At 68.8% G+C, this 56,499-nt stretch carries 54 protein-coding genes and 9 pseudogenes (2 of these 63 only partly in view); 30 read left to right on the forward strand and 33 right to left on the reverse strand.

Features of this window, described 5'->3' with window-relative positions; translation table 11 throughout:
* The 6 genes and pseudogenes from NQU54_RS24645 to NQU54_RS24670 form a co-directional block, all read left to right on the forward strand.
* Nucleotides 1-926, forward strand: partial view of a cupin domain-containing protein gene (locus NQU54_RS24645; protein ID WP_257633022.1) — the 3' portion only. The gene continues 58 nt to the left of window position 1, outside the view; 926 of the gene's 984 nt are visible here — the last part of the coding sequence; the start codon falls outside the window, past its left edge; it ends in the stop codon at nt 924-926.
* Nucleotides 927-947: 21 nt separating this feature from the next.
* The gene (locus NQU54_RS24650) at nt 948-2,048 is read left to right on the forward strand and encodes an alcohol dehydrogenase catalytic domain-containing protein (protein ID WP_257633023.1); all 1,101 of its coding nucleotides are present in this window, start codon (nt 948-950) and stop codon (nt 2,046-2,048) included.
* A complete protein-coding gene (locus tag NQU54_RS24655; protein ID WP_257633024.1) occupies nt 2,045-3,637 on the forward strand; it encodes a bifunctional 3-(3-hydroxy-phenyl)propionate/3-hydroxycinnamic acid hydroxylase in 1,593 nt (530 codons plus the stop codon). The genes NQU54_RS24650 and NQU54_RS24655 overlap by 4 nt, the downstream gene beginning before the upstream one ends.
* Nucleotides 3,638-3,747: 110 nt before the next feature.
* Nucleotides 3,748-4,026, forward strand: a pseudogene (locus NQU54_RS24660) (alcohol dehydrogenase catalytic domain-containing protein); the annotation flags it as partial.
* Nucleotides 4,027-4,177: 151 nt separating this feature from the next.
* Nucleotides 4,178-4,714: a zinc-binding dehydrogenase gene (locus NQU54_RS24665; protein ID WP_257633025.1), complete on the forward strand. Its 537-nt coding sequence runs from the start codon at nt 4,178-4,180 to the stop codon at nt 4,712-4,714.
* A 266-nt stretch (nt 4,715-4,980) separates the two neighbouring features.
* The gene (locus NQU54_RS24670; protein WP_257633026.1) at nt 4,981-6,018 is read left to right on the forward strand and encodes a zinc-binding dehydrogenase; all 1,038 of its coding nucleotides are present in this window, start codon (nt 4,981-4,983) and stop codon (nt 6,016-6,018) included.
* On the opposite strand, the gene NQU54_RS24675 is transcribed toward NQU54_RS24670, so the two are convergent.
* The 3 genes from NQU54_RS24675 to NQU54_RS24685 form a co-directional block, all read right to left on the reverse strand.
* Nucleotides 5,985-6,419 carry a YciI family protein gene (locus NQU54_RS24675; protein WP_257633027.1) on the reverse strand — a complete coding sequence of 145 codons (435 nt, stop codon included), beginning with the start codon at nt 6,417-6,419 and terminating at the stop codon, nt 5,985-5,987. The two genes, NQU54_RS24670 and NQU54_RS24675, sit on opposite strands and share 34 nt — an antisense overlap.
* On the reverse strand, nt 6,359-7,342 hold the full coding sequence (locus tag NQU54_RS24680; RefSeq protein WP_257633028.1) for a hypothetical protein: 984 nt from the start codon (nt 7,340-7,342) through the stop codon (nt 6,359-6,361). The genes NQU54_RS24675 and NQU54_RS24680 overlap by 61 nt, the downstream gene beginning before the upstream one ends.
* 87 nt (nt 7,343-7,429) lie before the next feature.
* Nucleotides 7,430-7,906 (reverse strand): MarR family winged helix-turn-helix transcriptional regulator, encoded by a 477-nt coding sequence (locus tag NQU54_RS24685; RefSeq protein ID WP_257633029.1) that lies wholly within the window; start codon nt 7,904-7,906, stop codon nt 7,430-7,432.
* Between the two features lie 98 nt (nt 7,907-8,004).
* On the opposite strand from NQU54_RS24685, the gene NQU54_RS24690 reads away from it, so the two are divergent.
* The gene (locus NQU54_RS24690; RefSeq protein WP_257633030.1) at nt 8,005-8,361 is read left to right on the forward strand and encodes an antibiotic biosynthesis monooxygenase family protein; all 357 of its coding nucleotides are present in this window, start codon (nt 8,005-8,007) and stop codon (nt 8,359-8,361) included.
* Between the two features lie 289 nt (nt 8,362-8,650).
* Nucleotides 8,651-8,911, forward strand: coding sequence for a hypothetical protein (locus NQU54_RS24695; protein WP_257633031.1), 261 nt, complete (start codon nt 8,651-8,653; stop codon nt 8,909-8,911).
* Nucleotides 8,912-9,360: 449 nt separating this feature from the next.
* Here NQU54_RS24695 and NQU54_RS24700 read toward each other — a convergent pair whose 3' ends face one another.
* Complete coding sequence (locus NQU54_RS24700; protein WP_257633032.1) at nt 9,361-10,203, reverse strand: fumarylacetoacetate hydrolase family protein; 843 nt, start codon at nt 10,201-10,203, stop codon at nt 9,361-9,363.
* A gap of 107 nt (nt 10,204-10,310) precedes the next feature.
* On the opposite strand from NQU54_RS24700, the gene NQU54_RS24705 reads away from it, so the two are divergent.
* From NQU54_RS24705 to NQU54_RS24715, 3 genes are all read left to right on the forward strand, one after another.
* Entirely contained in the window at nt 10,311-10,805 is a 495-nt protein-coding gene (locus NQU54_RS24705; RefSeq protein WP_257633033.1) for a VOC family protein, read from the forward strand.
* A 134-nt stretch (nt 10,806-10,939) separates the two neighbouring features.
* On the forward strand, nt 10,940-11,719 hold the full coding sequence (locus tag NQU54_RS24710; protein ID WP_257633034.1) for an IclR family transcriptional regulator: 780 nt from the start codon (nt 10,940-10,942) through the stop codon (nt 11,717-11,719).
* Nucleotides 11,720-11,937: 218 nt separating this feature from the next.
* Entirely contained in the window at nt 11,938-12,228 is a 291-nt protein-coding gene (locus NQU54_RS24715; protein ID WP_257633035.1) for a hypothetical protein, read from the forward strand.
* On the opposite strand, the gene NQU54_RS24720 is transcribed toward NQU54_RS24715, so the two are convergent.
* The 6 genes from NQU54_RS24720 to NQU54_RS24745 form a co-directional block, all read right to left on the reverse strand.
* The gene (locus tag NQU54_RS24720) at nt 12,209-12,691 is read right to left on the reverse strand and encodes a MarR family winged helix-turn-helix transcriptional regulator (RefSeq protein WP_257633036.1); all 483 of its coding nucleotides are present in this window, start codon (nt 12,689-12,691) and stop codon (nt 12,209-12,211) included. The two genes, NQU54_RS24715 and NQU54_RS24720, sit on opposite strands and share 20 nt — an antisense overlap.
* Nucleotides 12,692-12,816: 125 nt before the next feature.
* Nucleotides 12,817-13,122: an antibiotic biosynthesis monooxygenase family protein gene (locus NQU54_RS24725; RefSeq protein ID WP_257633079.1), complete on the reverse strand. Its 306-nt coding sequence runs from the start codon at nt 13,120-13,122 to the stop codon at nt 12,817-12,819.
* A gap of 780 nt (nt 13,123-13,902) precedes the next feature.
* Nucleotides 13,903-14,823, reverse strand: a complete 921-nt coding sequence (locus tag NQU54_RS24730) for a VOC family protein (RefSeq protein ID WP_257633037.1) — start codon at nt 14,821-14,823, stop codon at nt 13,903-13,905.
* Nucleotides 14,824-14,868: 45 nt separating this feature from the next.
* Nucleotides 14,869-15,714: a fumarylacetoacetate hydrolase family protein gene (locus NQU54_RS24735; protein WP_257633038.1), complete on the reverse strand. Its 846-nt coding sequence runs from the start codon at nt 15,712-15,714 to the stop codon at nt 14,869-14,871.
* A gap of 39 nt (nt 15,715-15,753) precedes the next feature.
* Entirely contained in the window at nt 15,754-16,926 is a 1,173-nt protein-coding gene (locus NQU54_RS24740; protein WP_257633039.1) for an acyl-CoA dehydrogenase family protein, read from the reverse strand.
* Nucleotides 16,927-17,000: 74 nt separating this feature from the next.
* Nucleotides 17,001-17,531 (reverse strand): flavin reductase family protein, encoded by a 531-nt coding sequence (locus tag NQU54_RS24745; protein WP_257633040.1) that lies wholly within the window; start codon nt 17,529-17,531, stop codon nt 17,001-17,003.
* 121 nt (nt 17,532-17,652) lie between these two features.
* Between NQU54_RS24745 and NQU54_RS24750 the strand changes: the two genes are divergently transcribed.
* Entirely contained in the window at nt 17,653-18,414 is a 762-nt protein-coding gene (locus NQU54_RS24750) for a FadR/GntR family transcriptional regulator (RefSeq protein ID WP_257633041.1), read from the forward strand.
* 726 nt (nt 18,415-19,140) lie between these two features.
* Here the strand turns inward: NQU54_RS24750 and NQU54_RS24755 are convergent.
* The 5 genes and pseudogenes from NQU54_RS24755 to NQU54_RS24775 form a co-directional block, all read right to left on the reverse strand.
* Nucleotides 19,141-19,616, reverse strand: a pseudogene (locus NQU54_RS24755) (transposase family protein).
* A gap of 24 nt (nt 19,617-19,640) precedes the next feature.
* Nucleotides 19,641-20,005, reverse strand: a pseudogene (locus NQU54_RS24760) (hypothetical protein); the annotation flags it as partial.
* 112 nt (nt 20,006-20,117) lie between these two features.
* Nucleotides 20,118-20,351, reverse strand: coding sequence for a protein kinase family protein (locus NQU54_RS24765; protein WP_257633042.1), 234 nt, complete (start codon nt 20,349-20,351; stop codon nt 20,118-20,120).
* Nucleotides 20,352-20,465: 114 nt separating this feature from the next.
* On the reverse strand, nt 20,466-20,936 hold the full coding sequence (locus NQU54_RS24770) for an FHA domain-containing protein (RefSeq protein ID WP_257633043.1): 471 nt from the start codon (nt 20,934-20,936) through the stop codon (nt 20,466-20,468).
* 107 nt (nt 20,937-21,043) lie between these two features.
* Nucleotides 21,044-21,883: a nuclear transport factor 2 family protein gene (locus NQU54_RS24775; protein ID WP_257633044.1), complete on the reverse strand. Its 840-nt coding sequence runs from the start codon at nt 21,881-21,883 to the stop codon at nt 21,044-21,046.
* 536 nt (nt 21,884-22,419) lie between these two features.
* Between NQU54_RS24775 and NQU54_RS24780 the strand changes: the two are divergent.
* Nucleotides 22,420-23,420: pseudogene (locus NQU54_RS24780) on the forward strand (transposase); the annotation flags it as partial.
* Here NQU54_RS24780 and NQU54_RS24785 read toward each other — a convergent pair.
* A pseudogene (locus NQU54_RS24785) lies at nt 23,418-23,546 on the reverse strand (ABC transporter ATP-binding protein); the annotation flags it as partial. The pseudogenes NQU54_RS24780 and NQU54_RS24785 sit on opposite strands and share 3 nt — an antisense overlap.
* Before the next feature lie 233 nt (nt 23,547-23,779).
* Between NQU54_RS24785 and NQU54_RS49365 the strand changes: the two are divergent.
* Complete coding sequence (locus NQU54_RS49365; protein ID WP_308408503.1) at nt 23,780-24,010, forward strand: glycoside hydrolase family 2 protein; 231 nt, start codon at nt 23,780-23,782, stop codon at nt 24,008-24,010.
* Nucleotides 24,011-24,132: 122 nt separating this feature from the next.
* On the opposite strand, the pseudogene NQU54_RS50195 reads toward NQU54_RS49365, so the two are convergent.
* The 8 genes and pseudogenes from NQU54_RS50195 to NQU54_RS24830 all read right to left on the reverse strand — a co-directional run.
* Nucleotides 24,133-24,288: pseudogene (locus NQU54_RS50195) on the reverse strand (hypothetical protein); the annotation flags it as partial.
* 73 nt (nt 24,289-24,361) lie between these two features.
* A complete protein-coding gene (locus NQU54_RS24800; RefSeq protein ID WP_257633045.1) occupies nt 24,362-25,039 on the reverse strand; it encodes a VOC family protein in 678 nt (225 codons plus the stop codon).
* 15 nt (nt 25,040-25,054) lie between these two features.
* Entirely contained in the window at nt 25,055-26,413 is a 1,359-nt protein-coding gene (locus NQU54_RS24805; protein WP_257633046.1) for an MFS transporter, read from the reverse strand.
* A gap of 164 nt (nt 26,414-26,577) precedes the next feature.
* Nucleotides 26,578-27,552, reverse strand: a complete 975-nt coding sequence (locus NQU54_RS24810) for an amidohydrolase family protein (RefSeq protein WP_257633047.1) — start codon at nt 27,550-27,552, stop codon at nt 26,578-26,580.
* A complete protein-coding gene (locus NQU54_RS24815; RefSeq protein ID WP_119983767.1) occupies nt 27,549-28,019 on the reverse strand; it encodes a cupin domain-containing protein in 471 nt (156 codons plus the stop codon). Before NQU54_RS24815 ends, NQU54_RS24810 begins: the two co-directional genes overlap by 4 nt.
* A gap of 57 nt (nt 28,020-28,076) precedes the next feature.
* A complete protein-coding gene (locus NQU54_RS24820) occupies nt 28,077-29,267 on the reverse strand; it encodes an FAD binding domain-containing protein (protein WP_257633048.1) in 1,191 nt (396 codons plus the stop codon).
* Nucleotides 29,268-29,269: 2 nt separating this feature from the next.
* A complete protein-coding gene (locus NQU54_RS24825) occupies nt 29,270-30,664 on the reverse strand; it encodes an MFS transporter (protein WP_257633049.1) in 1,395 nt (464 codons plus the stop codon).
* 137 nt (nt 30,665-30,801) lie between these two features.
* Nucleotides 30,802-32,304 (reverse strand): aldehyde dehydrogenase family protein, encoded by a 1,503-nt coding sequence (locus tag NQU54_RS24830; RefSeq protein WP_257633050.1) that lies wholly within the window; start codon nt 32,302-32,304, stop codon nt 30,802-30,804.
* Nucleotides 32,305-32,495: 191 nt separating this feature from the next.
* On the opposite strand from NQU54_RS24830, the gene NQU54_RS24835 reads away from it, so the two are divergent.
* The 5 genes and pseudogenes from NQU54_RS24835 to NQU54_RS24855 form a co-directional block, all read left to right on the forward strand.
* A complete protein-coding gene (locus NQU54_RS24835) occupies nt 32,496-34,370 on the forward strand; it encodes a helix-turn-helix domain-containing protein (RefSeq protein WP_257633051.1) in 1,875 nt (624 codons plus the stop codon).
* A 292-nt stretch (nt 34,371-34,662) separates the two neighbouring features.
* On the forward strand, nt 34,663-34,797 hold the full coding sequence (locus NQU54_RS24840; RefSeq protein WP_257633052.1) for a hypothetical protein: 135 nt from the start codon (nt 34,663-34,665) through the stop codon (nt 34,795-34,797).
* A 321-nt stretch (nt 34,798-35,118) separates the two neighbouring features.
* Entirely contained in the window at nt 35,119-35,970 is an 852-nt protein-coding gene (locus tag NQU54_RS24845) for an isocitrate lyase/PEP mutase family protein (protein WP_257633053.1), read from the forward strand.
* 121 nt (nt 35,971-36,091) lie between these two features.
* Nucleotides 36,092-37,159, forward strand: coding sequence for a bile acid:sodium symporter family protein (locus NQU54_RS24850; protein ID WP_257633054.1), 1,068 nt, complete (start codon nt 36,092-36,094; stop codon nt 37,157-37,159).
* 333 nt (nt 37,160-37,492) lie between these two features.
* Nucleotides 37,493-37,933 (forward strand): annotated as a pseudogene (locus NQU54_RS24855) (nucleotidyl transferase AbiEii/AbiGii toxin family protein); the annotation flags it as partial.
* Nucleotides 37,934-38,504: 571 nt separating this feature from the next.
* Here NQU54_RS24855 and NQU54_RS24860 read toward each other — a convergent pair.
* A complete protein-coding gene (locus NQU54_RS24860; protein ID WP_306279022.1) occupies nt 38,505-38,696 on the reverse strand; it encodes an acetolactate decarboxylase in 192 nt (63 codons plus the stop codon).
* A gap of 532 nt (nt 38,697-39,228) precedes the next feature.
* Between NQU54_RS24860 and NQU54_RS24865 the strand changes: the two genes are divergently transcribed.
* The 6 genes from NQU54_RS24865 (at nt 39,229) to NQU54_RS24895 (ending at nt 45,995) form a co-directional block, all read left to right on the forward strand.
* Nucleotides 39,229-41,541, forward strand: a complete 2,313-nt coding sequence (locus NQU54_RS24865; protein ID WP_257633055.1) for a xanthine dehydrogenase family protein molybdopterin-binding subunit — start codon at nt 39,229-39,231, stop codon at nt 41,539-41,541.
* Nucleotides 41,538-42,470, forward strand: a complete 933-nt coding sequence (locus NQU54_RS24870) for an FAD binding domain-containing protein (RefSeq protein WP_257633056.1) — start codon at nt 41,538-41,540, stop codon at nt 42,468-42,470. Before NQU54_RS24865 ends, NQU54_RS24870 begins: the two co-directional genes overlap by 4 nt.
* Complete coding sequence (locus tag NQU54_RS24875; RefSeq protein WP_257633057.1) at nt 42,467-42,949, forward strand: (2Fe-2S)-binding protein; 483 nt, start codon at nt 42,467-42,469, stop codon at nt 42,947-42,949. Before NQU54_RS24870 ends, NQU54_RS24875 begins: the two co-directional genes overlap by 4 nt.
* A gap of 48 nt (nt 42,950-42,997) precedes the next feature.
* A complete protein-coding gene (locus NQU54_RS24880; RefSeq protein WP_257633058.1) occupies nt 42,998-43,987 on the forward strand; it encodes an amidohydrolase family protein in 990 nt (329 codons plus the stop codon).
* 100 nt (nt 43,988-44,087) lie between these two features.
* On the forward strand, nt 44,088-45,245 hold the full coding sequence (locus NQU54_RS24885) for an FAD binding domain-containing protein (protein WP_257633059.1): 1,158 nt from the start codon (nt 44,088-44,090) through the stop codon (nt 45,243-45,245).
* Between the two features lie 483 nt (nt 45,246-45,728).
* Nucleotides 45,729-45,995 (forward strand): DUF305 domain-containing protein, encoded by a 267-nt coding sequence (locus tag NQU54_RS24895; RefSeq protein ID WP_257633060.1) that lies wholly within the window; start codon nt 45,729-45,731, stop codon nt 45,993-45,995.
* Between the two features lie 331 nt (nt 45,996-46,326).
* Here the strand turns inward: NQU54_RS24895 and NQU54_RS50200 are convergent, their stop codons facing one another.
* Nucleotides 46,327-46,491, reverse strand: coding sequence for a hypothetical protein (locus NQU54_RS50200; protein WP_372506013.1), 165 nt, complete (start codon nt 46,489-46,491; stop codon nt 46,327-46,329).
* Nucleotides 46,492-46,900: 409 nt separating this feature from the next.
* Nucleotides 46,901-47,875: a hypothetical protein gene (locus NQU54_RS24905; RefSeq protein ID WP_257633062.1), complete on the reverse strand. Its 975-nt coding sequence runs from the start codon at nt 47,873-47,875 to the stop codon at nt 46,901-46,903.
* Nucleotides 47,876-47,941: 66 nt separating this feature from the next.
* Here NQU54_RS24905 and NQU54_RS24910 point away from each other — a divergent pair, with 66 nt between their 5' ends.
* Entirely contained in the window at nt 47,942-48,334 is a 393-nt protein-coding gene (locus tag NQU54_RS24910) for a hypothetical protein (RefSeq protein ID WP_257633081.1), read from the forward strand.
* A 100-nt stretch (nt 48,335-48,434) separates the two neighbouring features.
* The gene (locus NQU54_RS24915; RefSeq protein WP_257633063.1) at nt 48,435-48,620 is read left to right on the forward strand and encodes a hypothetical protein; all 186 of its coding nucleotides are present in this window, start codon (nt 48,435-48,437) and stop codon (nt 48,618-48,620) included.
* A gap of 814 nt (nt 48,621-49,434) precedes the next feature.
* Here NQU54_RS24915 and NQU54_RS24920 read toward each other — a convergent pair.
* A complete protein-coding gene (locus NQU54_RS24920) occupies nt 49,435-50,814 on the reverse strand; it encodes an alpha-amylase (protein WP_372506014.1) in 1,380 nt (459 codons plus the stop codon).
* A gap of 313 nt (nt 50,815-51,127) precedes the next feature.
* Here NQU54_RS24920 and NQU54_RS24925 point away from each other — a divergent pair, with 313 nt between their 5' ends.
* Nucleotides 51,128-51,373 carry a hypothetical protein gene (locus NQU54_RS24925; RefSeq protein WP_257633064.1) on the forward strand — a complete coding sequence of 82 codons (246 nt, stop codon included), beginning with the start codon at nt 51,128-51,130 and terminating at the stop codon, nt 51,371-51,373.
* Nucleotides 51,374-51,437: 64 nt separating this feature from the next.
* Here NQU54_RS24925 and NQU54_RS24930 read toward each other — a convergent pair whose 3' ends face one another.
* The 3 genes and pseudogenes from NQU54_RS24930 to NQU54_RS24935 form a co-directional block, all read right to left on the reverse strand.
* Nucleotides 51,438-51,833, reverse strand: coding sequence for a substrate-binding domain-containing protein (locus NQU54_RS24930; protein ID WP_257633065.1), 396 nt, complete (start codon nt 51,831-51,833; stop codon nt 51,438-51,440).
* Nucleotides 51,834-51,897: 64 nt separating this feature from the next.
* Nucleotides 51,898-52,383 (reverse strand): annotated as a pseudogene (locus NQU54_RS50660) (type 1 periplasmic-binding domain-containing protein); the annotation flags it as partial.
* A 10-nt stretch (nt 52,384-52,393) separates the two neighbouring features.
* A complete protein-coding gene (locus tag NQU54_RS24935; protein ID WP_372506018.1) occupies nt 52,394-53,086 on the reverse strand; it encodes a polysaccharide deacetylase family protein in 693 nt (230 codons plus the stop codon).
* A 283-nt stretch (nt 53,087-53,369) separates the two neighbouring features.
* Here NQU54_RS24935 and NQU54_RS24940 point away from each other — a divergent pair, with 283 nt between their 5' ends.
* Entirely contained in the window at nt 53,370-53,621 is a 252-nt protein-coding gene (locus NQU54_RS24940; RefSeq protein ID WP_257633066.1) for a hypothetical protein, read from the forward strand.
* A 421-nt stretch (nt 53,622-54,042) separates the two neighbouring features.
* Nucleotides 54,043-54,243, forward strand: a pseudogene (locus NQU54_RS24945) (NF041680 family putative transposase); the annotation flags it as partial.
* Between the two features lie 81 nt (nt 54,244-54,324).
* Here the strand turns inward: NQU54_RS24945 and NQU54_RS24950 are convergent.
* Nucleotides 54,325-55,818, reverse strand: coding sequence for an aldehyde dehydrogenase (NADP(+)) (locus NQU54_RS24950; RefSeq protein WP_257633067.1), 1,494 nt, complete (start codon nt 55,816-55,818; stop codon nt 54,325-54,327).
* Nucleotides 55,819-55,859: 41 nt separating this feature from the next.
* On the reverse strand, nt 55,860-56,499 hold the 3' portion of the coding sequence (locus NQU54_RS24955) for a C-terminal binding protein (protein WP_257633068.1). Its footprint extends 320 nt past the window's final position; only the last 640 of its 960 coding nucleotides appear in the window; its start codon lies off the right edge, out of view — the gene reads right to left on this strand; it ends in the stop codon at nt 55,860-55,862.

Consider the following 56,499-nt stretch of genomic DNA (forward strand, 5'->3'; position numbering starts at 1 on the left):
TCGAGCGCGACGAGCACCTCCTGCTCTCGCCCCCGCACCCCAACCCTTTTCCCGTGAAGCTCTGGAGGGATCGCGAGCCACTGAGCGTGGTGCACTTCCCTAAAGAGTATGAGGCTGTGCCCTTCGCTCCGCCGCGCGGAATCTACGAGAGCGCCCAGATCCGCATCGAATGGCAGACGATGGACAACCGGCAGCCCTTCTACCACCGCAACTGCGACGTCGACGAGATCTCGTACCAGATCGACGGCGAGCGCACCCTGATGACCGAACTCGGTGTCGTCGAGCACAGGCCGGGCGAGTTCTCCCGGATCCCCCGTGGAGTCGCCCACGACAACTGGGGGCGCCGCGAGAGCCATCTGCTCTTCTACACCCCGGCTCCGGTTAGAGAGGAACGCGCCCCCCTGCGTCGCTCCGGAACGGTGTTCCCGCCCTTCCCCGGCTGGGAGCCCGGGGCGGTCAACGAGGCCGTCACCCAGTGCATGGGCGCCCCCGGGCACGACATCACCGTCGCGCCCGTCGACGAACGGCGGCTGCTGGAGCAGGTGAACGCGGAGAAGGACCGCCTCACCGTCCTGGCCGGTGCGGACGAGGCCGGCATGACCTGGCTGTACCACTCCGTCGGCTTCCGCCTGGGCATCGTACGGCTGCGGGCCGAGGGCCCGCGCGTGTACCGGCGCACCCTGGATGCCAACGAGATCCAGTACCAGATCAGCGGCCACCGCACCCTGGTGAGCCAGCGCGGCATCGTCGAACTCGGACCGGGCGACTTCGTCCGCATTCCCCTGGGCATCGCGCACACCAGCGTGTGCGGCGAGGCGAGTGAGCACATCGCCCTGTTCTCCGACCGCGAGCTGCCGCAGATCGCGGAGACGACCAGGACCGCCGAGCCCTACACCCCCGAACGCCTGGCCGCACTTCAGCCCTGAACGACGCAGGAGCCGCACGTCATGACCACCATGCTCGCCGCGCGTGCCCAGAAGGGTTCCACCGCGCTACACCTGCACAAGATAGCCACTCCCGAGCCCGGGCCGTACGACGTTCTCGTCAAGGTGGCGTCCGCGGGCCTCGCCCCCGGAATGATGACGCTGCTCGCCCAGGGCGCCTTCAAGCACCTGCCCACCACGCTCGGCCACGAGGCCGCCGGCAACGTAGTCGCCGTCGGCACCGAAGTGGAGGGCATCGACGCGGATGCCCGCGTGCGGGTGCACCCGAACCTGAACTGCCGGACCTGCGGCTACTGCCGGTCCGACCGCGACATGATGTGCCCGCAGCAGGCGATGATCGGGCACGCCGCCTTCGGTGACGTCCCGATGCCGCTGTACGACCGCTACCACGACGGTGGGCTGGCCGAGTACATCCGGGTGCCGCACTGGCTCGTCGACCCGCTGCCCGACAACGTGTCCTTCGACGTCGGCGCCAAGGCTCACGATCTCGCCAACGCTATACGTGCCCTGAAGTGCGCCGACCTGCCGCTGGGGGCGACGCTCGTGGTCACCGCCGCCACCGGCACGATGGGCACCGCCACCGTCAAGCTCGCCCGGCACTTCGGGGTGTCCCGGCTCGTCCTCGTCGGCCGCAGTGCCGAACGGCTGGCGGCTGTCCAGCCCCTCGCCGGTGACGTGCGCACCGACAGCGTGGCACTCGAAGAACTGCCCGTGAACTGGGCTGAGGAAGGCGGTCTCACCCGAGCCCTGCGCGCGCTGGTCCCGCAGGGAGCCGACGCCGTACTCGACTTCGTACCGGACGGGCCGGCCACTTCGCAGGCGCTCGCCGCGCTGGCGACCGGCGGCAGCCTCGTGCACATGGGCGCCAACCGCAGCCCGCTGATGTTCCCCATGGTCGCCGTCATGGCCAACTGCTGGCGCATCGTCGGCACCCGCGCCTGCACCCGCACCGATGCGAGGGAAGCCCTCACCCTGCTCGGCCAGGGCGCCCTGGACGCGGATGAACTCATCACGCACCGCTACCCGCTGGCCGAGGCCAACGAGGCGGTCGCCGCCATGCAGAACCGGACCGAGCCGATCTGGATGGCGGTGGTCAACCCGTGAGCGCCGCATCCCGGCTTCCCGTACTTGTGGTCGGAGGCGGTCCCGTCGGCCTGACCGTGGCAAACCTGCTCGCGGCCCGCGGAGTTCCCCTCGTCCTGGTCGAGCGCAACGCCTCCACCAGTGACGAGGCCAAGGCCATCAGCCTGGACGACGAGTCTTTGCGGACGCTGCAGACGGCCGGTCTGGCGGACAAGGTCATGGAGATCGTCGTCCCGGGTACCGGCACGCGTTACTACGACCGCAAGGGTCGGCCCCTCTTCCACGCCCGGGGCCCGCAGCCCTACCGCCTCGGCTTCCCGTTCAAGAACCAGTTCGCCCAGCCCGAACTGGAGAAGCTGTTGCTGGACGAGCTGAAATCCCGTTCAGAGGCGGACATCCGCTTCTCCACCGAACTGCTCACCGTGACGGACAACCCCGACGGCACCGGCGCCACCGCCGCGATCCGAACCCCCGGGGGCACCCACACCGAAGACCTGCGAGTCAGCTGGGTCCTGGCCTGCGACGGAGGCCGCTCGACCGTGCGCGAACTGCGCGGCATCGGCATGACCGGCACCAGCCACCAGCACGTCTGGCTGGTCGCCGACACCACCGGTGACCTTCACGACGAGCGCTACGGAATGCATCACGGCACCCCCGAACGGCCCACGGTGATCGTGCCCGGCCGAGGCGGCCGCTGCCGCTACGAGTTCCTCCTGCATCCGGGAGAGGGCGAGAAGGGTGCACGGCCCGACTTTGAGACGGTGCGCAGGCTGGTCGCGCCCTACCGGTTGCTCACCGAGGATCAGGTGGAACGCTGCACCGCGTACACCTTTAACGCCGTCGTCGCCGACCGGTGGCGCGACGGGTACGCGCTGCTGCTCGGCGACGCCGCGCACATGATGCCGCCCTTCGCCGGCCAGGGACTCAACTCCGGTATACGGGACGCTGCCAACCTCGCGTGGAAGATCGACGACGTGTGGCACGGCCGGGCCGCGGAGAGCCTCCTCGACACCTATGAAGCGGAGCGGCGCCCGCACGCCACCGCCATGGTCCGCTACTCCGAACGCCTCGGTGATGTCGTCATGACCACCGACCGGCGTCGCGCTCTCGTACGCGACATCGCCGCCCGTGCTCTGCTGCGCGTACCAAAGGGGCGTCGCTACCTCACCGAGATGCGGTTCCGGCCCTCAGCACGGCATGAGGCCGGCCTGGTCGTCGGTGACCACTCCCTGACGGGCACGCAGCTGCCGCAGCCACGGGTCCTGGTCCCCCCGAGCCTGCACCCGCTCTGGTTCGACGAGGTCCTCGGCCAGTCCTATGCTTTGCTGGGCGTCGATGTCCCGGACGCCGCCTGGCGACGCTTCGACGGCACTCACTGGCCCGACGACACGCTGGGCATCAGACGGATCGATGTGGCGCTCGGCGACCGCATACCGCCGACGACCGGAGTGCGCGAAGCTGTCGCGGACGCGGACGGCCGCCTGGAGGCAGCCCTCGCCACGGCCCGCAACCGGTTTGTCCTGGTCAAGCCCGACCGCTACATCGCGGCCGTCCTGGGGCCGCAGGACATCCCCGCCGTCGCCGCGGCACTGTGCAAGAAGACCAGGTGACGTCCCTGCCGACCACGACGGCCGCCGTCCGGGTCCACGATCACGGTGGTCCCGAACAACTGGTCTACGAGCAGCGGCCGCTGCCGGCCCTCGGTCCCACCGACGTGCTGGTGGCCGTCGACACCGCGGCCGTCTCGGGGTGGGACCTGAAGTACCGCCGCGGACCGCAGCCCGGCACCCGGCTCCCCGGCCGCAACCCCTTCCCCATGCCCCAGCAACTGGGACGGGAGGCCGCAGGGACAGCCGTCGCCACCGGGCCGGACACCCGTCTGCCGCGTCCAGGAGACCGGGTGGCGGCCGTTGTCCACCCCGAGAATCCTCACGCACCTGAGACGTATCGGGACCTTGGCAACCTGTCCACCGGCATCGCTGTCCCAGGTCACCAGGCGCCGGGCGCCTATGCCGAGTACGTGGTGCGCGACGAACGACTCTTCCTGCCGGTGCCTGACCACGCCGACCTGGAACAGGCGGCGGTCACGCTGTGGCCCTTCGACACCAGCCACCGGGGTACTGCGGGTCACTGCGGGGGATACCCTGCTCGTGACCGGGGCCGCCGGCCCGATGGGTCTGGCCACCATCCGACTGGCCCAGATTTTCGGACTGCGTGTTATCGCCACGACCCGGCATGCCGAACGAGCCGACGCCCTGCGGGCAGTCGTCGACGCCGAGATCGTCGTCACCCAGGATGTGGACACCGCTGCCGAGGTCATCAGGGACCTCACCCATGGTGAGGGCGTGGATCACGCCGTCGACTATTCGGCCAGCCGCGATCTGCTGCGCCTCGCACTGGATGTTCTGCGGCTCGGTGGCCGGCTCTGTCCGGCGGCCGGAGAACAGAGTCCGCCCGGGCCCCTGCCGTTCACGGTCTTCGACCTCACCCGTCTGGAGGCCGACGTCGTCGGGGTCCGCGGAGCACGGCACGACGACGCGCTGCGGGTTCTGGGCCTCCTCACCGATGGACGGCTGCGCTCGCCGATTGCCGCGCGCTTTCCGCTGGCGGAGGCCGCGCAGGCGCACGAACTCATGGAACAAGGCACCGACGTCGTCGGGCGCATCCTCCTCAAGCCCGGCCGCTGAGCGCGCGAGCCGACGCCGCCGCGGCGTCGGCTCGCGCCCCCACCTTCGCACCGGGAGAATAAGTTCTTGCCCACACCAACCGCCGTCGCCGTGGCTCGCGCCGGCGAGGACACCTTCCACTGGGAACGTGCCGTCCTCGAGTCCCGGCCCTGGCGAAGTCCTCGTCCGCCTCGTCGCCATCGGCCTGTGCCACACAGACCTGTCCGTCCTGGCCGGGCGGGCTGCCCGCGGTGCTCGGCCACGGGGGAGCAGGAATCGTCGAAGCCGTGGGCGACTCGGTTACCGATGTCGCAGCCGGTGACCGCGTCGTGCTCTCCTTCAACTCCTGCGGCCGCTGCACCTCGTGCCGGACCGGCCGGCCCACCGCGTGCGGCACCTACTTCCCGCTGAACTTCCAGGCGGCCCGTCCGGACGGCACGACACCGATCCGCACACCGGAGGGAGCACCGCTCGGCGGCCTGTTCTTCGGGCAGTCTTCCCTCGCCCGGTACGCGGTCGTCTCCGCCCAGAGCGTGGTCCGCGTCGACGGGGCCGATGACGACGAATTCGCCCTGCTGGTGCCTGTCGGCTGCGGCATCCAGACCGGTGCCGGAGCCATCCTCAACCTGCTCAGGCCTGAGCACGGCGACAGCGTGGCCGTCTTCGGCGCCGGAGCGGTCGGCCTGTCGGCGGTCATGGCGGCGCGGCTCACGGCCGCCCGGACCATCGTGTCCGTGGACGTCGTTCCGTGGCGCCTGGCTCTGGCTACCGAACTCGGCGCCACCCATACCGTGAACAGCGGAACGGAGGACCTCGGCCGCTGTCTGGCCGACAGCGCCGGCCCCACCGGTGTGACCCACGTCCTCGAAACCACCGGCGTGTCGTCCCTGACGGAACTGGCCTCCACCGCCATTGCCGCCAACGGAACAGTCGCCGTCATCGGAGCGCCGACCGCCGGAAGCCGGGCTTCTTTCGACATCAGTGCTCTCATCGACGGACGGACCGTTTGTGGTGTCACTGAAGGCGGCAGCGACCGCATCACCTTTATCCCTGCCCTCATCGACCTGGCGGCGCCAAGGACGCTTGCCGTACGAGAAGTTCGTCCGCTTCTACGCCGAGGACGAGCTCCACCGGCGGTCCGGGACGCGACATGCGGCGGCCTCAGGACTCGGCTTACCTGCGAGCATAGGTCCAATGCAGGCCGAGGAGCCCGCGTCACCGCGTGTGGGACACCAAGGTCCGCTGCGGGCCGGTCACCGGGCTCGGCACTGCTGCGCCGGGGCCCGTACGCTCAATTCCCGCCGGTGTCCGTTGCCCCACTTTGATGGGCGCGTTCGTCGGCGAGCATCGCGGTGACTGCCGGAACGGTGAAACCTCCGATTCCCAGGAGATGGTGCACCTCCCAGGGAATGACCTCGTATTCGCGGAACCCTCCGGCAACGAAGGGCTCACTGCGGAAGAGGTCATCGACGGCCTGACGGGGCATGTGGCCCACGACGATGATGCCAAGACCTCGGTCGGGGCTGGGCCCGGCCATCAGTATCTGGCCCGTGAGCTGTCGATGGTGCATCCATGCCAGGTGATCGCTGAGGGCCTCCTCGATCGCGCTTTCTCGGTCGCCGCTCCAGCGGTGCAGTGTCAGATACCACATCGTCCCACGTCCCTTCAGCCGGAGAAGTTGAATGCAGTGCCCAGCCGCTGTTCGTCTGCCCACGCGCGGATCCATGCCAGGATCGGGACATCCCATTGGTAGGGCATGGCCAGCTCGAACACGATCGTGTCCGTGTGGGAACCGCGGGCGGGCACCTTTCCTGTGATCACATCTGCCAGTTGCAGGGCATCGGCGGGTACAGGCGGAGGGGCGTCGCCGATGAAACCGCTGGCGAATCCGAAAGCAACCAGTTCAGGGCGCCGAGTCGTTGGTACCGCCAAGCGGGCACCACGCTTGAGGAGGTTGCCGCCCGCACCAGTCATGCTGATCAGCAACGCACCGGGACGTACGGCCTCGGGATCGGGTACGGCTGACTCACCGAGGGAGTAGCGGCCCGCGGCGGTGATGACATCAGCGCCGGCCACCGCCTCGTCGATGGATGCCGCTACCGACACGTGGACATCGTCGCCGAGTCGGGTCCGCAGACTCGCGCCGAAGGCCGTTCGGCTCTCGCGCGTTGGGCTCCATACCTTCAGGTGGCGAAGGCCAGGCATCACACGGCGGATGGTGCGCACATGACTGCGTGCCTGCACTCCACTCCCCAGCACTGTCAGTGTGGCGGCATCAGCGGGAGCGAGATGGCGCACGCCGACTGCGGCAGGGACCGAAGTGCGCAGCACGTTGAAGTCGTCCAGCGCGATCATGCTGTCGACTGCGCCGGTGGTGCCGTCCAGTTGGACCCCGAGCGATGCGTTGGGGCGGGCCTCCTTCACTCGGTTGGGAAAGACACGCAGGGTCGCGGGACCGCTCGCGAGCGACACCAACTGCGCGGCCAGCTCATCGCCATTGGCCAGGTCCAGCCCCGCGAAGACGGTCTGTGCGCGATCGCCGGCCTGGCACTGGGTGACGGAGCTTTCGACCGCGTCGATGGCGCTGTCGAGCTCGTCGTCGTTGGTAGCGAGCCGACTCAGGTCCGAGCGACTCAGCAGTAGCGGCATGTCAGTACCTCTCTCGATCGGAACAGTACCCATTCATCCTGTACTTCGAGACGTAGGTTTTGCAATACAGGACAGTATCCCAATGGTTCACTTCCCGGGCGAGGGCGAAGCGCTCGCATCACGCGTGGCGGGCGCCTCCGCCAGCAGGCCGGTGCAGGTGCGCAGCCATGCCGAGATGACGGGTTCGTCCGCCCCCGCCGCGCCCCGTAGGAGGATCTCGAACTCCTTCACTGTTGCCGACGCCCGGGCGAGCCGGTCGCGGCCGCTGGTGGTCAGCGTCGTGCCCCGCGTCCGAAGTCGCGGCACACGATCCGCACGCTCGATGTAGCCGGCCTTGGCCAGAGCGTCAAGGATCTTGAGCATGGTGGGCGCCGCAACCGCCGAGCGGCGGGCGAGCTCGGAGTTGGAAATGCCTGGATGATCTTCCAGCAGGGCGAGCGCCAGGTACTGCGGCGTTGTCAGGCCGACCTGGGCGAGGGCCGCGTCCATCCTGGATCTCAAGGTCTGTTGCAGCCTTTTGAGTGCGAATCCCAGGGATTCTTCCGGGTCTACATGGGGGTTCATGTTTGGGAGCGTACCAGTTTACTTAGTGCCCTAATTGAAGTTAGGGTGCTAATGAGCGCGCGCATCGCACGCCAGGTCCGATCGTCAGGAGAGCCGCCATGACCAGCCCGACAACCAGCCTGTCCGTGACCACGGGCACAGATCAGATCACTCTGGTCAATGTGTTCACCGTCGACATCGAACGCCAGACCGAGCTGGTGGAGGCACTCGACGAGGCCACGCGATCGATCTTCACGAAGGTTCCTGGCTTCATCTCTGCGAACCTGCACGTCAGCCTCGACGGCACGCGCGTCGTCAACTACGCCCAGTGGGCGGACAAAGCCAGCTACTCCGCGGCTCTTCAGCACCCGGAGGTCCGCAAGCACGTGGAGCACGCCGCAGGCATAGCGCAGGCGTACGACCCGACCCTGGTACAGGTCTGGTCCGTGCATAACAGCGACGCAGACGTCTCCTGAGCACATGGCCGCGGCCGGGACAGAGGTATTCACCATCGTGCAAGGCACGCCGATCGGCCAGGGCGCAGCAGAGACGATCTGCCACGTCACACGCTAGGCAGGCGAGAACGGCTACCTTGTCATCGTCGACCCGCGCGCTTGTCACGCACGGCAAGAAAGGAGCGCGGCTCGCTTCGGGCTCGCGGAGGCGAGGGTCTCCCACTGCGAGCGCTATTGCACGGTGACCACAGACGGGGCGCCGCCGCTACCCGGGGGCAGGAGTCGAGGTGGCTTCCAGGGGTGGGTCACTTTGCTGACCACCGCCGAGCAGCGCGGCTCCTCGCCGACTCAACGTGAGCGAAACCGCCTCATCGATTCGCCTCCTGAGGGCTTTCGCTCCGCCACCTTCTACCTTGACGTCACCCACCCCATGATCTACGAGCACGTCGTGTGGGAGACCGAAGAGCACTTCGCGGCCGCACAGCAACACCCGTCTTTCGTACAGCATTTGTCCAAGGTGTCGGCGCTGGCGACCGCCACCTGGACCAGCTTGCGCGCTGCCCCGGAGTGATGGGCCGCACGGTGCGTCGTCGGCATCCGGTGCGAGCGGATGCCGATGTCTGTCACCGGCCGGGCGTGCTCGAAGCGGGCGGTGCCGCCTTCCTTCGGCCGGTACCGGCGAACGTCGCATCGCCTATGCGGACCAGCCCGCTTTCGGTCACGCCCCCGCCCCCGGGACTCGCCCCCCGGCGTCGTCGAGCGAGTCGCAAGTACTCTTTCGATGGTGCTCACTGGCCGGATGGGATGGTGGCCATCAAGCGGATCGACAGGCTTCTCGGCGACCGCTTGCCGCCCGCGAGAGGACAATGCGAGGCGATCGCGGACGCCGACGGCCGTCTCGACGAGGCGCTGACAGCCGCTCGCAGCCGATTCGCCTTGGTCAAGCCCGACCCGTACATCGCCGCCGTCATGGCCCGGGGAGACATCTCCGCTGTGGCGCGGACGCCACACTGCCAGCGATCAGGCCGTTGTGGTCTCCCGCACGCATACGTTACGGGTCTCGCCGAGCCCTTCCACGACGGTTCGCAGGGTCTGGCCCTCCTTGAGGTACACCTTGGGGTCACGCCCGTCGCCGACGCCGCCGGGCGTCCCCGTACAGATGATGTCGCCCGCCAGCAGCGTGATGATGTCGCTGACGTAGGCCACGATGTCGGCGATGCCGAACAGCAGGTCGGATGTGCGCGAGCGCTGCATCACCTCGCCATCCACCTCGCAGCGGATCTCCAGATCCGGCTCCTGGTCACCGAACTCGTCCGCGGTGACCAGTTCGGGCCCCACGGGCGTGGTGGCCTCGAAGGTCTTGCCGGCCAGGAACTCCCGGGTGCGGCGCTGGTATTCGCGTACGGTCACGTCGTTGACGACGGTGTATCCGGCGACGAAGTCCAGTGCCTTCTCCTTCGGGACGTGACGGGCGGGTCGGCCGATGACAAAGCCCAGCTCGGCTTCCCAGTCCGTGCTGTCGCTCACCGCGGGAAGCGTGATCGGGTCGTAGGCCCCGATGAGGGACCCGTCGTACTTCGCGAACAGGGTCGGGTATCGGGGTGTGTCCCGCCCCATCTCATTGATGTGTGTGGCGTAGTTCAGGCCGAGGCAGATGATCTTGTTCGGGTGGGGCACCAGGGGTGCGTGGACCGCCTTCGCCGCGTCGACGCGATCGCCTTCGGCGGCTCGGGCCGCGTTGTGCCAGTCGTCACCCGAGCTGAGCAGGGCGCCCACGTCGGTGTGTGTGAGCAGGATGTAGGAGTCGCCGTCGCGGCGGGCCGCCCGTGTTCCGTCATCCGTGCGCAGAGTCGCCAGTCGCATATGAGGTGCACCTCTTCCGTGTGTTGGCCGACGTCAAGCCGAATCGTGTGGTGTTACGATATGCAGGATTGTAGTCCTGTTATGCGAGACTAGTGAAGGGTGGTGCCATGGCCATCACCGGACTCGGCCACACCGGTCTGTGGGTGTACGACCTGCCGAAGATGCGCGACTTCTATGAGCGCGTGATGGGGTTGACCGTCACCGACGAGGACGAGGACCTGGACATCGTGTTCTTCAGTGCGCGGCCGGACGAGGAGCACCACGAGTTCGTGCTCCAGGGCGGGCGCACCTCTCCCATCGGTGACAAGCAGCAACACCAGATCTCCTGGCGTGTGGGGTCGCTGGAGGATTTGCGGGCCTTCCATCAGCGGTTCGAGGAGGAGGGGGTCAGGGTCCAGCAGGAGGTGACGCACGGCAACGCCCTCGGGATCTACTTCTTCGACCCCGAGGGCAACCGCAACGAGGTCTACCTGCGCCTCGAGCGGGACGTGCGGCAGCCCTTCCGCAAGACCATCGACTTCGGCCTCCCGCCCGAGCAGATCCACGCCGAGGCCGAGCGGCTGCTCAACGACGACGGCGCCGCCTATCAGCCCGTCGAATAGCTCAGTCGAAGGTCTCTCCGTCCAGCGGGTCGTCGGCCGACCGGCCCGCAGGTCGAAGGCCGGGTGGGATCAGTACCCACATGTGGCTCTGAGCTCCTATGATGTCCTGCATGACAGGACGGAAGTCAGAGACTGTGACGACAGCGAGCCAGTACCGTGAGCGCAATTCGACTGCGGATCGGGCGCTGGACATTCTGGGGATGTTCTCCGAGAACAAGTTGTCGGTTTCGGGGCAGGAAGTGGCCACGGCCCTGGGGGCTGCCCGGTCGACCGCCTACCGGTACGTGCAGAGCCTGGTGCAGAGCGGGTTCCTGGAAGAGGACCCGGGCGGGGGTTTCCGGCTGGGGCTGCGGGTCCTGGAGCTGGCGCGTCTCGCTCGGCGGGGGTATGGCCTGTCGGAGATCGCCCTGCCCGTCATGCGGCGACTGTGCGCCCAGGTGGGGGAGACGGTGCTGCTGACGCGGCGTGCGGGTGGAGCCGCCGTGTGCGTGGAACGGTGCGAGGCGGAGCATCCGGTGCGGATCTCCTACGAGCGCGGCACCGTCCTTCCGGCGAACGCCGGCGCCTCCGCGTTGGCGCTGCTCGCGTGGCTGTCCGAGCAGGAGTGTCGTGGGCTGCTCGAAGGCCAGCGGTTGCAGAGGTTCACCGCCCGAACGATGACGGACATCGATGTGCTGATCGAGCGCCTCGCGGAGGTTCGCGTCGATGGCTACGTCGTCAGTCGGGGTGAACTCGACGCCGACATTCTCGGCATCGCCGCGCCCGTAAGGGGAGCCGACGGCACGGTGGTGGCCGCGCTGAGCGTCGCGGCCCTGGAGCACAGGGTTCCGGACCGCCGACTCGGAGAGGTGATTGATGCCGTGCGCGGTGCGGCCGGCCTTATCAGTGACCAGCTGGTGATCACGGAGGACTGACCGGCGCGACGACCTGCACGGAAGGGTGTCCTGATTAGTGGAACAATTGAATTGACTATCGGGTCTACACGGCTCTCGTTGTAGAGTGATCGGCGACATGTCGATGCGGCTTGGGCGCATTCCGATCGTGTTCGGCCGCCGCTGCAAGCAGGAAGCCGCCCTGTGTGTGATGTCCTTTCGAGAGCTGTCACCGCGATACCTGAGACCAGCCGCCGGACTTGCTGAAGATCGTGGGCGCGACCGCCACCGCCTGTGGTCTCGACGCGGCGGGCAGCGCATCGGCCGTGGCCGCCACTTCCGCCGCCGGGGCGGCGGCGAGCGCCAAGCGGCACCGGACCCGCATCGTCATGCTCGGCACCGCGGGCGGACCGATGCTCGGCGGCAACGACTGCGTCGGGATCTCGACCGCGACCCTCTACGGAACGAATGACGTCGGCGAGCCGGTCCGGCATTTCAACCATGTCCTGCGCGGTCTGGAGTCGCTGCCGGTCACGGTTGTCGCCGGCTGAGCGGTTGTCCCGCGGCCGGCGTGAGTGCCTGGGCGAGCTCCCACAGGTCGGGCAGCGCGGAAGCGATGCGCTGCGACGCCTCAGGTGACAGCTGTCGCAGAGCCTCGGTGATCGCTGTGCCGAGGCTCGCATCGACCTCCCCGGCCGCGGTGCGCATCTTGTCCGTCGGGTGGAGTTCGACGTAGCGCTTGTCGTGGGCGCTCGTGCGGCGTTCGAGATAGCCGTCGCGGGCGAGTTGGGTGACCAGGGTGCTGACGTTGTTGGGCTGCATGCCCAGCACTGTGGCCACCTCTCGGACGCTGAGGCCCGGCTGGCTGTCCACCAGCCGCAACACTTCGACCTGGGCGAGGGGGCGCCGGTGCTCGCCGCTCGGAGGTGACTGGCGCTGATGGAGGACCCGGTGCAGGGTCCAGATCACACGCGCCAGTTGCACGGATGGCTCTTGGGGGACGAGCTCGCTCATCCCCCAAGAATACATCTAGAATTAGAGTCTTTTGGTGTGGGTGACCCTGACGTGCGTCAGGCCACGCACACCCTGGGCACTGCCTCTTTGCGCATCACGACCGGAAACGCTAGTGAGCCGTCCGGCTAGAGCGGCAACGTGTTCTGGAACTCCTCGTTCATGAAGGCATCCTTGAGCGCGGTCAGGGACTCCCAGACGGCCATGTTCGTGAGGACGTGGGCGTCGCCGATGCCACGGTGCAGTTGCGCGAAGACGAAGCCGGGCTGCGCCTTCATGATCAGGGAGTCCTGGCGCCAGACGTCGATGGCCTTGTCGAGCTGCCCGTCGGGGACGACGAAGGTGTTGACGAGGGTGGCAGGCTGACTTCCGCAGGCTCTCCTCGATCGCCCGCGGGAGGACCGCGGGGTCGCCGGCGCGTGCCCCGCGCGCAGCGTTCTCGGTCAGGATGTGGTGCAGAAGAGCGGCGATGGCCGCCGTGGTGGAGTGATGGCCGCCGATGAAGAAGGACATCAGGACGCCGCCGACCCGCCATCCGTCAGTGGCCGGTCGCCCAAGGCGCCCGCCGCGAGCTGCGAGAGATAGTCGTCCCGGGGATTGCGGCGCCGGGATTCGAGTTCGGCCGCGGTGAACGCGAAGATCCTCCGCCGCCGGGGGCGTCCGGTCGGTGCCCCCGGCGGCGACCACCTCCGATCCCAGTTCTCGCATGCGGGGTGCCGCCTCGGCCGACAGCCCCACCATGCGCGAGATGACCAAGGTGGGCACGTCTCGGCGAGGGCCGGCACGAGGTCGGTCCGCCCGTCCTGCGCAATCCTCGATCCGGTCGCGCACGATGTCGTCGATCATCGGCTGCGATCGGCGCACCGCCGACGGCGTCATCGGCGCCAGCGTGATCGCGCCATGCGTCGTGTTTCCGACCCTCGAATTCCAGCGGCACGATCTTCGGCAGGTCGTCCTGGGAGGGCAGCAGTGCCCCTTCCGCCGCACTGAAGCGCTCCGCGTCGCTGGACACCGCGCGGATGGCCTGGTAGCTGGTCGTGGTGTAGAACCCGTCGTGCACGGAGCTGCACCACCGGACACTGATCACGCAGGCCGGCGAACGTGGCGAGGACCTTGTCGTCGCTGACGGTCGGACTGGGGGTGGGGGTCGAAACCGGTCTCGGGCGGGGTCTTCCTCCCTTGGGCGCTGTTCCTCTGTGAACTCCCTCGAATCGCTAGTTGTCGTGCGAGCCGGTCATGAGGGCGGCCAGGTCGTCGGGCCGGATGAACGAGGGTGGCGGAGGCGGCCCCCAGTTGAACAGTCCCTTGGCACCCTCGAAGACCTCCGGCTTCCACAGCTCGTCGTCGACGACGCAGTCCAGGTCGGAGTAGTACTCGGAGAAGTTTCCGGCCGGATCCTTCAGGTACCAAAAGAAGTTGGAGCCGGCGTGGTGGCGGCCGAGGCCCCACACGTGCCGCTCCGGGTGGTCCTCCAGCATGGCCATGGCGCCGCGCCCTATGTCGTCGATGTCATCGACCTGCCAGGAGGTGTGGTGCAGGAATGCCACGGGCGCGGACAGGACGAGGACGTTGTGGTGGTCGGTGGAGCAGCGCAGAAAGGCACCGACATCGCCCATCAGGTCGGACACCTGGAAACCGAGGCCGTCGCGGAAGAACCCGGTGGTCGATGCGAAGTCGGTGGTGCCCAGGACGGCGTGGCCCAGCTTGCGGGGCCGTACGGGATCGACACGCTGGGTTCCCGGAGCGCGTGTCCCGACGCGTTCCAGGCGGCCGGGACCGTTGTAAGGGGTGGGCGGCGTCAGCGGCTGTGTGACGCGCGGCTCCACCCGCAGCACGGCACGGACGCCGGTGATCTTCTCGTACGCCGTGAGGGCGCCGCCCTTCATCTGGGCGGGTATCCCGAGCCGGTCCAGCCGCGCCCCCGCCGCCGCGAGGTCGTCGGGAGTGTCGACACCGACGGTGAGCTCGACGAGCCGGCGGGTGGGGGCGTGGACGACACGCAGTTGGCGGCCTCCGTCACGGGTGCTGAGCCAGCCGTCCGCTTCGGGGGTCAGGCCGAAGTCGGTGTAGTAGGCCGCCGTCGCATCGGTGTCGGGGACACCCATGACGACGGAGGAAAGTCGGTGCAGTGCCATGCGGATCTCCTGGACGCGGATGAATACGGGGGTGGGGTGTGGTGCTCAGTCGCGGAAGGTCTGGCGCAGCTCGCCGATCCCGCGTACACGGCTGACGAGTACGTCGCCGTGGGTGAGCCAGCGTTGCGGGGTGCGCCCGATCCCCACGCCCGCCGGGGTGCCGGTGAAGATGACGTCTCCGGGCAGCAGTGGCAGGACGGCCGACAGACGGGAGACGAGGGCGGGTACGGAGAAGATGAGGTCACGGGTGCGGCCCATCTGGTCCTCCTCGCCGTTGATCGAGCAGCCCAGTTCGAGGTCGTCGCTGTCGTCCAGGGCGTCCGGGGTGACCAGGTACGGTCCCATCGGGGTGAAACCGGGGTAGGACTTGCCGAGCCCGAACTGCGGGGCGGGGCCGGTCAGTTGGGTGATCCGCTCGGAGATGTCCTGGCCGACGGTGAGCCCGGCGATGTACAGCCATGCGTCTTCCGCGTCAACGTGGTCGGCACGTTCGCCGATGACGGCGACGAGCTCGACCTCCCAGTCGGTGTGCCCGCCCTTCGGTAGCCGCACCTCGGTCACCGGGCCGGTGATGCTGGAGACGTACTTGGTGAAGACCGGTGGCAGGGTGTCCGGCGCCTCGAAGCCGGACTCGTCGGCGTGCGCGCGGTAGTTGAGCCCAATGGCCAGCAGCTGACGCGGGGCGGGCGCGGGCGAGCCGAGGTCTGCGGCGGCGAAGGGCCGCCCCGCGGGCAGGTCGGCCGCCCCCGCCCACTCACGGAAGGCGTTCCAGCGCTCGTAGACGCCCTGGGGATCGGGGCCGAAGCGGCCGCCGCTGGCCTGCTCGACGTCGACGGCGGTGTCATCGTCCGTGACGAGGACGAGACGGCCGGAAAGGTTGGCGATGCGCACGTGCTGCTCCTTGGGGAGGGTGGGAGTGAGAAGACCGGGTCAGACGAGAGGGGTGATCTTCTCCTCGACGCCGAGCAGGGCCTTGCCGTACACCTCCATCGCTACGGTCGGCGCGGCTACCGCGTGCCGGCCGGCGGTGTTGGCGTCCCGCCAGATCCGCTGAAGTGGGTTGACCTCGGCGAAGGAGGCGGCGCCGTGCACGCTGACAAGCGTGTTGATGGCTTCGAGTACGTTCTGGATGACCCAGCCGGTGTCGGCGCGCACCCGGGCGCGTTCGGTGAAGCTGAGGTAGGTGCCGTCCTGCGCGGCCTGGTCGATCTTCGCCGCGGCGCGCTGTGCGTGGAGGATGGCGGTGTCGATGCGCAGGGCCGCCTCGGCGATCTGCATCTGCACAGCGACGGACTCCGCCTGCGTCTCGTAGAAGGTGTACGAGATGGGCTTGCGGGCAGCCTTCTCCGTGACGTACTTCAACGCCGCACGGCCCAGCCCCAGTTGCGGGCCGGCCAGGACGAGGGCCAGGACGGGCACGAGCGCCGAGCGGGACAGGACCTCGTCCTTGTGCTCGGTCGGGTAGTCGCCTTCGACGGCGGCGGGGACCGACATGACGCGGTGCTCGGGGACGAAGATGTCCTCGGCGACAAGGCAGTTGCTCGCGGTCCCCTTCATGCCGGCCACGAACCACGTGTCCTCGAGGGAGAGGTCCTCACGGGGCGCCAGGAGCAACGCCTGGTCGACGACCTCTCCCTCCTCGTCGGTGAGGGGCACGCCGAGGGCTGCCCAGTGGGAGTGCGAGGAACCGGAGTTGTAGTACCAGCGGCCCGACACCCGCCAGCCGCCGTCCACCTTGACGGACGTGGACGTGGGCGTGAGGACGCCGGTGACCCGTGCGTCCGGGTTGGCGCCGAAGACGTCGTCCTGGGCTTTGGAGGGGAAGAGGCTGGTGAGCCAGTTGCAGACGTTGACGAGGGTGACGACCCAGGAGGTCGACCCGTCGCCCTCGGCCAGCGCGGCCGAGACGTCGAGCATGGTACGCAGGGACGTCTGGTGACCGCCGTACCGCTTCGGGACCGAGAGCTTGAGCAGTCCGGCTTCAGCGAGGGCGTCGATCACCTCGTCCGGTACCCGGCGGTCGGTCTCGGTGGCCGTCGCGTGTTCACGCAGCAGCGGCTGGAGGGCCACGGCACGTGCGACCAGGTCGTCATGGGTTGTCATGGTGGGGCGCTCTTTCTGTCGGTCTGCCTGCGGTCGGAGAGCTGGAGGTCGGGGGCGTGGGGAGTGGGCAGGAGTCAGCGCGCACAGGCGGCGACTTGCTCCCGGACGGTGTGCTGAGGGCGGCTCGCGTAGGCGGAATGCGTTCCGAAGGTGCGGTAGCCGTAGACCAGGGGAGGGGCCGGCGTCGTACGTGCGTGGGTGACGGTGCCGAGCAGCAACAGGTGGTCACCGCCGTCCACTGCGCGCGTCAGCTCGCACACCAGCCATCCCGGGGCGGTCTCCAGGCACGGCAGACCGTGGTCGAAATGCCAGTCCACTTCCGCGAACCGGTCGGCGCCACGGCGTGCGAAGCGCAAGGCAAGGTCGTCCTGGGCCTGGCTGAGGACGTTGACGCCGAAGCGTCCAGTGGCGGTGATGCGAGACAGGACTCCGGACCCGCGGTCGAGTGCCACGGTGACCATGGGAGGACGCAGTGACAGCGACGCGAACGAGCTGACCGTCGTGCCGTGCGGAAGTCCCTCCGCCGTGGCGGTGACGATCGTGACCGGGGCGCAGACGCCGGCCATGAGCTCTCGGAATACCTGCTCACCAAAGACGGGGACCATGGGATCTCCATTCATCATGATGATTATGGCGATGTTGTACCTGGGTTTTGATCGGCGTCAAGAGATGCGAGAATATTCATCATGATGATTTGGCGAGTCGGGTCGTGGAGGAGCTGTGGCGGTGCGGCGTGAGGACGGATGGCATGGCGGATTCGCCGAGCGAGGCGCGGACCCTCCGGCGCTGCGCCGCTCCGACTGGGGCCAGGCCGACGGCAGGTCGCGTGCGGAGGGGGCGGTCGACGTCGTCGCGGCACTCGCCGCCCGCGCGGTGCCGGGCACGCGGCTGGGGACCAAGGACGAGTTGCGGGCCCGGTGCGGGGTGTCGGTGGGCACCTTCAACGAGGCGCTCCGGCTGCTCCAGGCGAGGGGAGTGGTCACCGTGCAGCGAGGTCCAGGCGGCGGCCTGTTCGCGGCGGAGCAGACGCCGATGGCGCGGTTCGCCCACTCGGTCCTGGCGCTCGACGCGGCCCAGGCGGACGTTGCCGAGGCACTGCGGATTCGGGACGCCCTGGAGCCCCTGCTGTGGCAGGACGCGCTGTGGCATGCGTCGCCGGCCGACGTCAAGGACTTGCGTGGCCTCCTCACGGCCATGGAGAGCGCCGCGGAGTCGGCCGATGCCGACGCGTTCGTGCGGGCCAACTGGCGCTTGCACGCCAGGGTCGCGGACATCACTCCGAGCATGCTGCTGCGGTCGCTGTACGTGACTCTGCTCGACCTGGTCGAGCGGCACGCCCTGGGGGTCGGCTCCGAGGGTGCCGTTCCCCTCGCCGAGCACATCCGAGGCCGGTGCGAGCTGCATGCCGCGCTCATCGATGCCCTCGACAGGCGTGATCAGGAGGCCGTCGCGCGACTCGTGGCGAAGCACGGCACGGTGGGCACATGAACGTGGAGTGAGCTGAGGGGCATCGCTTTTGACCATGAGAACTCCCTGAGATGTCTTGCATGCGAGGACTAGTGTCCTGTTTTATCGGTCAGGTGGCCAGAGGAGTGGCCGTTCCCGTCGTGTGGAGGCGTCGTGGCCCGCAAGGAACCGAGGCTTGAGCAGGTCGAGGACTCTCTCGTGGACCTGCTGCGTACCGAGGAGATCGCGGCCCTGGCCGTGCTCGATGAGCACGGGTGGCCGTCCGCATCGACGATGCACATCGCTGCGGACGGGCTGCGGGTCTATACGCACACATTCGCGCGCACCCGTAAGCGTTTGGAGATGGTGAGGGACGAGCGGGTGAGCTACGCCGTCAGCTACCTGCCGTCGGGCGGGTACGACGAGCGCTTCGAGACTCGTTCGCTGCCAGGTCAAGGGCCGTGCCGCCCTCGTTGTAGAGCCGGACGAGATCGCTCTGGCCGCCAGGCTCAGCCGGGACCAGTTCCCCTGGGCGGCGTCCTCAGGAATGTTCGAGCACGTCAAGGGCCCCGACGAGGGTCAGCAGACCTTCTTCCGCATCGATCCCACGGAGGCGCTGTGGGCGGATCACCGAGTGGGACTGATGTGGCGCACGGTGCTCGATTTCACCGCCGATGGGACGCACGTGGCCCGTATGAGGCCGTACCGAGATCTCTTCACTCGCGGTTGAGACGGTCTCGCGTCACTTACTGGCTCTAACACCGTGTCCTACATGGTCAGTTTGAGGAGGCGTTTGTCGCAGCAGAGGGCGGTGGTGAGGCCGAGGAGGGTCAGGTGGTTGCGGGGATGGCGCTCGTAGCGAGGTGACAGTCGCTTCGGCGGCCCAGTCGCTCGCTTGAGTCGATTCCAAAGCGGGCGATATGGACGCCGATGTGTTGGCTATGCGGCCATTGTCGCTGGTCAGGAAGATCGTATGCCTTGTCGGCGTACAGCCGCTGGGGCTTGGAATGGTCGCTGTGGGATTCGTGTCCTACGTGGAAATGCGCCACCATCGGCTTGAGCCCGAGGCTGTCATGGGTGTTGGCCGCGGGGACTCCGACGAGTAGAGGCAGTCCGTTTGCATCCGACAGAGCCCGCCCGGCACAGCCACTGACCAGCACATGAATGATCGCCGCGAAATCCGCCTCGTCATCGATGCCGGCTACCCCGCCACCCTGCGGCCGTACCCGTGCCGACGGCGGCAACGGCCTGGCGGTCTCCCACAGCCCATCCAGGAGTTCGGTACGGCAGGTCTGTATCCACCGCTCCATGAGGGAGTTCATCCGCGGTATCCGAATGCCGGTGGTGACAACATTGCGACCGGCATCGGCAATCAGGGCGTCGAAGGCGGCGGTGAACTTCGAATCGCGGTCGCGGATTGCCGTTCGGGTGCGGGTGGGATGCCGTGCTCGCGGAGGATTTCCCAGACCGTGGAGGCGGCGACCTTGAGTCGCGGTACTGCGAGTTCGCCGTGGATCCGGCGTAGCCAGGGCTTACCGCCGCGCCCGCTCCAGCGCCCCGCGCCCGCGCAGCTCCGCCGCGCTCGCGCAGCCGATCTCGGGGTGCTCCCGCAGCGCCGTGTCGATGATCTCCGCGAGGCGTCGTGGGATGGCCGGGTACGCGGCGGCGGATCGGGATCGCCGGCTCCTGTAGGACGATCTGCCAGGGATCCTTGGCGCGCGGGAACTCGCGCGGGGTCCTTCCCGTCAGCGTGTGGTAGACGCAGGCGGTAAATGCCCAGACGTCCGCGGCGGGGTCAGATAGAAGGTGCCGTTTGCGAAGCCCGTGTCGTGCGGCGCGACGACGTGCGGATGCTTCATTGCCCGGGTGAGCGCCACCTCGCGCAGGAACCGGGCGCGCGCCGTCTCGCTCGCCGTCACCTTCGGCAGCGTCACCTCGATGCCGGTGGCCTCGTGCCGGGCCAGGTACACCGCGCCCATGCCGCCAGGGCCGAGCTCCCGGATCACCGTGTAGCCGCGGATGGCCTTGAGGTCGGCGCGGCCGCCGGGCGCCGGCTCGAGCAGCAGCTTGAGCAGGGCGTCGGGCCGGGCCTGTCAGGCGGCGCACAACAACTCGCCGGGGCGGCCGCCCGCCTCGTCGCCCAGCTCGCGCTCGCACTTGGCGCAGCGCGCGAGCCTCGGCGTGGCGACCTGCGGCCGCGTGGTGTCGACGCGGAACACAGTGTCACCGAGGCGGATCCGGTCGCCGTCCTCGAGGTCGTGCTCGGGGTAGGAATCCGCGACGGCCTCCTCGGGGGTGAGGCCCCGGCGCCGCTGGCCGATCTTCTCGCCGTTGACGTACGTGCCGTTGAGGCTGCCGAAGTCGCGGATGCGGATGTCCGGCGGGTTGATGTCGGGCAGGCAGTGGTGGCGGGAGACGGTCTTGTGGTCGGGGTCGTCGGGTAGTCGTGGCGAACAGTCGGTGGAGCGGCCGAGGACGCGGGTGGTGCGCTCCTCGAAGACGTACGCGCCGGGCTTGACCCGGCCCTCGACGCGGGTGAGCGTGATGGTGGCCGAGGGCGTCACGCAGGATCGTCTCCTTGTGCGCGAGGGGAGGGCGCCCGGTTCGCCTTCTCGGCCGGCTCTGCGTTTCTGACCAGTCTGCGGACTGGCCACCTCATGAAAGCGCGACGCTAGTACCAATACCGGGGAGCGTGGAGATTGGCCAGGCCCTGGGCGACGGTCTGAATGTTGCGGATCTGGTTGTCGGCGTACTGCTGAAGACCTTGGCGCAGCTCGGCCGGACGCGGGCTGATCAGGCCGTTGGTGACGAACACCGCCCGGCCCTGGCGCAGCAGCCAGACTTCGTAAAATTCCACGTCGAGCCGCACATCTGGGCCGAAGCCGAGGTTCGCGATGCCTTCGACCGCGAGCGCGTCCGGGCCCTCGACGAAGCATGACAAGCTCCTGAGCTGCGGAGGGCCGACCTGCCGCCAGCGCTGCCGGAGACTGTCCGTGATCACCTGGCCGCCGCGCATGGTGCCGGCCACGGAGGCGTGCACGGCGTCGGGGGCGTAGAGACTCGTGAGCGTCGCGGCGTCCTGCATGCTGATGGCGTCCCAGAGCCGCCGGAAAAACGCCTGGCCCGGGGCGGCGGGATCCTGGGCTGGTAACGCGGCGGGCGAGCGTGGGAAGATCGAGCCACCGGCGTGGAAGCGGGCGCGGCCGCCGTCAAGGGCGAAGACGTCGTAGGACGTGGCCTGCGCGAAGCCGGTCGACTGCGTGGACTCCGCGACGAACGAGGTGCCGAGGTCGATGAAATTCTCGACTCCCGTCGTGTTGACAGCGCCGGCGATGCCGAAGAACTCCGCGAAACCAGCCGCGATAGCTTCCGCACCGAGCAGCGTGCGGCCGGTGCCCACCGACAGCTGCACCGCGTCGGGATGGTAGAGCTCACGCAGCGCGGCCGTGTCCTGGGCGGCCAGCGCCGCGCACCACCGGTGATGGAATACCTGTCCAGACGTCAGCTGCATCGTTCGCCCTCGCCGCTCCGCAGGAAAACCTTCACCCCACTCTACAAGTCTGGCTCGCGGGGTGCCGACCGCGAACCAGCCCTGCCAGCGCGGTCGATTGCGTCCTGGTCTGCGTCGGCGTGAAGAACTTCGAGGTGGACACTTGGTCTGGCCGGCGCACAACTGACGCCAGCCTCAGCGGAAGAACCGTTGTGCTCGCTGGCCAGGACAAGCCCGTGTCCTTCGAGACCGACGAAATCCTCCCCAGTTGGACGCCTGTGGAGTCAAGCGCAGCGACCTCACCCTACGGTCAAGGAGGGACTGGCACGTCGAGGACTTCACCTCGAAGGTGAAATACAGCGGATCTCGACCGGGGCCGCCCAGGAGGCAAAAACAACAGGTCAGCGATGGTCTCTCGTACCCTGATTGCCCATCAGTACCTCCCCTCATGAAAGCGCGAGGCCAGCCCGCGCGTTTCACTTGCCACGGTGTCCGGATCTTGATCGGAAAAGCGAAAGTGCCTTGTGAGCTGGGAAGATGAGGCTTGTCGAAGGTCTCTGTCATCACAGCAGGAAGGCACTTGCTGCGTGCACACTACCGGGTCACGCCCCAGGCTCGTTGTCTCGGCCGACGGTCGCGGGGTGGTCAGGCACGCCGGATCCCGCCTGCTGGCCGATCTCGCCGATGCCACCGGCCTGACCCGCGCCTTCACGGGGGCTTTGCGTCGGCTGCGGCCCTGCGGGACCGGGCACGACCCGGGACGGATCGCAACCGATCTGGCAGTGATGCTCGCTGACGGCGGCGAGAGCATCACCGACCTGGCTCCGCTGCGCGACCAGCATGAGGTGTTCGGCCCGGTGGCCTCCACCCCAACTGCCTGGCGGCTTCTGGCCGGTATCGACCCCACTGCACTGGCGGCACTGCGCACGGCCCGGGCCACCGCGCGGGAGGTCGCCTGGCTGCAAGCCGCCGAGACCCGGACGGGGATACCGGCAGCCCGCGCCGGCGGGCGCGACCTGCCGGGCCTCGTCCTGGACATCGACGCCGCCCTGGTCACCTGCCACTCGGAGAAAGAGCAGGCGGCAGCCACGTACAAGCGCGGCTTCGGCTACCACCCGCTGCTGTGCTTCCTGGACAACACCGGCGAAGCCCTGGCCGGCCTGCTCAGAGCGGGCAACGCGGGAGCCAACACCGCCACCGACCACATCACCGTCCTGGACGCGGCCCTGGCCCAGATCCCCGATGCTCACCGCCACGGCACCGACCTGCTCATCCGCACCGACAGCGCCGGAAGCTCCACAGCATTCCTGCACCACATACGCGCCCTGCGCTCCCGCCAAATCCGCACCTTCTTTTCGGTCGGATATCCCGTCACCGAGCCAGTCCGCCACGCGATCCGGGCTCTGCCCGAACACCTCTGGCACCCCGCGCTGGAGCAGGACGGCTCCCTGCGCGAGGGAGCCGAGGTCGCCGAGCTGACCGGCATGGTCGACCTCGCCGACTACCCGGACGGCACCCGCATCCTCGTGAAGGCGAGCGCCCGCACCCCGGCGCCCAGCCCGTCGGCGTGCCGTTCGGTGCTCGCCCGAACACCGAAGACCTCCCCAAGGATGTGAGGGGTCGGCACCTCCAGGACCGGTCCCGCGGTCACCACCGCCCCCTCGTACAGGACGACGAGGACGTCGCGCGGGCCGACACGGCAAAAGCCTTCACCGCGGAGTGGACGAACGGCCTTCCGGACCTGCATCTGCTGCGGCTCACACTGACGGACGGCAAGGGCAAGGAGGTGTCACGGAACACGTACTGGCGTTACCGCGACACCTCCGCCCTGCGGGAGCTGAACAAGGCCAGGCAAGTGAAGCTGACCGGCGACATCACCAAGGTGTCGAGCTCGGGGGCCGTCACGAGATGACGGCGGTGATCCATAACCGTGGATCGGCGGTGGCCGCCATGGTCCGGCTGTCCCTGCTGGAGGAGGCCCACGGCCGGCGGGTGCTGCCGACGCTGTACAGCGACAACTACCTGTGGCTGCTGCCCGGTGAATCCCGCACCGTCGATCTGTCCTGGCCGTCGGAGGCCGGCTCGTCCCGGCGCCCGGTGCTGACGGCACAGGCATACAACAGCCCGGTGACCACGCTGCGCGGTTGAGAGCCCCGTGCCCCGGCCCTGGCCGCCCACGCCGGGAGCGGTGCTTGGCCGCATGAGTCTTGAGAGGTCTCCATGACCCATTGGAGCCGGTGCAGCCGGAACCCGTCTCCGGCAAGCAGGTAGTACTGGGCAACGCCCCGGTAGAGGGTCCCGAAGGTCGCTACGATCGCGTGATCGGTGCTGTTGATCAGGGCCGTCTTCGATGTGTCGGTGCCCAAGGACCGCCTGTCCACCACGAGACCTGCGAGGTGTTGCCAGGGGTGAGCTGCCGGCTCCACCGGGTCGGCAGCTCACCGCTTGTTCGCTGGTCCGTCGTACACGTGCGGGCGCGCGGTGTGGGATCCAGTGGACTCACGTACGTCGCCGAGGCTCGGTAACCGCCGTGCGGCGGACCACCACCTCACCCTCGTCCGTGGCGACGGCGACCGCGTACAGACCGGGCCGCCCGCCGTTGTACTTCAAGGGAAGGTCGGCGGCGCCATCGCCCAGCCATGCACGCATGTCCGCCTCGGTGCCGCCGACCTCCATCCACATGATTCCCTGGGGTGTGTTCCGCTGCCCGCTGCGCGGCTGTGCCGCCGGGTGCTCGGCGAGGTCCTCGATCAGGAACACGTTGGGCACTCCCCGCTGCCAGCAGGGGATCGTCTCGGGAACACGGATAGCGTTGCGCTGCACGCCGTCCGTCCGCTTGCGCAGCGGCTTGTCGATGGTGCTGGTGCCGAAGTGCTCGGCCAGCTTCTCCAGTTCGTCGCGTGAGTCGACCCGCAGGCACCAGCCGATGAACACGTCGCCGCCTTCGATCTGGTCGTAGAACCAGCGGGCGTTGGGGTTGGTCTGCGGCGAGTAGGCGTCGATGACGCTCTCCACCTCGATGTACTGGTCCGGTCCGAGCGGGACGATGCGGTTGGCGATGCCGAGGTGGGGGAACCAGCCCCCTTCGTACTGTCCGAACCCGGTTTCCGCGCAGAGCTGTTCGGTGCCGGCGTAGATGTTGCGGGACCCCAGCGAGATGTGGTCGATCGTGAGCATGGTGTTCGTCCTTCTTCAGTGGGTGGTGACTTCTTCGACGTCGCCGTGGTGCGGGGTGGGTGTGCGGGAGGTGGTGGTGCGTGGCCGTATCCGGTTGCCGGCCACGGTGACGACGGCACAGCCGATGAGCGAGGCGGCGATGAAGTACAGGCCGCTGTTGTAGTTTCCGGTAGCGTCGCGCAGCCATCCCACGATGTAGGGCGCCAGAAAGCTTCCGATGTTGCCGAGCATCGTGGTGAGGGCGATGCCGACAGACAGGGCGACGGGTCCGCGCAGGTGTCCGACCGGGATCTGCCACATAAGGAAGAGAGCGGCGTAGATACCGGACGTGAGCAGGACCGTACCGAGCAGGGTCAGCCACAGGTCGGTGGCGTTGGCGGCCAGCACGGTGCCGGCGGCGGCCAGCAGCGCACCCCAGGCCACGTGCCATACCCGCTCGTTGCGCCGGTCCGAGCTGGACACCCAGAAGATGGCGACGAGTGTCGCGGGGATGTAGACGGCCCCGGAGAGCAGGCCCGTCTGGACCACGTTCAGCTTCGTGTGGGCCTGCTGGGCGAAACCGGCGATGATCAGCGGAAGGAACGCGGTGATGGCGGCGAAACCGACCCATAGGAGGCTGACGCCCGCGGAAAGGGTGATCAGGCGGAGGTCGCGCAGCCGCTGCAGAACGTCGTTGAAACGGATCTTCTGCTTCTCCACGGCGGTCTCGGCCGCGGTGACCTCCAGCAGGGCCGCCCGTTCCGGCTCCGTGAGCCAGGTGGCGGTCGCCGGAGAGTCGGTCAGGAAACGCAGCAGCACCAGACCGATGATGATCGTCGGCGCTCCCTCGAGAAGGAACATCCACCGCCATCCCGCCACGCCCAGCACGCCGTCGGCGTACTGGATGATGGCCGCGGACAGCGGTGTTCCCAGGATCGCGTAGAACGGCAGGCAGACCAGAGCGGTGACCCGGCCGCGCATCCGCGGTGGGAACCAGATCGTCAGATACATCAGCATGCCGGGGAGCATGCCTGCCTCGACGGCGCCCAAGGCGACTCTGATCGCGATGAGGCTGCTCTCGCCCTGGACCAGGCTGGTCAGCACGGCGACGACGCCCCAGCAGATCGTGAGCAGACCGAGCCAGCGCCGCGGCCCCAGCCGGTTGAGTGCCAGGTTGCTGGGGACCTGCAGAGCGATGTAACCGGCCGAGAAGATACCGGTGGCGAAGCCGAAGGCGGAGGCGCTGATGCCGAGGTCGGCATTCATGGTCAGCGCGGCGGTCCCGAGGTTGACCCGGTCGAGGTAACCGGCCGTGTAGAGGAGCAGGACCAGCGGGCCCAGGCGTCTGAGGGCTTTTCTGACGGCCTGGCGTTCGGCCAGCGAGGAGTCTGACATGTGGGTTCCCTTCTCGGAACGGCTTTCCGCCTGTCTCGGCGGGGGAGGGAACGGCGTCGCGTCGTGCCCGTCCCCGCCCGGCGAACGCCGTTCGCCGGGCGGGCACGTATGGGTCGGTCACGGTGGGGAGCCGCAGGTGAGTGAGGTGGTGCGCAGTGGACCCGTCACAGGCCGAGGAACGCCCGCGCGTTGGCGGTGAGCGTCCCGGCATCCGGTCCGTGGTCGGTGGCGAAGCGGACGGGGTCCGGCTGGGCCATGTCGAATGGGTAGTCGCTCCCGCAGACGACACCGGCCCCGGAGGCGTGCGCGGCCAGCAGCCCCAGCAGTGCGGGATCGTGGGTGACGCTGTCGAAGAACAGCTCGCCGAAGACCTCGTCCGGCGGCCGGGTCGAGTGGCGGCGAACATCGGCCCGGGTGTGCCAGCCGTGGGTCCACCGGCCGAGCAGCCCCGGTGCGCAACCGCCGCCGTGCACGAAGCAGATCCGCAGCCCCGGCAGCTCTTCCTTGATGCCGCCCAGCAGCAGTGCGGCGACGGCGGTGGCGCTCTCGACGGGGTTGCCTATGAGGTTGGGGAGGTAGTGCTCCGACCATTCCGGCCGGGGCAGTTGCATCGGGTGGACGAGCACGGCGAGGTTGAGATCCACGGCGTCGGTGAGGATGTGGCGCAGTATGCCCCGGTCCAGGGAGCGGTCGGCGAGCAGCGGCGGTATCGCGATCCCGGCGATGCCGTCGGTCCCGGCCAGCCGCTCCATCTGGGCGCGAGTCTCGTCGGAGTCGTCGAGACTCGCCATGCCGAGCCCCACGAGCCTGCCATCGGCATCGGAGACCACGACGGAGAGCGCGTCGTTGAAGGCGGAGACAAACGCACCGGCCCCCGGCATGCCTCCCACGGGGAACGCGAAAGGCGGCGCGGACAGGACCCGCACACCCACCCCCGCGGTGCGCATGTCCTCGAGGATGGCGGGGACGTCGCTCATCGCCCGGGTCGGGATGGACAGTGGGATGTCGCCGAGGTGGAGCTGGCCGTCGCGGTCGTGCATGCGCCCGTACGGGGCCCCCGGGGGGAGGCCGAACAACTCGGCGGGCAGCCAGTGGGCGTGGACGTCGATGACGCCCTGGGCGAGCGGGGTGCTGATCACGGTCGCGGCTCCTGCCGGGCGTCCGGCCCGTGGCCGTGGATGTCCAGCGGCGCGTTGGCGCTGTCGAGGTGCTCGACGGTGGTGAAGACGAGCTCGGTGCCGCCGACATTCTCGATGTCGTGCAGGAGGTACTCGCCCGGGCCGAAGGTGAAGTGGCGGGTCTCCCCGGCGTCGTAGGAGACCTCCCGGGTCGTGCCGTCGTGCGTGTGCTGGCGGCTGCGGCCCGCGTTCACCGCGGTCCAGAAGTAGTCGAGGACGTGCCGGTGGGCGTGCCAGCGCTCGCCGGGGGCGAGCCGGATCTCCCAGACCCGCACCCGCGGTGTCTGGCTCAGCAGCCGGGAGCCGACCCGGCCGTCGTGGGAGTGCGCCTCGAACTCGGTACGCAGCTCCCGGGTCCATCCGTCGAACCCGGTGGCGACGAGGTCGCCGGCCAGCGGCAGGTCCGCGAGAAAGTTCTCGCTGGTCATTGTGGCTCCTTGTGTGTGGTGGGTGGTGGGTCGGGGGCGCCCGGGTCCGCGGTGGGGTCAGTGCCCGGGGCCGTAGAGACCGAACCGCAGGCTCGGATCGCCGGGCGTCCAGGTGTTCGCGAACTGGGACCGCTCGCCCATGGCGACGACCCGCTCCAGCAGCTGGGCGCTGAGTTCGAGCTGGACCGGCTCCCACTTGCGCAGGGCGGCGCTGACGTCACCCTCCGCCTCCCGCAGCGCGGCGACCAGGGCCCAGGCGTCGGCCGCCGCCTTCGCGGTGCCGGCCGCGGCGTGCGGCCGGGCCGCACACGCCGCGTCACCGATCAGTGCCACCCGGCCGTCGGTCATCCGGGACGCGCGCGCATCGGAGACGACCTGGACGTACGGCGTGGCTGTCGAGGTCACGACCTCGGCCGCGGCGGGGGACAGCATCCGCTGCGCGGCGTCCCGCATCTCGTCCACGTAGCGGTCCTGGACCTGGGAGGGGTGGATCGACACCGTGCCGGGAAGGCCGCGCTTGTCGATCAGCATCTCGGACAGCTCGGGGCCCTCGGGCACGTTCCGGTACCAGACGTAGTTCATGAGCCGGTCCTGTGGCCCGGTACCGCCTTCGCCGGGGATCGGGTAGAGCGTGATGTGTGAGTGGGGCACCACGGTGTAGGTGATGGAGTCCTTCAGCAGCTCGCGGGTGCCCTCGGACAGGTCCTTCTCCGGGACCGTGCCGCGCCATCCGATGTAGCCGGAGTAGGTGAGATCCGCGGCCGGGTCGAGGCGTCGGCGCCCGATGGAGGTGATTCCGTCGGCGAAGACCACCAGGTCCGCCGTCACTTCACGCCCGCTCACGAACCGCACGGTGACGGACCGGTCGTCCTGGTCGAATCCGCAGGCATACTCGCCCAGATGGTAGTGGTCGGTTCCAAAGTCGCCGAGTAGGGCGCGGTAGAACGTGCCCCATGATGTGTAGCTCCAGGTCCGCCGCTCGCGGTGCACGATCCGGTTGTCGGTGTCCAGGTACTGGACCCAGTCCGTGGAGGTGCTGAGGTTCTCCGGATGCTGGTCACTGCGCTCGGTGAACCAGCGCAGGGTGTCCGGCTGTAGCACGATGCCGCTGCCGCGGCCGTCGAGGGCGGTGGGGGTCCGCTCGAAGACGTCGACCGTGAAGCCCAGGTCGCGCAGGAGGAGGGCGGTGGTCAGCCCGCCGATCGACCCGCCGATGACCGCCGCGGTGGCGCCGTCGTACGCGTTCATGTCTACATCTCCTTGCTGGTGATCGGCCTGGTCCGCGGCTGCGCCTGGACCGGGTCGGGGGCGATGGGGTCGCTGGGGAGTTCGGCTCCACGTGTCTCCGGTGCGAAGGCGAGACCGGCCACGGCGATCAGTCCGACCGCGGCGACACATGTGGTCGCCAGGCCCAGGTCTCCGCCGAACCACGAGGCGGCGATGACGCTGGCCACCAGCGGGCCGGCCGCGGTGATGAGCCGCCCGACGCTGTTGCACAGGGCCATGCCGGTGGCTCGCACACTGGGCGGGAAGAGTTCGGGGCCGTAGACGAAAGTGCCCGACAAGGCCCCGAACAGGCCGAATCCGACGACCGGCAGGGCGAGCAGGAACTCGCCGTAGCCGTGATGGAAGGGAAAGAGATAGCAGACGCTCACGGCGGAGACGGCGAAGCTGATGGCGAAGGCCTTGCGCCGGCCGAACGCGTCGGCGAGGAATCCCCACGAGGCGTAGCCGAGGACGCCGCCCGCGTTGAACAGCATCGAGGCGACCGCGACATGGCTGTTGGCCGTGCCCGGGGACAGCGCGTCGTCGGCGGCGACCTGGCGGATGATCTGGGGATACCAGGTCGACACGCTCCAGAAGGCGATCAGCGAGCCGGTGGCCAGCGCCGTGCAGACCGCCGTCCTGCTCAGCAGCGGCGCGGCGAGCAGCCGGCGCAGGACGAACCGGTCCGCCTCGGTGACCTGGCCCTGCGACTTCCGTATCCGGCGTGCGGCGATGGCGCCCCGGATCTCCGGGGGCTCGGGAACGTAGCGGCGGATGAACCACACGAGGAGGGCGGGCGCCACCGCGATGCCCATCATCAGCCGCCAGCCGTGGTCGCCGAGCAGCTGGTAGGCGAGCGCGGCGATGAAGAAGCCGGCCGCGTAGCCGGACATCATCACGCCGCAGGCCCGTGCCCGGTGGCGGTTGCGCCATACCTCGGCCACCAGCGCGGCCCCGACCGGGGCCTCGACACCCGAGCCCAGCCCGGCGACGAATCGCAGGGCACCGAGTTGCCACCAGGTGTCGGCGAACGCCGCCAGCGCGGTGAACACCGCGTAGGTGACGATGCCGGCGGACAGCACCCGGACCCGCCCGAAGTAGTCGGCGAGTATGCCGAACAGGAGCCCGCCGACCGCCCAGCCGGCGAGGAACAGAGCCACGGTCAGGCCGCCGTAGAACCCGATGTCGTCGAGGTTCACCGCGATCCCGCTGTGCGGCAGCAGTTCGGTCATGGCCGGGCCGAGGACCAGTGCGTAGAGGCTTCCGGCGAAGCCGTCCAGGGCCCAGCCCATCGTCGTCCCCAGCAGGACGAGCCATTGCATTCGGGTGATCTCCGCGCGCCAGCCGCGAGCGGGCCGGGCGACCTTTGTATTCGACATGGGCGGGTCCTTCGTTGGACGTTGCCGGACAGGAGTCGTCGTGGGAACGAGGGGGAGCCCTGGGGAGGGAGAGGGGAAGGGAGGGGGAGCCCTGGGGGGAGAGGGGAAGGGAGGGGGAAGCGCCGTGGGACAGCCGGTCAGTTGAGACGGCCGGGCTCGGTGCTGCCGTACCAGTCGACGTCGTCAGCGGCGGTGCGCACCACGACGGTCTTGATCCAGGTGAAGTCGTCGAAGGACTCCTGGCCGGCGTCCCGTCCGGTGCCGGACTCCTTGACCCCGCCCCACGGGAGCGACGGCTCCAGCCGATGGTGATCGTTGACCCACACCATTCCGGCGGTGATGCGGTCCGCGACGCGGTGACCCCGGCCGATGTCTCGGGTCCAGACGCCGGCCCCGAGACCGAAGCGGTTGTCGTTGGCCATCGCGACCGCGTCGTCCTCCCCGTCGAAGGGCACGACGACCGCGACCGGTCCGAAGATCTCCTCGCGTGTGACGGTCATGGACATCGTGGCGTCGGCCAGTACGGTGGGTTGCACGTAGTAACCGGAGCCGAGTTCGGCCGGCAGGTCGGGTACGCCCCCGCCGGCGGTGATCCGGACGCCCTCCTGTGCACCGGTCGCGATCAGACGCAGGACCTTGTCCCGCTGGACGCTGCTGATCAGCGGCCCCAGCTGGGTTCCCGGCTGCGCGGGGTCGCCGATCCGGATCGCCGACGCCCGTGCGCTCAGTGCCTCGACGAAGGCGTCGTAGCTCCCGCGCTGGACGAGGAACCGCGAACCGGCGACACAGGACTGGCCGGCCGCAACGAAGGCCGCGAACGCCGCCCCCTCGGCGGCGACCAGCGGGTCGATGTCGTCGAAGACGACGATCGGGGTCTTGCCACCGAGCTCCGCGGTGACGCGGGCGAAGCGGGCCGCCGTGGCGACAGCCGCGGCCCGTCCGGCCTCGGTGCCACCGGTCAGCGTGATCTTGGCGATGTCGGGATGCCCGGTCAGCCGTTCGCCCACCTCGCGCCCACCGGTGACGACCATGACGACGTCCTCGGGCAGTCCGGCGTCGCGCAGGATGCCGATCAGAGCCAGTGTGGTCAGCGGCGTCATTTCGGAGGGCTTGATCACCACGGTGTTTCCGGTGGCCAGCGCGGCGGACAGACTGCGCGCGAGGATCAGCAGCGGATGGTTGAACGGGGTGATGATGCCGCACACGCCGAGCGGTGACCGACGCTGGTAGGTGAGGTACGGGCCGTCGCCGGGCAGGACCGCGTCCCGCTGGGCGGCCAGCAGGCCCGCGTTGTAGCGGAACCACTCCGGGACGCGGGCGAGCTGTGCCCTGGTCTCGGTGATGGGACGGCCATTGTTCCGCGTCTCCAGCTGGAACAGCGTCTCGGTGTGTGCCTCGATCGCGTCGGCGAAGCGCAGCAGGTGCCTGGCTCGCTCACTGCGCGGCATGCGGGGCCACGGACCGGAATCGAAGGCCGTCCTCGCCACCTCCACCGCCTTGTCCACCTCGGCCACCGTGCTGTCCGGGACGGTGCGTATCACCTCGCCGGTGGCCGGGTTGATGATCGCCCTATCGCGGCGAGCGACGCCGTCGGCCGGCGGCGCGGCGGTGTCAGGGCGCTGGGTGTCGGTCTGGTTCATGGGCTGTCCTTATGACGGGCACAGGGCTGCACGTTTCGGCGCGGCAGGGAAGGGGAGCCGTGTCCGCGCCCCGATGCAGTGGTGTGCGGTCGAGTATGGGGACACGGTTCACGTATCTCTATGTCCGGGGAGATATATTCAAGCCTGATGTATGTCTTCAGTGACACTCTCGTCCGTGCCATGCTGAGTACATGTCGACGCTGTCACGGGAAGGTGCGGGCCCTGCCCGGTCGAGCGGAAGCGAGTCGCACGCCGAGCTGCGGCGCTGGCTCGAGGCCGTGCAGGCATTGAGCTCCGCGGTGAGTTCCGGACGAAGCCTGCGCGAGGTCCTCGACCTCGTCGCGGACACGGCGCGGTCCTTGCTGGGGTTCGACTTCTGCGGAGTGTTGATCCCCGACGGCTCCGGGCGGAACCTCGTGATCGAAGGATGGAGCGGACTGGCGGCCGAGTATGTGGCGCGCGTCAACTCCGACCGTCCGGTGCGGTTGCGCGGGAACGGTCTTCACCACGCACCGTCGAGTCAGGCATTTCGGTCGGGTGAGCCCGTCGCGGTGCGGGACATCGCCCGGGAGCCGCAGTTCACGCCATGGGGCGGGGTCGCGAAGGAGCAGGGTTACCGGTCGATGCTCTCGGTGCCTCTGGTTGCCGGCAGCGAAGTGGTCGGCACGCTCAACAGCTACCACTCTGTCGCCCACGACTTCACCGATCACGAGATCGAGCGGCTCACCTTGCTGGCCAATCACGCCGCGATCGCGCTCACCTCGGCACGGATGGTCAAGGAACTCCAGCAGCTGACCACCTCGCTTCGCGGCCAGCGCGACCTGCTGACGAAATCAGAACGCATCCACGAACGCCTCCTGGCGGTCGCGCTCCGGGCCGGCGGGCTCGACGGCATCGTCATGACGCTGGCGGAACTCGTATCGCGGCCCGTACTTGTCGAGGACGCGCGGGGCACCGTGCTCGCCCTCACCGGCCCTCTCGCGGAGTTGCCGGGCGCCGACGTCCGAGCGGCGCTGCCACTGGAGGAGGATCGGTCCGAGCCGCACATGCTCGGCACCGGCCTGGTCCGCGAGCATGGCGGCCATGTCGCTGTCACCGTTCGGCTGGCTGGTGAGGTGGTCGCCCGGCTGTGGCTGCCGCGCGGTGCTGGGGGATTCTCAGCACTTGACGAACGCGCCCTCGAACACGCCTCGATCGTGGTATCGCTCGAGCTGTTCCGGTTGCGCACCGGAACCGAGGTCGAGCACCGGCTGCGCGGCGAACTGCTCACCGACATCCTGAGCGGTGCCGCTGCCGAATCCCGCCCGCTGCGGGAGCGCGCCGACCGACTGGGGCACGACTTGTCCCGGCCCCACGCCGCCCTCGTCGGCCAACTCGAGGTGGCGACCGGATCCCGGCGTCCCCGTGCCTACCAGCGAGCACTGACTCTGGTGTCCGAGCTGGCTGCCACGTACAGACCGAGACCCCTGGTCGCGATGCACCAGGGAGCGATGGTCGCGCTCTGGCCCCTGGACGGGGTCCGTACGGGAGCGGCAGCGGGCGCGACCGGACAGGCGGAGCCCATGGGTGCCGTCGCCTCCTCGATACGCCGCGCGATGGCTTCGGTTCCGGGCGCCGAGGGGGCAACTGTGGCGGTGTCCGCCACCGAGCGACAGACCGTCCGGCAGGCGTACCGGACTGCCCGCGGAGCACTCAACGTGGCGCTGCGCACGGGGCGTTCCGACATCGTTGTGACGCCGGACGACCTCGGCGTCGCGGGTCTGCTCCTGCAACTCAACGACGCCCGGCAGCTGGTGGCCTTCGCCGACCGTACCTTGGCGGCGGTTCGGGAGCACGATCTGCGGCGTGGCACTCATCTACTGCGGACGCTCCGCGTCTATCTGGACAGTGATCTCGGCAGGACCGAGGCCGCACAGAGGCTCAACGTCCATCCCAATACGGTGAGCCAGCGCCTGCGGCGGATCGAAGTGGTGGCCGACATCGACCTCTCCGCTCCGACAACCATCGTGGAGGTCAGTGCGGCCCTCCTGCTCCTGGATGTCGCCGAGGGCGGACAGCCGGCCTGAGGGGGCGAAGCAGCCGCAAGGTGGAATCAGCTGTCGTCTCCCTGTGTCGTTGCGACACGAATCTCGCTTCGACCAGCAGTGCCCCGTACGTGTGCGTGCCCAGACCTGTTGCCGGACCTGGTGGCCGTCCACGCTCAGGAGCCTCACTATCGTCGGCCGCGGGGGCGATTGGGGACGTTGAGGTGCTGCGCTCCGGAGCCGTCGAGCGCCTGGGCCGCCTGTGCGCCGGAGGCCGTCCCTTCCCGCGGACCCTGGACGTCCCGGCCCGGGCCGCGGCGGAACAAGCCTTTGTATGAGCGCGGACCTGGCCGGCCGCGTACCAGGAGACTACCGGCAGTGTCTCTTCACCGAGCTCGCCATGGCGGTCGACGAGAAGCGGGCGGGAAACGGGCTGGGGACGTGCACTCCCGGCTTCAGCAAGCCATAGCACTGCCCCGGCGCGGCGCCAGCGCATCGGCCTTGAGGCCATCCCAACGCGACGGCCAGTTCCATGCGTGTACGCGCTTCAGCGCACCGAACCGGTGTCGGGTGGTGGCCATATTCGTATTGAGATCCCCAAGGGATGGTTGTGATAAGGCAAAATTCCTTTTACTGTGCCGCCACTGCACTGAACAGCACAGGCCGGGCGCCCCGTCCGACGAAGGGCGCCCGGCCTGCCTGGTGCGGAACACGCCGTGCGGCCATGGCTTTCGCAGGCAGACGGCCGCAATAGCGGAAAGCCCACGCAACCAGTTCCCCGGAGGGTACCGTGAGCCACCCCAATCGGCTACGTCAGGCAATCAGCGCAGGCGGCACCACGCCCCTGATCGGCGTCTTCGATATGTTCTCCGCGTCCGTCGCGGCCCGGCACTACGACGGAATGTTCATCTCCGGATTCGGCTTCGCCGCGTCCCACTACGGCCTGCCCGACATCGGCTTCATCGCCTGGCCGGACATCACCGCCTTCGTCCAGCGCCTGCGTCTGGCCTTCCCACGCCAGCACCTGCTCGTGGACATCGACGACGGCTACGTCGATCCGGAGACCGCGTGCCATGTCGTGCAGAGCCTGGAGGCGATCGGCGCTTCCGGCGTCGTCCTGGAGGACCAGAAGCGCCCGCGGCGCTGCGGACACGTCGACGGCAAGCAGGTGCTACCGCTGGAGGAGTATCTGGAGAAGCTCGACATGGTTCTCGCCGCGCGCCGGGAGCTCATCGTGGTCGCCCGCACGGATGCGACCGAGGAGGGCGAGATCCTGCGCCGCGCCAAGGCACTGGCGGCCACCGACGCCGACGTCGTGCTCGTGGACGGAGTGCGCAGCATCGAATGGATCCACAAGGTGCGGCGCATCATCGGCGACAAGCCCCTGCTGTTCAACCAGATCGCCGGCGGCAAGTCGCCCCGGCTGTCGTTGAGCGAGTTGTCGGAACTGGGCGTCGATGTCGCCATCTACAGCACCCCCTGCCTGTTCGCGGCGCAGACCGCCATCGACCGGGCACTGACCAAGTTGAGGGAGGCCGACGGCCGCCTCCCGCAGACCGGTCCGGACACCGTCGGTGTCGCCGAGTGCCTAGCACTGCTGGAGAAGAACATCAGCCGCCACCACGAGCACGTCCCCTCCTGACATCCGGGGCCGACAGGGGGACCGCGCCCCGCGACGTGAGCCGCCCGCGGTCCCCGGTCCTTCCCGCGCCCGGCACCAGCCGGGCGCGGGTCCCACGCCATCGGATTCAAGGCAGGAGCGCATGTTCCGGACTCTCACCCGCGCCGCGCGCGGTCTGGCGCGCCGCGTCGACTGGTACATCGTCGCGCTGTTCGGCGCCATCGGCGTCGCCACCCTCGCTCCGGCCGAGCGACAGGCGGCGGAGATCGTCTCCTCGCTGACCCAGGTGGCGATCGGACTGCTGTTCTTCCTCTACGGAGCCAGACTCTCCCCGTCGGCCGCGCTGGAGGGCGTACGGCACTGGCGGTTGCATCTGCCCGTCCTGGCCCTGACGTTCGTGGCCTTCCCGCTGGTCGCGCTGGCCATCGCCCTGCTACCGGATCGGATGCTCGGTGCCGAGCTCACCGCCGGTGTGCTCTTCCTGGCCGTGCTGCCGTCCACCGTCCAGTCCTCCATCGCCTTCACCTCCTTGGCACGCGGCAACGTGGCCGCGGCCCTGTGCTCGGCGTCGTTCTCCACGGTGCTGGGCGTTGTCCTCACCCCTGCCCTGGCGGTCCTGCTGATCCAGCGAACCGAGGGCGGCGGCATCCCGTTCGGCTTCGGCCAACTTGGCGACATCGTCGTACAGTTGCTGCTGCCGTTCCTCGCGGGGCAGGTGGTACGGCGCTGGATCTCCGACTGGCTCGGCCGGTACCGCGGCCTGATCAGTGTCTGTGACCGGGGTTCGATTCTGCTGGTGGTCTACTCGGCGTTCAGCCGGGGTATGACCACCGGCATCTGGCAGCGCGTGTCGTCGGCGCGGCTGATGCTGCTCGGCGGGCTGTGCGTGCTGCTGTTGTGTGTCGCCCTCCTCCTGGCCGACCGCTGTGCGCGGATGTTGCACCTGTCCCGGGAGGATCGGGTGACCGCGGTCTTCTGCGGCGCCACCAAGAGCCTGGCCAGCGGGCTGCCCATGGCCTCCGTGCTGTTTCCGGCGAGCCGGGTCGCCATGACCGTACTGCCCTTGATGCTCTACCACACCCTCCAGCTCGTGGTCTGTGCATGGCTGGCCCGCCGCTGGCCGACCGCCCTCCGCAGCACAACGACGCAGTCCACTCCCCACACGCCCGCTCCGGCCGTCGGCCCCCGCTCCGACCCCCCGGTCCACTGACTCCCTGGTTTTCCCGGCAGCTCATGCCGGGTGCACCACGAACGGACCGAAGCACATGTGGAGAAGGCCGCCACCTTCGACCCCAATGAGCCTGGTCGGGAGGACTGGCCCGACCACCTGGCTCCGTAGGCGCGGTTGCACCAGCGGCAGGACGGCACCCGGCCGCCGGACGAGGACGCCCTCAAGGACCGGTCTCGCGTACGCCACCCAGGAAGGGGGGAAGGGGCCCCGCCTCCATCGTGTCCCGCGGCGAGCTGGAAAATCTCAGTCGCATCGCGGGGATGGACAAGGCCCTCCCCAGGTGGAGGACCACCCCAGGCGGAAGACCAACCGATGGGCGTCCTGGCCGGGTGCGGGCCCGGGACGGCCATCGGCACCCCCTACCCCCTGGTCATCACCGGCGGGTACGCCGTCCAGGCGCACGGCCTGGTCGACCGGCTCAGCCAGGACCTCGACGTCGCCACGGAGAACCCCGCGCCCATGGCGGAGATCACCCGCACTCTCACCGCCGGGCTGGCCGAGCGCGGCTGGCACGTGAGAGAGGTGGGCGTGGACCCGCTCTCCGGCCGTCTCGTGGTCACCGATCCCGCCGGCGGTGAGCAGTGCGAGGTCGACATCCTCAAAGAGGCGTTCTGGCGCCCACCCGCAGCGACCGAGTACGGCCCTGTCCTCGCCCTGGACGACGTCATCGGCACGAAGCTGCGCGCGCTGGCCGGCCGCGGGGCTGTGCGTGACCTCATCGACGTCCACGCCGCCTCCCGCCTCCATACCAAAACCGGTGGCCGATGCAGAGGAAGAGGTCGCCGAGCTCTCGTTCGCAGGCCGCGTCCGCATGTTCGTCGATCGCGGTGGGAGGCTGTCCGTATCACAGCCCAGCCATTTCCCCGATCCACTCGTTGGAGGGGCGGTCCGGCAAGACCGCCCCTGACACACCACCAGCCGACTACGCTCCGGACGACGCCTCTGACCAGGCCAGATAGCGAAACGCTGCTGGAGTACCAACCTCTCTCGCGACACGTGGGCCACTGCGACGGCCCCTCGGAGGGGGTGCGTCTGCGTCGTGTGGGCGGCGCGGGACGGCCAGCGCTGGGTGCGCGCGGTGGCCGCCGCGACCCTGGCGGCGGGCGAGTTGGTGCGCCGGGCGAGGCGTACGGGCCGGAGCCGGAGCCCGAACCAACTCGACGATTCAGACGGCTGGAGATCTTCAAGTGTCGGAGTTATTGCTGCGTGGGCTGGTGACGGCTGCCCCGCCTCAAACGGATGCAGTACCGCCCCGCCCTCCTCGCCGGATTCATCGCCAAGACCGGCCTGATCCAGCTGCCGTAACGCCGACCTTTGAAGGTCTCTAGCGGTAACAGGATCCGCCGAGAATCACCATCTCCCCGTCGAGATGGTTGAATGTGCCCACGCCGAAATCACCGTGCCGGAGCAGCTCGCCGATTGTCACGTCGCCGTCGTACATGCCATCGATCAACGCCCCCCATCGTCGAGGTCTGATAGATCTCTCGCGTGCGCTGCGCATCATGGCGACCGTCATGCGTCCCATCGGCGAGAGGCACCGTGGGAGGTTTCGGGTGGACGCAAGTCGGCCAGCTTTCCGGGAATTGCTGCGCCCGGTGATGCGCGCGGCGCGTGCAGCCCTAGTCGTCGCAGGTCACCACCGGTCCGACGCTCATGCTGTAACGCACCGGCCCTGAAGAATACCTTCACTGGAAGATGCGCCGGGCGCATCGTGGCCCATATGGCCGCGGATCCGGGCCGGTGATGGTTGTGTCGGCACGGTTGAAGTAGGCGTTGATCACGGTGGCACGACGTTCTGGATTATCACGTCGCCTTCGCACACGCCGTCGATCAAGGCTCGCGTCGTCGAGGTCTGACAGATCTCGACGGGCGCGCTGCGCGTCATGCATGCGCTTTGTCTTGAACCGTGCCTAAACTTGGGTGATATCGGGTTCTTTGGGCTGTCGCATTCTCGCGGTGTGCGGCAGACGCCGCATAAGAACGCCCACATCCTCAGGGGTGACCGCCGGTTGGGCCCCCAGCAACTCGAGCCAGCTAGAGGTGCACCTGTGTATCAATGGACGCGGCGCGAGGACGAAAGACTGCTCACGGGGAAGGGCCGCTATGTCGCCGATATCGAAGTGCCGGACCGTCTTGACGCTGTGTTCGTGAGAAGTAAGGTCGGCCACGGTGCGCTGCGCGCGGTGGACTGCCGCGCGGCTCGTGAAGTGCTTGGCGTGGTGGGCGCCTGGTCCGCCGCCGACCTCATGGACATGCCCCCGTGCGCCCACTCGGCAGCTACCCTGCAGGACCTGCCTCCGGTTCCGCATACCGTGCTGGCCAAACTGTCCTCGGATGAGGCGGTCGTCGGCCGCGAGTGGCCCGCGCTGGTGAAGGAACGCGTGCGCTACGCGGGCGAGGCGGTCGCGGTGGTCCTGGGGGAGGACCGGTACCGGGCCGAGGACGGGGCCGCCGAGGTCACCTTCCAGGTCGACCCGCTGCCCGCAATGGTGACGCCGTCCGCCGCTGCCGCGGATTCGACCCTGCTCTTCGAGGGACTGAGCAACATCGCCCTGCGGGGAGAGGCTGGCAAGCCCATCGAGGACAAGGTGTGGCAGGACGCGGCCGCGGTGGTGGAGGCCCGGTACCGCCAGAACCTCCTGATGCCCACCCCGATGGAATGCAGGACGATCCTCGCCGTCCCGGAGGGCGACCGGCTGACGGTCTGGTCGGGGCACCAGATGCCCCACCGGCTCCGGCGCGAGCTGGCGGCACTGCTGGGCTGGTCGCAAGAGCAGGTACGTGTGGTGGTCCCGGACACCGGCGGGGCGTTCGGGTCGAAGAGCGCGTCCTTCCCGGAGTTCGTCATGGTCGCCTTCCTGGCGGTCAAGCTGCGGCGGCCTGTCCGGTGGATCGAGGACCGTCTGGAATCCATGCTGGTCGCCACGCGAGGCCGCGGCCAGGACCAGCATGCGCGGCTGGCCGCCGACGCTGACGGGCGGCTTCTCGCCTACGAGCTCCATATCGACGCCGATGTCGGTGCCTACCCTCACCTAGGGGTCGGACTGCCGATGCAGACCGCCTGGATGGCGACCGGCGCCTACTGCACCCCGCAGGTCCATGCGACCGTCCGCTCGATCCTCACCAACACCATGCTCACCTACCCCTACCGGGGCGCCGGGCGGCCGGAGGCGGTGATCGCGCTGGAGCGGTCCATGGACACGATGGCCCGTCGGCTGGGTATTGACCCGGCGGAGCTGCGGCGCCGGAACTTCATCCCGCCCGAGAGCTTCCCGTACACGACTCCCACCGGCCGGACCTACGACAGCGGCGAATACGCACGCGCGCTCGATCTGGCGCTGGAGACTGTCGAGTACGACATGTGGCGGGCCGAACAGGCCCGGCGCCGGACGGACCCGACCGCCAAGCCTCTGGGAATCGGCTTGTCCTGCTATGTCGAGCGCTCCGGTGGGGAGCCGGGTGGCCTCCACGAGTTCGGCAGCATCGAGGTCGGCACGGACGGCACGATCACCGCGCGGTGCGGCGCCGCTTCCAGCGGCCAGAGCCACGAGACGGTGTTCCCCCCGCTGGTCGCCAAGACCCTGGGAGTGGATGAACAGCGCGTCCGGCTGATCGAGGGCGACACCGACGAACAGCCCCAGGGTCTGGGCTCCTTCGCCAGCCGAACCGCGCAGGTCACGGGTGCGATGCTGCAGCATGCCTCCCAACTGGTCATCGAGGAGGCCAAGCAGAGGGCCGCGAACCTGTGGGATCTGCCCCTGGAGCAGGTGGAGTGGTCCGACGGCACGGTACACGCGGCCCAAGACGGTTCGGCCGCCATGGACATCAGCGAGCTGGTCAAGGCCACCGGGCCCCTGCGCGTGGAGGACCGCTTCGAGACGGGGATGGAGTTCCCCTTCGGTACCCACGTGGCGGTGGCCGAGGTCGACCCGGAACTCGGCACCGTGCAACTGCTGAAGGTGGTGACGGTCGACGACTGCGGTGTGGTGCTCAACCCCGACATCGTCCACGCGCAGGCATTCGGGTCCGCTCTGCAGGGCATCGGCCAGGCACTGTACGAGGCCATCCCCTACGGCGACAACGGAGTTCCCATACTGGCCAACGGCCTGCTGGACTACCTGCTGCCGACCTATACCGAGCTGCCACCCATCGAGGCCAAGGACACCTGCACGCCGAGCCCGAGCTCCCCGCTGGGCGCCAAGGGCGCCGGCGAGTCGGGCTGCATCGGCCTGCCGGCCGCGGTCGTCAACGCCGTGGTCGACGCACTCCAGCCGGCCGACTGCGACCTGCTGCAGATGCCCCTCACCCCGGATGTGGTGTGGCGAGCGGCCCGAGCCCCGAAGCTGGAGGAGGCCCGGTGAAGCCCGCCGCCTTCGATTACGTCGTACCCCGCACCGTGCCCGAGGCCGTCGACGCTCTGGGGAACGGGGGCCGCAAGGCCCAGGTCCTGGCCGGCGGCCAGAGCCTGCTTCTAGAGATGCACCTGGAGCGCATCCGTCCCGACCTGGTCGTCGACATCAACCGCATCCCGGAACTCGACGACATGCAGATCACTGACAACGCCCTGCGGGTCGGCGCCCTCATCAGGCACCATGTCTTCGAGTCCGAGCAGGCCGTGCCAGGTCCGCTCGGCTCGTTGTTCTCCCTCGCTGTCGTCAACATCGCCCACCCGCCCATCCGGTCCCGGGGAACCATGGTGGGCAGCTTCGGCTGGGGACATCCCGCGTCCGAGTGGTGCGCCATCGCCATGGCCCTGGACGCCGACATCCGGCTGCAAGGACCCGAAGGCGCCCGTACCGTCGCGGCACGCGACTACTTCCACGGTCCCCTCAAGACCGCCCGCCGCCCCGGAGAGCTGATCACCTCCGTGCGGTACCCGCTGCTCGCCGAGCGCACCGGCGTCGGCTTCATCGAGCATCGACGTACGCATTTCTGCTTTGCCCAGGTAGCCGTGGCGGCCGTCCTCATCGTGCACGACGGAGTGATCAGCGAGGCACGCATCGGACTGGTCAACTGCGCCGACCGGCCGCTGAGGGCGCACGCCGCCGAGCAGGCCCTGACCGGTGTCGGGATCGGACCGCCGACGGACGGGTACCGGCTGCCCGAGGACCATCCGTTCACCCGGGCGGGTCGGATTGCCGCGGAGCAGGACGCCGCACCTCTGGCGGAGCCGTACGCGGACCTCGAATACCGGCGGCATGCCATCGCCGTGGTGGCTGCCAGGACACTGTGCCAGGCGGCGAACGACCACCGGTCTCGCGTCGGCAGGACCAAGGGAGACAGTCAATGAAGATCACCCTCACCGTGAACGGGGAGGAGTTCCCGCTCGACGTGGAGCCTCGGCGCATCCTGGCCGACGTGCTGCGGGAGGACTGCGGGCTCACCGGTACCCACCTGGGCTGCGAGCACGGTGTGTGTGGCGCCTGCACCGTGCTCGTGGACGGTGAGGCAGTACGCGCCTGCCTGATGCTCGCCGTGCAGTGCGACGGCGGGTCGGTCCGGACCGTGGAGGGACTCACCGGTTCGGACGGCGAGCCCAGCGCGCTGCAGCGCGCCTTTTCCACCGAACACGCGCTGCAGTGCGGCTTCTGCACACCGGGATTCCTGATGGTGGCCGCCGGGGCGCTGGAGGCCGACTCCACCCTTGCCGATCACCCCGAGCGCGTGGACCATATCGTCGGATCCAACATCTGCCGATGCACCGGCTACGAACCCATCCGCCGCGCGATCATGCGGGCAGCGCAAGAACAACAGCAGGCCACGACCTGACCCTGCCGCACGACGACCCCACCGGCAGGCGTCGGTTGAGGAGCAGACATGGCTGTAACGGGAAGCGTCCGCGCCGGAGTCATCGACGTCCACGCGCACTGGCTGCCTCGGGAACTGCTCTCCCTCCCGCCGGGCTCTCCCCTGGGCGGCATGAACGACCGTGACGGAGAGCTGTACCTGGGCGGGAACCCGTTGTTCTTCCCCACCGCGGCGATGACCGACATCGACGCGGTCGTCACCGACACGCTGAAGGTCGGCCTGGGCGCCCGCGCCGTCTCAGCGCCACCCTTCGCCTTCCCCGTCCACACGCCGTCAGAGGCGGACGACTACGTCTCGGCCTACAACGACCGGCTCGCGGAAGCTGTCTCCTCCTCCGCCGGCACCCTGGTCGGACTCGGGCTGACCCGCGTGGACAACGTGGACGCCGCCCGTCGCGAGATGACCCGCTTGACCGCTATGGAGGGCATCGCAGGTGTCGCCGTCCCGCCCCTGGTCCAGGGGCAGTCCTACGGCGACGGTGTCATGCGGGAGGTACTGGCTGTCGCCGCCGAAGCGGACCTGGCCGTCCTCGTCCACCCGATGCAGCTGCCACGGCCGGAGTGGAAGGACCACTACCTGGCCAACCTGATCGGCAACCCGGTGGAAACCACGACCGCCGTGGCATCGGTGATCCTCAGCGGAGTCATGGAGGAACTACCGAACCTGCGCATCTGCTTCGTCCACGGCGGGGGCTGCGCACCGTCATTGCTCGGGCGATGGGAACACGGATGGCGGTCACGGGAAGACGTACGCCAGGGGAGCGGCCGCCCGCCGACTGACTCGTTCGCCAAGCTGTACTTCGACACGGTCACCCACGACCCCCAGGTACTGCGGCTGCTGACAGCCCATGCCACACCGGATCGCATCCTGTGCGGGAGCGACTATCCCTTCGACATGGCGCAGCCGGCCCCAGTCCGCTTCCTTCTGGATCACGGCCTCGACGCCAGGACGCTCGAAGCGAACGGCCGCGCATTCCTCGGCATCCACAGCCCTGCCTGAGGGTTCTCCCGCTCTCTCTCCTCGGGCACTCGGTTGCTCGAGGGGAATCCGATTCCGAAGGCCCGCACTCGCGAGGCGGCGGAGGTGTGTGATTCCAGAGATGAATGCCTTCACAACGCTGGTCATCGGCGGATCCGTCGGCGGCCTGGCGGCGGCGCATGAGCTGCGGGCCGTTGGCGCGGAGGTCGCTGTGTACGAGCGGTCGGTGGGCAAGACGTCCGCCCGCGGCGCCGGCATCGTCATGCAACCGGAGACCGAGGCGCTGCTGAGCCGCCTGGGCGTACCAGCGCAGTCGGTGAGCGTCGAACTGCACGAGCGCCAGCAACTGCACACGCATGGCAAAGCCGCGCGCTACGAGGCTCCACAACTCATGACCGCATGGGACACCCTCTACCGTGCGCTGCGAGAACCCCTCGCCGGAATGTGCTACCGCCTGGACAGCACACTCACTCGCGTACACGTGGACGGCCACGACGTCACCGCCGAGTTCTCCGACGGGTATACCGCGCGTGGCAACTTCCTGGTGGGCGCCGACGGAATCGGGTCGGCCGCCCGCAAACTGCTCGACTCCGCCACCCGCCCTATGTACGCCGGCTACGTAGCCTGGCGTGGTCTGGAACCCGAATCCGCGCTGCCGGGTGATCTGCTGGACCTTCTCTCGGGCCGCTTCACGTTCTTCACGTCGAGCGGAATGCAAATGCTCTGCTACCTGGTTCCCGGCGCCAACGGCGAGCGGGAAGAGGGCTCACGGCGCGTCAACTGGGTCTGGTACGTGAACGTCGCCGAGCCGAACGTGCCGAAACTCCTCACCGGCCGCTCCGGAAGACGCTTCGCACACTTCCTGCCGCCGGGCGAGTTGCTACCGGAAACCGTCGAGCAGGTCGCGCACCAGGCAGACGCCTCGCTTCCACGGGCCTTCGCCGAGCTGATTCGCCTGTCGGACGTCTTCATGCAACCGGTGCTCGACCTTCCCCCTCGGCGCATGGTGGCCGACCACGCGGCATTGATCGGCGATGCGGCGGGCACGGTCCGGCCCCACACCGCCTCGGGGACGTCCAAGGCGTTCGGTGACGCCGCAGGCCTGGCAACAGCCCTGCGAGGGTGGACCCTGACGCAGCCGCTTCCCGCCGCCGAACTGGAAAACTGGGAGGCGCGGCGCCTCGACCGCCTGCTCAGGTTGTCCGAGATCGGGCTCGAGCTGGCAGAGAGATCCACGTTGGGCGCACGCGTGGGCAGCCAGTTCTTCACATCGGATTGACCCCGAAGGCCGCGTCCCGGGAAACAACCCGTTCCAGCTTCAGTGGTTGTTGTCGTTCCGATCTTCAGGGGTGTGCGTCGAACGGGAGTCTCGATCGGGTGATCGCAGCTGGTCGCGGGCATGAAGGCAGGGCCTCTTGGCAGCTCGGGGCGCGAAGCCATCCGAGACCCAGGAGACCCTGTTGCCGCAGTTCTCCGTGCTCGCGCCGGGGGAGTTCAACTCGGCCTCTCCGCCGTGTGATTGTGCCGCCCATCGGTTCGGGAACGCAACCGATCACCCGGAACGTGTTCGGCGGTATCCGTCGGACATGACGGACGCGGAGTGGGAGACGGCCCGGCCGCTGTTGCCGGTGCCGGCCTGGCCGTGCGGCCGGGGCGGACAGCCGGAGGGTACTGCCGCCGCACGATGCTGAACGCGATCCGCGTGCGGACACGCGGCCATGTCCGGCTGGCTGAAGTCTTGGGGCGAGAAGGGCCTCGCGGCATGGGGGGCATGGACCACGGCAGCGCCTCGCCCATGCCCGGCATGATGGACGACCAGCAGATGAACGAGATGAAGCATGCCTCCGGCAGGGCATTCGACACCATGTTCCTGACCATGATGATCAAGCACCACGAGGGCGCCGTCCAACTGGGCAAGGCCGAGAAGAAGCAAGGAGCCTACGGCCCCGCCAAGGCACTCGCCGACGACATCATCACCACCCGGACCGCACAGATCATCCAGATGCGGAAGATGCCCGGGACGGATTGACCCCGGGTACGGGAAGGCGGCACCTGTGCGGACCAGCCGGGCTCAGGGGGAGGAGTCGGATGGCGCGCACCGAGTACCCCTGCCCGCGGCGGATCCCGGCCGCCGCGCAGCGCCTCGTGGAGTGTGGAGTCCCGGGGGCCCTGAAGGTGGTCGGCGAGCAGGCCGGGCACGTCGGTGGCGTGCGGCTGCTCGGGAGCCTGCTCCTGGTCCTCGATGTCGGTGGCCACGACGCCAGGTTCCTCCAGGACATCGCCGATACCGCGGGCGCCGGCCGCGTCGAGCACACGGCGGATGGTCTTGGGTGCGACGTCGTACTGCCGGGCGAGCCTCTTCACCTTGGCGTCCTTGGCGTACGCGTCGACGACGTCGGCCGCCTTGTCCTCGCCGAGCGCGGCCGGGCGCCCCAGTGTCTTGCCCGCGGCTCGGTGGCGGCGACGCCTTCCTTCGTGTTCTCCGAGATCAGGTCGCGCTGGAACTCCAGGACCCCGGCGAGCATCGTGACGAACAGCTTGGTCTGCGGGTCGTCGGCCGCGAGATCGAAGCCGGACCATGCGCCGGTCGCGATGTGCGGGTGCAGGCCGCGCCGCTGGAGGACTCCCGGATCTGGATGACGTCCTTGGCCGAGCGGAACAGCCGCGCGGCATCCGCGATGCGGATGGTGACGCCGACCGCTGCTTCGTCGAGCAGCGTGCGGAACCCCGATTGCGTCCCACTGCGGGCCGCCGACGGGCGTTCGGCCGGGACGGAGACCGACGCGGCCGGCCTCCCGCTGTAGGCGGCCCGGTCGCTGTCCCCTGGAGACGGACAAAGCCAACTGACCCCTGCCCTCCCGGTGCTCAGGGAATCACGACGGCCGCCCGGCTCGATCCGGGCGGCCGTCGTCTGCTCGTCGTGTGCAGTGCTGGTCAGCCGTCAGCGGCGCGGGGGAGGCCGTCGTCCAGGACGATGCGGATGCTCTCACCTTGCCCGGCGACGTTGGCGAGTTCAGCCGCGATGCGGTTGTAGGAGGTCATGGCCAGTGCCCAGTCGCCCTCCAGCGGGGTGGCGGTGGAGCGGGTGTTCCACAGCTCGATCAGGAGGGCGATGAGGGAGCGTCCGGACAGGACGGTCAGGACGCGGCCTTCCTTGATGTTCTCGACATCGACAGCGGGAGGGATGCGGAAGTGGCTGTGGCCGACGGCCAGGGCGGCGAGCCACTCCCAGGTATCCCGGTGCGTGATCAGTTCCGCGGAGGCCACGCCGGCGGCCTTCAGCAGCAGGACCCCATGGGCGATCCGCGGATCCTCCACGCCGGCGGATGCCTGCGGAGTGGGGGCGGAAGGCTGTGCGGCGGAAGTGCCGGTGCCCCGGTAAGCGGCCTCGATGGCGTTCTTGAGAGCGAGGTCCTGGTCCTGGCTCCCGGCCTCGGGCTGCGGCCGGCGCTCAGTGTCCTCCATGGTTCCCCCCGGTGAGTCGGTGTCGGATGAGACGGGTGGCTGCGCCGCGGCGGGGGCGGCGGAGCCGTAACCGGCATCCACCCCGGGCTCCGGCGGCGCAGTCTCCTCGGGATGCGTCTGCGCGCCATCGCCGGACTTCTCGCCTGCCCCCTCGGCCGGCGCGAGGGGCCGAAGGACGCCGACGAGGTCCAGCAGTTGCCGGAGTTCGCTCCGCGTGTCGTTCAGGTCGCTGATCATCCGGTCCTGGCGTCGACGTACCTCCCGGTTCTCCTCGCGCAGTCCGGTGATGCCCCCCTGGATGAGTTCCAGGATCTTCAGGCGGCTCTGCGTGAGGTCCCCGTGCAGTGCGGTCAGCCCGACCGTCGGGTCATCGAGACGTTCGAGTTGCTTGCGTATCGCCTTCAGTTCCTCCATCGCGTCACCGAACGCGTCTTTCCACCTCACGTGACCCCCTTGTTACTCCGAGCAAGCGACCGCCCATAGCTCCCCGTAAAAACGTGGCGTGACACGATGGTTTCCAGCCCTTCCCGGCGGGCCCTGGCGGCTGGTGCGGATGTACGACAAGTTCCGCAGTCGACGGAGAGGTCTGACCGGTTTGCGACGTTCCGTGGCAGGGCACCCGAGGAGGTCCGGGACGGTACCCACGTATACCGGTGGGCGGTCGGCGCCCCGGAGTTCGCCCACCGCGGCGATGTGCTGCTGCGCCCGCTGCCGGAGGGCCTGGCGCCGGGGTTCCCGCACGGGCCGCTCACTGTGCTGGACGGTGACGGTTCCGCGTACAGCGTGGGCGGGATCTTGCTGGACCGCCCGGCAGCCAGGTTCCCTGAGCTGGTGGAGCGTCCCCTGAAGCTGACCGGACCGGACCGGGCCGGGGCCTTCGCGGCTTCTGCCAGGGTGCTGTGACCGGGAGTATCGGCCACCCGGTCTGTTCTGAGACAATCGGGCCTGAGGCGGTCCGCAGAGACATGATCTGGAACGACGACACGCGAGCGAGGGACCTCGGATGCCTGAAGATCCGATCGGCCAGGAGATGGCCCGCATTCTCAATGAGAAGCTGCAGCGGGTGATCGACAGGCAGGCCGAGCAGACGATCGCGCTGGCCAACCATACGGCGGCGTTGGACCGGCTGGAGAAGGGGCAAGAGGAGCTGAAGGCGCTGCTGCGGCAGCTTCTTGAGCGCGATGGCTGATGCTGCCTGACGCTCCGGCCGAGCTCTGGCAGGCATGGCCGATCGCGGTGTCGCGGAGCCGCATGCGATGATGCGCGGCCACGCTCAGTGCCTCAACGCGCTCCGTGAGACGCAGGTCGAGCATGAGGAGACGCTTCGGCGACATGGCCGGATGGTGGAGCGGCTGGCTCAAGTGGTGGGCGGTCTTGTGACCAGCGCTGACCAGCTCACCGAGGCGTCCCCGCCAGCTGAGCGAGACGGCAGGCCGGCGCCAGACCGGGCAGTCCACCATCACGGCCCGGCGGGATGGCATGCCGCGCACACGGAATGATTCACGCAAGTCCTGTGAGCAGCGGCCGGGCTGGGGCGCCCGCGACGTAGTGACCGCAGAGGAACGCTCTCACCTGACTTCGGCACCGCACCCGCACCTTTCTTGAGCTGACGCCTTCGTACGCGCCGGAGAGGCATTGGACGCCGTAGTTCCGGCATGGCCGGTCCCGGACGTTGGAGCGGTCGGTCGCGCGGATGCCCCTTGACGGAAAGCGGTGTGGGACGGGCCGCAGGCCCACTGGATTGACGCGTGGTGGCGGCGGTCAGCCGCTGCACGGTGATGGACCGGGGGCGAGCTCGTGAGCGTCGATCATGGCTGTGTGGCGGGCGGCGCGACGTGTGCGTCGGTGATCGGTGGCTGACGAGCCACGGGCCTATCGGCGGTCTCCGGCACAGCCGCGGTCACGGTAGTCAGCTGTTCGAACTGAATGGGCGGCGCGGCCCGCCTGAGGGCGGGCCGCGCCGTGACGTAGGTGAGCGGAGAGTGTGCTGGGGTGCTTACAGGTCAGCTCTTGGCGCCGATGTGCAGGGCCACCGTGCTCTTGGCGGGTACGGTCAGCTGTGCCTTGCCGTCGTCGCCGACGGTCACGGTGTTGCCGTCGCAGGCGCCCGGTGCTGCCTTGGCGACGTTGCAGTACGTCCCGGCGGGCAGAGAGGTCGCGAACGTCTGCGTGAGCTCGCCGTCCCCGGCGTTGATCGCGACGAAGCCCCGGTCGCCGCGACCGAAGGCGATCGCGCTGGAGCCGTTGTCCCACCAGTTGGTCAACTCGGCCGAGCCGACCGCGTTGCGGAAGCCCACCATTCCGGTGATCTCCTGCTTGGCGTGCATGTTGGTCCAGCCGTCGCTGCCGCTGGGCGGCCCGGCGTCCTTGTCGGACCACTCGTAGCCGGAGAAGACGTTCGGTGAACCGTAGGGCGAGGCGAGCATGAAGACGTTCGCCATCGTGTACGTCGCGCCGTCCTTGTAGGTCAGCGTCGACCCGTTGCGCTCGGTGTCCCAGTTGTCGACGAAGGTGCGGGCCTTGTCGCTGCTGAGCTTGCCGTCGGCGACGGATTTGAGCTGGGCGACGCTGCCGCCCTGGAAGGCGCTCTTGAGGTGGCCGCCGTAGCGGAACTCGTCGACGTCACCGACCCCGGTGTACTCCTCGGGTTGCACCGCCTCGCCGCCGCCGTGGATGACCTCCGAGACCCAGAAGCCCGGGTTGCTCATCTTGCCCTTGATGGCCGCCACGTCGTCGGCCGCGATGTGCTTGGCGGCGTCGATGCGGAAGCCGTCGACGCCGAGCGAGCGCAGGTCGTCAAGGTACTTCGCGATGGTGGTGCGGACGGCGTCGCTGCCGGTGTCCAGGTCGGACAGACCCACCAGCTCGCAGGTCTGGACGTTCTCGCGGTTGCCGTAGTCGGAGATGTCCTTGCGGCAGGAGTGGAAGTCCTGGTCCTGGTAGTAACCGGGGTAGGAGTACTTCGTGTACTGCGTGCCGCCGGTTCCGGTGCCGGACCCGGACGACATGTGGTTGATGACGGCGTCGGCGATGACCTTCACACCGGCTTCGTGGCAGACGGAGACCATGGACGCGAAGGCGTCCCGGTCGCCGAGCCGGCCCGCGATCTTGTAACTGACCGGCTGGTAGGACGTCCACCACTGGTTGCCCTGTATGTGCTCCGAGGCGGGCGAGACCTCGACATAGCCATACCCGGCAGGGCCGAGTTCGTCCGTGCAGATCTTGGCCACGTCGGTGAACTTCCGCTCGAACAGCGTGGCCGTGACGGCCTTTTCCCCGGGGGGCGCGGCTTGCGAGGTCGCGGGGGAGAAGGCGGCGAGGCCGGTGGTGACGAGCACTCCGGTCAGGGCTCCGCCGATGGCGCGGAATCGGTGGTGCAACATGCGGCTCCTTCAGCGTTCGGGCGCGGTGAGGGACGCGCTCTCGGAGGCAGCCACGCGCCTGGCTGCCGTGGGGGGTTCCGCGACGGAGCCTGCCTTTCCTGAGTGGTCACGTCAAGGAGCCATGCAAGAAGTTTCAGCAACATGCGCAACGGCTGCCAGTGGAAGATGGCGCACTCGTCGAGCGCGAAGCGGGCCTTCTGTGCCCGCGAGAACGGCGGGATCCGCGGCTACCTCCGGCGGGCGGAGGTGGCGGGCTGCCTCGGAAAGGAGAACTGCCGCCCCGGTGGGAGCGGGAGAAGCAGGAGGGCAAGGTGTGACCACGTTGTATGTACTCGACGCCCCGGAGAATGCAGCGCTGCCGAAGGTCGCGGTCCATGATCAAGCCGTGACCGTCGGCCGGATCGGACCGAACTTCGAGATCGCCTCCGATGGCTCGATCGTGATCGACCGCCGAGCTACCGGCTGCCGCCACGCCGTCTGGTACAGCGCCGTCGGCGGCGTGCGCGGAGGCCGCATCGTGCAGCACGACAAGGAGGCCCTGCGGGTGGAGCCCGCATGACCAGTACCAGCACACGCCTGGGCGCAGGCCGATACCTCCCCCTCACCGAACTGTGGCTGGCCCTCTACGACCTGACCCACCTGCTCTTGGCGTAGGCCGCGAGCGTCTCGATGGCCTTGCGGGTCTCCAGACGGGGAAGCATCATGACGCTGCCGGCGAGCGTGCCCTGCTCGATCTGCCGCAGAGCCCATGCGTCGCCACCGAAGTCGAACACCTTGACGCCCTTGCCGCCCGCGGCCTCGGCGACGCCGCGGGTCATGCCCGAGAAATTGGACATGATCACGTCGAGGCCGGGGTTCGCACGCAGCATCGTCTGGGCCGCGCCGAACGCCTTGGGCGTGGTGTAGTCGGTCGTCTGCCGGGCGACCACCTTGAATCCCCTGGTCTTGCCGAAAGCCTTCGCGACCTTGAAGAACGACAGCGTGTTGGCGTTGAGGTCCGGACCGGAGATCAGCCCCACACTCGCTCCGCGAGGGCACGCATTGATGACGCCGCGAACCCGGGAGTCGTAGACCGAGGGTCTGGCCGCCCACGTAGGTGATCGTGCCCGGCTGGTACGTCCTGGCCCCGCGGTTCGTCTCCCGGCCGCAGATCGGCAGGTCGAACACCGACACCAGGACGTGTTTCCTCGGGGCCTCCTGGGTGAGGAGGCCGCAGACCAGATTGCCGTCGTTGGGCTCGATGGCGAAGGCGTTGTACCTGCCGCTGGTCAGCGCCTGCTGCATCTGGTCGAACTGGGTCTGGGCGCGGAACTTGCCGTCGAAGATGTCGAGGTGGGTCCCGAGTTCCCCCGCGACGGTCTTCGCCTCGGCGATCGACGCCTGGAGGTAGGAGTTGCTGGCACCGGCCGAGAAGTAGGCGATCTTCAGCTTGGCCGGGTCGGAGACGGGCCCGTCGATGATCTCCTTCGAGGCGCCCGCTCCGGTGTCGATGCCGGTCGAACAGCCGCTGCCCGCCACGCAGACGGTGAGGGCGACAGCCGCGGTTCCGATGAGCCGTGCTGTGGTCATGGCGATCCGCTCAGTCCTCGGTCCACGTGTCGTAGATGTCGCTGAGCGAGGCGAACCAGACGCCGTCGTGGCCGCTCATGTGGTCGAGCAGCCTCTCCAGCCCGAGGATGTGATGGGCGCGGCCGACCGTCTGGGGATGCACGGTGATCGCGAGGACGGGGTTGGACTCGCGGGCGTACGCGTAGTCGAAGTGGTCCTGGAACCGCTGGAACATGACCTCGCTGGAGCCCAGGCCCTGGTTGATGCCGGGGATGCACTCACCGGCCGGGAAGTCGTCGAGGTACCACGACACCGGGAACTCCAGGATCGGGCTCGGCGCGCCGAAGACCGAGCCCTCCTCCCAGCGGACCTCGACCGGCCGCGGGTGGTACGGCTGGAAGTCCCCGCCCATGAGCGAGGAGTCCCAGTCGAACCCCGTCCTCTCCGGCAGCTCCAGGGTGCGCTCGGTGAAGTCCCATGCCGGCGACCGGTACCCGCGGGACCGCACACCCGCATGCTTGAGGTGGCCTTCGATGGTCTTCTCCATCAGCCGGACCTCGGTCTCCAGGTCCAGGGAGGGAACCGCCTCGTGGTAACAGCCGTGGGCGGCGATCTCCTGGCCGGCGTCGACGATGCGGCGGAAGGCGTCGGGGAAGGTGGCCATCGAGTGCACCGGGGTGCACCAGGTGCCGGACACGCCGTACCGCTCGAAGAGGGCGAGCAGCCGGGGTACGCCGACCTCGGCGCCGAACTCGCCAGGAACCCCGTGGTCTGGACGATGACGGCCGCTACGCGGCGATGGCTGATGGCCTGGCGGCCATCAAGGCGGCCGCAGCCGCCCAGCGCGCCCGGGACGCGCCGATGGCTACACCGACGACGTCACCCCGCCGGACATCAAGCCGGGTGAAGAGGCCACCATCCGGCTGACCGTCTCCTTCCGGTCGGGCGACGACCTTCCCGGCCTGTTCGACGGCATCGACATCGGCGGTCCGCCCCTCCGGACTCCGGTGACGGTGCGGGGCCGCGGCACCGCACCCTCCTACCTCGCCTCCAACCGGGAAGGCACCGCCCAGGTAGTGCCGCGCCACTCCTACCTGGCGTCCGTATCCGGCATGCAGTTCGGCGGATACCTGCTGCCGCTGGCAGGCGCCCGCTGGTACACCGACGACGGACGCTCGGGAGCCGCAGGCAGTCCTGTCCGCATCCCCGCCTATGCCGCTACAGTCCGCCGCCGCCCAGGCACCCGGGAACATGCCTGACCACGTCGTGCCGGGGATGGCGGCGTTCCCTGACGTACCGACAGCGGGGTGCGGTGGCTGCTCCGGTCGGGGGCGTCCGCGTGCCGGTGGGGCCGAACTCCTCGTTCTGCAGGGTGTGAGTCCCTTCGAGCTGCCGGTCGCCGTCCCGTTCTTGACTGCGCCGGGCGAGCCGAACCTCCAACTTCGGGCATCCCAATATTGGCAAACCGTCACTTTTGAAGCTTGGCGTATTTCTGCGACCGCAGCGGATGACCACCGACTCCTACACACTCCCGGCGGGCCCCGCTCCGCCGATTGGTTGAGTCCACCTGCCGCCCGGCGGGTCGGCACTGCACACGCGGCCGTCGGCATGACAGGCTCGCGTTTCGGACGCGAAGGGAGCCGTAGCCGATGACTTACCTCGGCCCCCGCCCCCGGCTGGTTGACACCAGCCCGCGTCCGCCGGGGATTTCGCAACATCCGCCCGACCACCGCGCTGCCCGCCAGCGCACCGAAACCCTCCCGGCCCGGCCCAGGCCGCCCACCAGGATCACGCAACCAACACCGTGTTGTCACATGTCACGTCGGGAAAATCACCAAAACCGACACAGCAACCACAACCCGCACGAAGCGCACAGGTTAAACAACAAGCTCAGAGGCCGCCCACGCGGCCGGACGGAATCGGAATTCATCCGGCCGCGTGATGTCGGTCCGGTGCACCCAGTCACATGACCAACGCACCATCGACCCGCCGCGGAATCGCGACGGCTTCATCCCGCAGCTCGGCGGGCAAGAACTCCGGCGGCGTGTTCTGCCAAGCCACTGGGCGCAGGAACCGCCGGACGGCCGATGCGCCGACCGAGGTGTGCGCGGATCCGGTCGCCGCCGGCCACGGCCCGCCGTGGTGCTGCGCCCAGTTGACGGCGACACCGGTCGGGTACCCGTTCCACACCAGCCTGCCGACTCGTGCTTCAAGGACAGGCAGCACGGACCGCATCAGCGTCCGGTCGGCATCGGTCGCGTGCACGGTCGCCGTCAGCGCTCCCGGCAGCCGGTCCAGCGCCGCGGTCAGCTCGGCCTCCGACGAGTACCGGGACACGACCAGCAACGGGCCGAAGCACTCGTCGAGAAGTTCCCCGGTCAGTTCGGCCGGCGGCACCACCAACAACGTCGCCTGGGCGGTGAACCCGCCTCCGGACTGAGCGATCCCCTGGGTGAGGAGCTGCACCCCCGGCGCGGATACCCGCTTCCGGACTTCACGGTCGAACGCGTCCTTGATGCTTGCACTCAGGAGCACCCCGCCGGCGTGGGCGGCGAACTCCCGGCGGAGCCCCGCGATCAGGTCGTCTCCCGCCGCACCGGCAGGAACCAGCGCCAAGCCGGGCTTCGTGCAGAACTGGCCCATCCCCAGGGTCGCGGAACCTGCTAGTTCGCGCGCCAGCCGGTCGCCTCGTTCGGCCGCCGCACCGGGTGCCACGACAAGTGAGTTCAGGGCGCCCAGTTCACCGTAGAACGGGATGGGTTCCGGACGGCCTTGCGCGATGTCGAACAGTGCCCGTCCTCCCGACAGCGAGCCGGTGAAGCCCACCGCCTTGATCTGCGGATGCTCGACGAGTCGCACACCGGCTTCCCGTCCGAACAGCAAGCCGAGTGCCGCTGCAGGAGTACCCGAGGCGGCCAAGCCACGCTTCGCCGCCTCGTGCACCGCCAAGGAGGTGGCTGGGTGAGCCTGGTGGCCCTTCACGACGACCGGGCAGCCCGCGGCGAGCGCGGAGGCGGTGTCGCCGCCCGCAACGGAAAACGCGAGCGGGAAGTTGCTCGCGGCGAATACCGCGACCGGCCCGACGGGGACCAGCATTCGCCGGAGGTCCGGGCCCGACTCCGTCGCGTGGTCGATCGTGGCTTCGAGATAGCCGCCGTCGTCCAGCACCTCGGCGAACAAGCGGAACTGTCCGCTGGTGCGCGCGAGCTCACCGGTCAGGCGGTCGACTCCGAGCCCGGTCTCCTCATCGGCGAGCGTGACGATCTTTTCGCCGTCCGCGTCGAGTTCGTCGGCGATGGAGCGCAGCATCGACGCCCGGCCAGCAGTGCCCGAAGCAGCGAGAACTTCAGCGGCGCCGACCGCGTCACGCACGAGGCGGTCGACGTCTTCGACGCCGAATGCCGGTGAGCTCACCGACCACGTGCGCCCGGTCTTCGGATTCGTACTGGAAAGCATGACTACCGTTTCCGTCCAGGGGTGTATAGGGCGTGCTTGCGTCAAGCGCTGACCGGCGACCTCAGCCGGCGGCCGCCGAGAGCGCGGTCGGCTTCCTCAGCGGCCAGCAGCTGCAACTGCTCGACCGAATGAGCGGAGTAGAACGCCGAATGCGGGGTGAGCGTGACCTGATCCAGGGCGCGCAGCGGCGACTCGGGCGGCAACGGCTCCTGGCTGAAGACGTCCAAGCCTACGGCGGACAGCCGACCGCTTTTCAGAGCTCGCACGAGGGCGTCCTCGTCCACCAGGCCGCCGCGTGAGGTGTTGATGAGCACCGCTCCCGCGGACATCCGAGCCAAGGCGGCGTCGTCGATCAGGTGGTGGGTGTTCGGTGTGAGCGGACAGTGCAGGGACACCGCGTGGGAACGCGACAGCAGGTCGTCGAGCTCGACGGATTCGATGCCGAATGCGGTCAGTGCACCGGCCGGCGCCCAAGGGTCGTGCGCGATGATCCGGAACCCGAACGGCATCAGGCGTTTCGCCACGGAGAAACCGATCCGGCCGGTTCCGATCAGCCCGACGGTGGTGTCGCCGAAACCACGCAGTGTCCCGAGCCCGGGTGGCTTGATCCAGCCGTCTTCCCGGATCCGGCTGTCGTAGACCGACAGTTTTCGCAGTGATGAAAGCAACAGCGCCACCGTG

The sequence above is a fragment of the Streptomyces malaysiensis subsp. samsunensis genome (assembly GCF_024519315.1).
Lineage (GTDB): Bacteria > Actinomycetota > Actinomycetes > Streptomycetales > Streptomycetaceae > Streptomyces > Streptomyces malaysiensis.

Bases quoted from the DNA above. Each gene is read 5' to 3' on its own strand.
- NQU54_RS24920 (WP_372506014.1), bottom strand. From the start codon at position 50,814: ATGTTGCACCACCGATTCCGCGCCATCGGCGGAGCCCTGACCGGAGTG.
- NQU54_RS24880 (WP_257633058.1), top strand. From the start codon at position 42,998: ATGGCTGTAACGGGAAGCGTCCGCGCCGGAGTCATCGACGTCCACGCG.
- NQU54_RS50200 (WP_372506013.1), bottom strand. From the start codon at position 46,491: ATGCTCGCCGGGGTCCTGGAGTTCCAGCGCGACCTGATCTCGGAGAAC.
- NQU54_RS24745 (WP_257633040.1), bottom strand. From the start codon at position 17,531: ATGGTCCCCGTCTTTGGTGAGCAGGTATTCCGAGAGCTCATGGCCGGC.
- NQU54_RS24850 (WP_257633054.1), top strand. From the start codon at position 36,092: ATGTTCCGGACTCTCACCCGCGCCGCGCGCGGTCTGGCGCGCCGCGTC.
- NQU54_RS24805 (WP_257633046.1), bottom strand. From the start codon at position 26,413: ATGTCAGACTCCTCGCTGGCCGAACGCCAGGCCGTCAGAAAAGCCCTC.
- NQU54_RS24915 (WP_257633063.1), top strand. From the start codon at position 48,435: ATGCCTGAAGATCCGATCGGCCAGGAGATGGCCCGCATTCTCAATGAG.
- NQU54_RS24685 (WP_257633029.1), bottom strand. From the start codon at position 7,906: ATGAACCCCCATGTAGACCCGGAAGAATCCCTGGGATTCGCACTCAAA.
- NQU54_RS24730 (WP_257633037.1), bottom strand. From the start codon at position 14,823: ATGGCACTGCACCGACTTTCCTCCGTCGTCATGGGTGTCCCCGACACC.
- NQU54_RS24830 (WP_257633050.1), bottom strand. From the start codon at position 32,304: ATGAACCAGACCGACACCCAGCGCCCTGACACCGCCGCGCCGCCGGCC.
- NQU54_RS24820 (WP_257633048.1), bottom strand. From the start codon at position 29,267: ATGAACGCGTACGACGGCGCCACCGCGGCGGTCATCGGCGGGTCGATC.
- NQU54_RS24650 (WP_257633023.1), top strand. From the start codon at position 948: ATGACCACCATGCTCGCCGCGCGTGCCCAGAAGGGTTCCACCGCGCTA.
- NQU54_RS24895 (WP_257633060.1), top strand. From the start codon at position 45,729: ATGGGGGGCATGGACCACGGCAGCGCCTCGCCCATGCCCGGCATGATG.
- NQU54_RS24740 (WP_257633039.1), bottom strand. From the start codon at position 16,926: ATGACAACCCATGACGACCTGGTCGCACGTGCCGTGGCCCTCCAGCCG.
- NQU54_RS24885 (WP_257633059.1), top strand. From the start codon at position 44,088: ATGAATGCCTTCACAACGCTGGTCATCGGCGGATCCGTCGGCGGCCTG.
- NQU54_RS24680 (WP_257633028.1), bottom strand. From the start codon at position 7,342: ATGCCGCTACTGCTGAGTCGCTCGGACCTGAGTCGGCTCGCTACCAAC.
- NQU54_RS24950 (WP_257633067.1), bottom strand. From the start codon at position 55,818: ATGCTTTCCAGTACGAATCCGAAGACCGGGCGCACGTGGTCGGTGAGC.
- NQU54_RS24815 (WP_119983767.1), bottom strand. From the start codon at position 28,019: ATGACCAGCGAGAACTTTCTCGCGGACCTGCCGCTGGCCGGCGACCTC.
- NQU54_RS24720 (WP_257633036.1), bottom strand. From the start codon at position 12,691: ATGAGCGAGCTCGTCCCCCAAGAGCCATCCGTGCAACTGGCGCGTGTG.
- NQU54_RS24910 (WP_257633081.1), top strand. From the start codon at position 47,942: ATGGTTTCCAGCCCTTCCCGGCGGGCCCTGGCGGCTGGTGCGGATGTA.
- NQU54_RS24825 (WP_257633049.1), bottom strand. From the start codon at position 30,664: ATGTCGAATACAAAGGTCGCCCGGCCCGCTCGCGGCTGGCGCGCGGAG.
- NQU54_RS24765 (WP_257633042.1), bottom strand. From the start codon at position 20,351: ATGGGCGCGGTGTACCTGGCCCGGCACGAGGCCACCGGCATCGAGGTG.
- NQU54_RS24775 (WP_257633044.1), bottom strand. From the start codon at position 21,883: ATGCAGCTGACGTCTGGACAGGTATTCCATCACCGGTGGTGCGCGGCG.
- NQU54_RS24835 (WP_257633051.1), top strand. From the start codon at position 32,496: ATGTCGACGCTGTCACGGGAAGGTGCGGGCCCTGCCCGGTCGAGCGGA.
- NQU54_RS24860 (WP_306279022.1), bottom strand. From the start codon at position 38,696: ATGACGGTCGCCATGATGCGCAGCGCACGCGAGAGATCTATCAGACCT.
- NQU54_RS24840 (WP_257633052.1), top strand. From the start codon at position 34,663: ATGAGCGCGGACCTGGCCGGCCGCGTACCAGGAGACTACCGGCAGTGT.
- NQU54_RS24700 (WP_257633032.1), bottom strand. From the start codon at position 10,203: ATGCGACTGGCGACTCTGCGCACGGATGACGGAACACGGGCGGCCCGC.
- NQU54_RS24675 (WP_257633027.1), bottom strand. From the start codon at position 6,419: ATGGATCCGCGCGTGGGCAGACGAACAGCGGCTGGGCACTGCATTCAA.
- NQU54_RS24705 (WP_257633033.1), top strand. From the start codon at position 10,311: ATGGCCATCACCGGACTCGGCCACACCGGTCTGTGGGTGTACGACCTG.
- NQU54_RS24690 (WP_257633030.1), top strand. From the start codon at position 8,005: ATGACCAGCCCGACAACCAGCCTGTCCGTGACCACGGGCACAGATCAG.
- NQU54_RS24875 (WP_257633057.1), top strand. From the start codon at position 42,467: ATGAAGATCACCCTCACCGTGAACGGGGAGGAGTTCCCGCTCGACGTG.
- NQU54_RS24800 (WP_257633045.1), bottom strand. From the start codon at position 25,039: ATGCTCACGATCGACCACATCTCGCTGGGGTCCCGCAACATCTACGCC.